This window comes from Cupriavidus sp. IDO, from assembly GCF_000812465.1.
Taxonomy (GTDB): Bacteria; Pseudomonadota; Gammaproteobacteria; order Burkholderiales; family Burkholderiaceae; genus Cupriavidus.
Genome location: NZ_JWMA01000048.1, coordinates 1 through 57671 on the forward strand (window position 1 = coordinate 1; position 57671 = coordinate 57671).

Here is a 57671-nt window from a genome sequence, read left to right on the forward strand (position 1 = left end):
AGCTTCGTGGCCGACTACACGCTCAGCAAGCGTACAGACGTCTATCTCACCACCGCATGGGCGCATAACGGCAGCCTGGCCAATGACGGTCCCTTCACCGGCTTCCTGTTCAACTACGCGCAGGCGCCCGGACAGAAGAACATGGTCGGCGCGATGCTCGGCGTTCGCCACATCTTCTGATGGGCTTGCCAATAGAAGCATTGAGCCTTGCCAGCGGTCGCTGGCGAGGCTCTTTTCGTATTTCCGAGCCAGCTTCCCTCTTCCAGCTTGCCGGATGGGCCACACCGCCCGGCTACCGCGGTTGGCGCGCCGGTCCCGGGCACCGACGGATAGGCTGGTGGCCTCAGGCCGCCCGGGCGTCGCTCAGGGCCGGCTAATCGGTGTAACCGTGCGCCGCACCGCCGAAAGAAGCCATTGCGGTCCGCCTCGTTCATCGGCGCACGATATTCGTCAATGTCCGACCGGGTCTTCCTTCGCATCCCGGGGTGAAGCAGCGCTGGCGGGGCGTCATTGCATCCGCCAGCCGCGTGGGGTGCTTATGTTGTCTTGCGAACAGTTCTATCCCCCAAAGGGATGATTCTTAATTGAAACTTAGGTCAATGCTGCTGCGACTACGAGGACACGGCCATGCGCCCATATGCCTCAGGATTGGCCACCTATATCCTGCTGTGCCTGATGCTGACCCCTGAACAGTGGGTCCCATGGCTGCAGCGGGCAGAATCATTTAGGGGATTGATCACCTTTGGGGTACTGGTCAAGTCCATGCCGGCAGTCTTTGCATTCTTCGCACTGACCACCCGGGCAGGCCAATGAGGCATGCAAACGTGCCTGCAATGGACTTATCCGTCGCTTTGGCGCGCCGCAATATTCGATGGAACTGTGCGAGAGGCCCTGCATGCCTTCAGGAGGCGCTAGCACCCCGGACAAGTGTGGGCGCCCGTACGAACGCCACATATCAGTGGCCCTAGACTAGGACATATCAGCGTCTCTGCTGCCTCCGAAGCGAGTCTGGTCCCCTGGCCGCGCGGCCGCGGGCCGGTCGTCTCCTATGCTGCGGAACAGGCATACCGGAAAGACAGCAGCGGCAGTACAGCGTCGCATCCGCGATGGCGCCATTCAGGGGGCATAGATGCGCCAGTTCAAGCCACTCACCAGCCTGCGTCTGTTTCTGGCGCTTTGGGTGCTGTGCCTGCACTGGTTCCACGGCTACGGCGCCAGCGGTTCATATTTCGATATCGGCTTCACAAGCACCTTCTTTGATCATGGCTATCTCGGCGTGGATGGGTTCTTCATCCTGAGTGGCTTCATCCTCGCCCACAACTACGATCCCGCGCCCGGCAACCGACTGGACTGGAAAACGTTCCTGGTCGCGCGGATCGCGCGGATCTATCCCGCCTACGTTGCCTGTTTGCTTGTCTTTGTTGCTGCGGTGATTGTTCGGGACCTGATCCTGCATAGGAACATGGTGGGAACCACCAACTATTCCGCTCCGGACTTCCTGCTGGAACTCTCCATGCTGAGTGCGTGGCGGTATGCCGGGCCGACCGGATGGAACGACGTCGGCTGGTCGGTGAGCGCGGAATGGTTCGCCTATGTCTGGTTTCCACTTTTCCTGTTTGCGGCGCCGCGCCTGAACAGGATCCGCATTATGCTGGCGGCAATCCTTGCACTGGTGGCGCTCGGCATGGTGGAAGCCACTTCGCCCACCCATCTGTCCCTCAGTGGTGGTGTAGCCCGGTTGATTCCCGAGTTCATGTTGGGCGTGCTTCTCTGCCGCCTCCGGGAAGCAATTCCACATTACGACGGATTCGCCGGGGGCGCACTGCTGTCATTGGTAATTTGCGGGGTTGGCGTGGAACTCGGCGTGGACACCCTTTTCGTCGCAGGCGCCGCTGGGCTGGTCTTCTCGCTCTCCTATGAAAAGGATGCGCTGACTCGCCTCCTCTCGATGAGCGCGCTGGTGTTTCTCGGCGAGATCTCGTACTGCATCTACATCGTGCAGAGAATCCCGCAGTATCTGTTCACATTCGCCAGGTCCCGGCTGCCCGACCTTGCCGCGATGCCAGGCGCGACACAGGCTTTTTTCTTGTTCGCTTTTACGGTCGGCGCCTCGATCTTACTCCACTACGTGGTTGAGAAGCCGATGCGGTCCTGGATCAACCGTCAACTCGGCTCAAGACGGCGGCTACGTGAGTCGCTGACTGCGCGAGAGAAACCGCGCCTCGATCAACAATCAGACCACAACCAGAGCGAGATAAGGGCAACCAGGAAACAAGGCCGCGCTTTGCAGCCCATTCGAGCAAAGACACCCCAAAACAAGCCAGCTGGGCGGGGAAGATAAAAGATATATGAGGCATCAATCCTCCCACGGTACAGGTCTTAAGCCTGTTCGGTACAGGTCTTAAGCCTGTTCGGTAGCGGTGACGCGCTTGTCGTTCGTTAGCTGGAACCCACATTGATGCTGGAAAGGAAAGCCGTCTCGAACGCCAAGGCTTGTTCGTTGCATCTGGTGTGCAGAGGCCGGCCGAGCCAACAGGTACCCTTGCACGCGGTCGCAACCGATTTCGCGCAGGAACTGCATCTGCGATGGCTGCTCGACGCCCTCAGCTACGACGATGATGCCGAGGGCTTTCGCCATCGCAACGATCGCTCGCAGGATTGCGCCGTCGGTCGTGCCGGGACCGATCTGGGTAAGTAGCGACCGATCCACCTTGAGCGTATCCACGGGTAGTGTCCGCAAATAGGCGAACGCAGAATACCCGGTGCCGAAATCATCAATCGCCAGACTGATGCCCCGCCCTGCCAACTCTCGCAGCAGCGCACCGGTTTCTTCATGGGCCGTCATGGCCATGCTCTCGACAAGTTCGAATTGCAGGCGTCGGGCAGGCAATCCGGTATCACTCAAGACGCTTGCAACCTCATGCAGAAAGCCTTCGTGCCGGCACTGCCTTGCGGAAAGGTTGATCGCGATTCGTCCGAAGTCGAACCCTTCATCCAGCCATGCGCGCGCCTGGCGGCAGGCTTCACGCAGGACCCACGCCCCGATCGGGACGATCAGCCCAACCTCTTCGGCAACCGGAATGAACTGGGCCGGGGAAACGAGGCCCCGTTGCGGATGCTGCCACCGGATCAGTGCTTCCACACTGGTAATCGAGCCGGTCTGCACGTCGTACTCCGGTTGGTAGTGCAGATGGAACTCATTGGCCGCCAGGGCGTTGTGCAGTGCACTTTCAAGCACGATCCGCTCGATCGACGACGAGTTCATCTGGGGTGCAAAGAACTGGAAATTGTTCTTCCCGGCTTCCTTTGCCTCGTACATCGCACGATCCGCCTGCATGAGCAACTGTTTCGGTTCGGTAGCGTCGTCGGGATACATGCTGATTCCGATGCTCGGCGTGACAAACACCGGTTGCATGCCGACATTGACCGGCTGGGCCACGGAATGCAGAAGCGACTGTGCGATCCGCCCGACATGGCGGATGTCCTCTATGTCTTCCGCAACAATCGTGAATTCGTCTCCGCCCAGACGTGCAACCGTATCGCTCTCCCGCACCGCGTGCTTGAGTCGGTCCGCGATGACTTTGAGCGTTTCGTCGCCGATCCCATGACCGAGCGTGTCATTGATCAGCTTGAAGCGGTCAAGATCGATGAACATGACCGCCACCCGTTTTGATGTGCGCTGCGCCCTGACCATTGCGTGGTTCAGGCGCTCGCTGAACAAGGTCCGGTTAGGCAACCCGGTGAGTGCGTCATGGGTAGCAAGATAGCTAAGGCGCTCCTCATCCAGTCGGCGGCCGGTTATGTCAGAGAAGATCGCCGCGTAGTGGGAACATCGCCCGTCTTCATCACATATCCCGGATATCGACACGTACCCGAGGTAGAGTTCGCCGTCTTTCTTCCGGTTCCATATCTCGCCTTTCCAATGTCCCTTCTCACGCAGGACTTTCCAGAACGCCCGATAAAATTCAGGGGATTGTCGGCCGGAACTCAGCATCCTGGCGTTTCGCCCGACTGCTTCGGACTCCGTGTAGCCTGTCAGGCTGGTAAAGGCGGGATTGACCCTCTCGATGTTCCCCTGCAGATTGGTGACCATCACACCGTCCATCGACGATTCGAATACCCGGTCAGCAAGCCGCAAGTTGTAGCGCGATTCGAATAGTGCGTCATCGCGCTCGCGCAGTGCGATCTGTAGCTTGTGAACGTACTCGTATTCAACCTCTCTCAGAATGTCCGCCAGACCCAGCACACCAGTTAGCGATCCCTGTTTATCAAGCACGCCGACGTGTCGCATACGGTGCTCAAGCAGATACTGTCTCGCTGCATATAGGCTCTGCGACTGTCGCAACGAGCGCAGCGGACGACTTGCATAGGTACCTACCGTCCCGAGCAACGTACCGCCGGCCACGAGGCGAACGATGTCGCGCTCTGTCAGGATGCCATGCGCGTTCTCCGGATACTTGACAATGATCGCGCTCAGCCGCTGCGTTCGCATCAGGTGCATTGCCTCGCTCACGGAAAGGTCGTGACTTACCACAACGGGTATCGAGACCTTTACGGATTCAATGGACTTCATCTGCAGAAAGAACTCGGCGCCTTGACTCATTACAAGGTCGGTCTGTGTCAGGATGCCGAGCGAGCGATCCTGGTCGTCAACGACCAGGCAATGACGAATGCCTGTGGTTCTGAAATAGACGGCAGCGTCGCCGAGGCGAGTGCTTGCGGGCAACGACAGGACAGGATGACTCATCACCGAATCGACGGGCTCAGACAGAACGTTGGCGCCGTCCGCCAGCGCCAGGGCATCATGTTCGGTCCAGATGCCGATGGCGTGTCCTTCGTCCACCACAATAATCGCGCTACACCGTTGCTCTGCCATGCGTTTGGCGGCATCCCTGACGGGCGTGTGGGGCGGGCACTCGAGCAGCGACCTTAATATAAGTCGCCCGATTTCGAGATCCGATGCGGGATTTTTCATGAATTTTTGCGAACTGCGTTAAGCGTATTTTTTAATTTGTGCTCAACGTATCATCGAGAACTTCATTCAGTCTTGGCTGATACTCGGGTATTCGAACGTCGGATCCACACCGGCAACGCAGCGGATACGCGCCCATGACCTATGTCCGTTGCTTCCCCGGCCGCTTCAAGCATGCAAAGGCGTGGCGAAAAGCATGCGCCCGCCGCTCGCCCGCAACGTACGAAACAGCCTGGAACCCGGTTCCCCGGGGTGGCATGGAAAACCCGGAAAGCCAGATGGCTCTCCGGGCTTTTTGCTGCCTGGCGTCGGCAGGCCAGCCCCGGCGACAGAGATGCCGGCACCACCCGTCACGCCGAATCCTCTTCCCCGTGCCGCCGGAGATGCCCCGGGAGGAGCACCAGGGCTCCTGACGCCGAAAGCGCTCAACTCAGGCGCTCGCACCCCGCAAACGCACGCCGTCGCGCCGCGACATCACCGCACAAGGTTTTGGATTCCCTGCGCTCCGTCCACCGCGGCGGGTGGGCCCGCCTGTCATGTGACCGGAGTACTTCAGCCAGCCGTTCAGGCCACGGCAGCCCGCAACAGGCGCTGCCGAACCCATCCGCCTAGCTCGCAAGAACGTTCACCGCGTCTTCCAGCGCCTGCGCCTGCTGCTTCAGCCCCATTGCCGCCGCGGCCGACTCTTCGACCAGTGCTGCGTTCATCTGCGTGATCTGCGTGATCTGCTCGATCGCCGTGCTGGTCTGCTCGATCTCGACGCTCTGCCCTCTGCTGGCATTGGCAATCGCCGAGATCGTCCGTGTCAGCGCCGAGACGGATTGCTCGACACGGTCCATTTCGCTGCCGGCACTGACCGCAGCCTCGGTGCTGGCCTCCACCACTTCGAGCGAGTTCTCGATCAGCACCTTGATCTGCTTGGCGGCCGCCTCGGCCCGCTGGGCCAGCGTTCGCACCTCGCCCGCCACCACCGCGAAGCCGCGCCCGTGCTGGCCGGCGCGCGCCGCCTCCACCGCGGCGTTCAGGGCCAGCAGGTTGGTCTGGATGGCGATGTCGTCGATGACCGAAGTGATCTCGGCAATCTTGCGCGACTGTGTGCTCAGCTGCTCCATCATCGTGGCCGAGCGGCGCACCCCGCCAGCCGCTGCGCAAGCTGACTCGGCGGTACGGCGCCCTTCCTGGTGGGCCTGTTCGGCATCGCTCGCATTTTGCCGGGCGGTTTCCGTGATCTGCGTGAGCGTGGCGGTGGTTTCTTCAATGGCGCTGGCCTGCTGCTCGGTCCGTTCGGACAGGTCGGCATTGCCGCTGGCCAGTCCGACGGAAGACTGCCACACGCCGGCAATCGACGTCCGCGTATCCAGCAGCACGCCCACCAGGCGCGCATTCATCTGGTTCAGGAAGCGGCCAAGCAGACGCGTCTGTGCGTCCCCGCACTCGGGAAACCGGTGCTGCAACTGCCCGGAGAGCACGGCCAGCGCGCTCTGGTTCAGGCCCATCAGTGGCCGGAACAAGTTAAGCACGAGGTAGCAGGCGGCCGCGCAGCACATCGCCGCAGCCGCCCCGGTCAGCGTCCAGGTGACGGCAGCCGGAGCCGACCAGAACGTCGCACCCGCCGCCGCCAACAGGATCAGCACGATCTGCGCGAACTGAACCGCCAGCAGGCGCGCCACCACGGGCAGCCGCAGCATGCGCTGGATGACACCCGCGAAGCCCTTGCGGAAAGCCTCGCCGCCAGACAAACGCCAGCGGGAGCGCGCCCCGCGTTGCAGGTCCGCGTAAAGGCGCGTTGCGGCGGCAATCTGTTCCCGGGCGGGCTTGGTCCGCACCGACAGGTAGCCCGCGGGCTTGTCGTCCTGGAAGACCGGCGTGACATTGGCCAGCACCCAGTAGAAGCCGCCGTCCTTGCGACGGTTCTTCACCACGCCGGTCCACGGCGTGCCGCCACGGATGGTTGCCCACATATCGGCAAACGCGGCCGCCGGCATGTCGGGGTGGCGGATGATGTTCTGCGGCTGGCCCATGACCTCGGCACGGTCGTAGCCGCTGCTGCGGAAGAACGCCTGGTTGGCGTATTCGATATTGCCCCGCACGTCGGTCCTGGTGATGATGACCTCGTCCGATGGCAGTTCGTACTCTATGTCCGTGACCGGCAGATTCACTCTCATATGGCTGGTTGATTGTCCTGATGCAACCTCGGCTCCGACTTTGTCTGGAAATTCATTCGCACTTGATTTCCGGCCCGGCCCCGGATCCCGGGACCGCGCGGCAGTATTCCCGATGGGTCACGCCATGAGGAGGTGGTCCGCGGCGAACATCGTTTCAGTTTGACCGGGCGCAAATGCAATGCATCCCTACCCCTTCGGGAGGATTGCATTCAGGCAGGCGGCGGCCCGCCTTGATGGCCGGCACGCTGCAAGGCAAAAGCCCCGCAAGCCTAGAGCCTGCGGGGGGCTTCGCCTTGTCTGCGGCAACCAACACTGGCGCAGACTTGATGCCCTTTCGTGCCGCACCGCGGTGCCACCCCGACTCAGATGCCAGGTTCCAACTCACCTCTGATCTCCATCCCATTCCGAAGGATTCCCGGCCATGCCGCGGAGCCCCAGATGGCCTGGAGGCCAACCGGTCTTTGCAAATTGGGCAAAGCCGATGATCAATGCTCGGAACGACTGCCTGTGCAAAAAGCAGCCGATTTGCATACTTGCGAAAGGATCTTGCCTAATCTAGCCTTATAAGCGGTGAGAAGTATGGTGCGCTTGGCCGCGCGTTCCGAGACTGACAATACGATTCATCGATACAGCGCTGGCGGATACGAGCCTTGGTTCCGGTAGCAGTCGGCGCGTCGTTGCCAACCTCAATGAAACTGAACCGAGGAGGACGTGATGAGAATGCGCACCGTAATCGCGGCAGCTTCGATGGTGGCCTGCGCCATCGCGGCCGGCACGGCGCACGCCGGGGCAACTTTCGACGCCGTGAAGAAGAAGGGCTTTGTCCAGTGCGGTGTGAATGTCGGGCTCCCGGGATTCTCCGTCGCCGACGAGAAAGGCGTCTGGAAGGGCCTTGACGTCGACGTCTGCAGGGCAATTGCGGCTGCGGTATTCGGCGACGCCTCCAAGGTGAAGTTCACGCCGCTCACCGCCAAGGAGCGATTCACCGCGCTGCAGTCCGGCGAGGTGGACGTCCTCTCGCGCAACACCACCTGGACAGTGACCCGCGAGGGTGGCCTGGGCATCGTCTTCACCGGCATCACCTACATTGACGGGCAGGGTTTCCTCGTGAAGAAGAAGCTCGGCGTGAAATCCGCGCTCAAGCTCGACGGTGCGACGGTTTGCGTGGGATCGGGGACGACCACGGAGCTGAACCTGGCGGACTATTTCGCGCTCCATAAGATGAAGTTCAAGTCCGTTGTCTACGACACCTCGGACGAAACAGAGAAAGGCTTCGCGGCCGGCCGCTGCGATGTCCTCACCAGCGATCAGTCGCAGCTCTATGCACTACGACTCAAGCTCGCCGATCCCGATAGCGCCGTCGTGCTTCCCGAAGTGATCTCCAAGGAGCCGCTCGGCCCGGCCGTGCGCCAGGGTGACCAGGAGTGGTTCAACATCGTGCGCTGGACCCTGTTCGCGATGCTGAACGCCGAAGAGCTGGGCGTAAGTTCGGGGAACGTCGACCAGATGAAGCAGAGCAAGAACCCCGACGTCAGGCGCTTGCTGGGCGTGGAAGTCATCAAGCACGGTTTGGGGTTGCCCGACGACTGGGCCTACAAGATCATCAAGCAGGTCGGCAACTACGGGGAGGCGTTCGACCGCAACGTCGGTTCCGGCAGCCCGCTCAAGATCAGCCGCGGCCAGAATGCCCTGTGGAACAAGGGCGGCCTGCAATACGCGCCGCCGGTTCGCTGATCCGTGGGCGGGTGGGCTGCCGCGCCCGCCTGCCGGCTTCAGGCCAGGAATCTACTGCGACCCGGACCATGGACCAGACGAAAGAGCCTCCTGAAGCGCGGCCGGCACGGCCACTGCCCTGGAACGATCTCCGGGTCCGGGCAATCGTGTTCCAGGTACTGGTGATCGCCGGTGTCATCGCGCTCGCAGCCTATCTGGTCCGCAATCTGATGCACAACCTCGAGGTGCGCGGCATCTCGACCGGATTCAGCTTCCTCTCGCATCGGGCGGGCTTCGCCATCAACCAGTCGCTGGTCCCCTACAGCGAGGCAACGTCGACCTACGGGCGTACCTTCGTCGTCGGCCTGGTCAATACCCTGCTGGTCTCCGGGCTGGGCATCGTCTGCGCCACCATTCTCGGATTTATCGTCGGCGTGTCGCGCCTTTCCCGGAACTGGCTGGTGGCAAAGCTGGCGTCGGCCTATATCGAGACTTTCCGCAACCTCCCGCTGCTCGTCCAGATCCTTTTCTGGTACTTCGCCGTCTTCCTGAACCTGCCGCCACCGAGCGAGGCGTTGCACATCGGCGACTCGGTCTTTCTCACACAGCGGGGCCTCTACCTGCCGCTCCCGGACGCGCAGGCCGGATTTGGCTGGACGGCCCTCGCGCTCGTTGCGGCGCTGGTCGCGTCCGTCGTCCTCGTGCGCTGGTCGCGGCGCCGCCAGGACCGCACCGGCAAGCGGTTCCCCGCGTACCTGGCTTCCGCCGGCTTGCTGGCCAGCGTGCCGCTCGCCGCGTTCGTCCTCACGGGCCAACCGCTGCAATGGGTAAAACCCGAACTGACGGGCTTCAATTTCGTTGGCGGCGTTGACGTGATCCCGGAACTCGCCGCGCTGCTGCTGGCGCTCTCCGTCTATACCGCCGCCTTCATCGCCGAAACGGTGCGTGCAGGCATCCTCTCGGTGTCACAGGGGCAGACGGAAGCGGCCCATTCGCTCGGACTGCGCCCGAGCTGGACATTGCGGCTCGTGATCATCCCGCAGGCGATGCGGGTGACGATCCCGCCTCTCACGAGCCAGTACCTGAACCTCACCAAGAACTCCTCGCTGGCCACGGCAATCGGATATCCCGACCTGGTGTCGCTCTTTGCCGGGACCACCCTGAACCAGACGGGCCAGGCCGTCGAGGTGATGTCGATGACCATGGCGGTCTATCTCGTCATCAGTCTCGTGATCTCGATGTTCATGAACTGGTTCAATGCGCGGATGGCGCTGGTGGAGCGCTAGGCCATGACGACTCTCCAGCAACGCCACGCCGACCTGCCCCCGCCGTCCGCCCCGCGCAGAGGGCTGGGCTGGCTGCGCAAGAACCTCTTCGACACGCCCCGGAACTGCGCGCTCACTGTCCTCGCGCTCTGGCTTCTTTACCTCGTGGTGCCGCCCCTGGTCGAGTGGGCACTGGTAAGGGCCGACTGGGCGGGTACCCGCAGCGAGGCCTGCTCCAGGGTTGGCGCGTGCTGGCCATACATCCGCGTGCATCTCAACCAGTTCCTGTACGGCTTCTATCCGGTCGCCCAGCAGTGGCGGGTGAACCTCGCGATTGCGCTGCTGGTGGCGCTCATCGCGCCGCTGTTCTTCAAGCGCTTTGCGCTGAAGCCGTGGCTGGGTGCCGCGATCCTCCTGGTCTATCCCTTCATCGCCTTCTACCTCCTGGTGGGCGGCCGGTTCGGTCTGAGCCATGTCGAAACGAGCAAATGGGGAGGACTGTCGCTGACGCTGGTGATTGCCATCGTCGGCATGGTGGCGGCCCTGCCGCTCGGCATCGTCCTCGCGCTCGGCCGGCGCGCCACCAACATGCCGGTTCTCAAGGCCCTGTGCGTGGCATTCATCGAGCTCGTGCGCGGGGTCCCTCTCATCACCGTCCTGTTCATGTCCTCGGTGATGCTGCCCTTCTTCCTGCCCGAAGGGCTGAATTTCGACAAGCTCCTGCGCGCCCTGATCGGCGTGGCGCTGTTTGCATCCGCCTATATGGCGGAGGTGGTGCGTGGCGGCCTGCAGGGCATTCCGAAGGGCCAGTTCGAGGCCGCCGCAGCGCTGGGGCTGGGCTTCTGGAAGTCGACCGCACTGGTCATCCTGCCCCAGGCACTCAGGCTGGTGATCCCGGGAATCGTGAACACCTTCATCGGACTCTTCAAGGACACGAGCCTGGTGCTCATCATCGGCCTGTTCGACCTGCTCGGAAGCATCCAGGCCGCCAATGCCGACCCCAACTGGCTGGGGTTTTCGACCGAAGGATACGTGTTTGCGGGATGCATCTACTGGGTTTTCTGTTTCAGCATGTCACGCTACAGCCAGCGGCTTGAGAAGCAGCTGCAAACGGGCCACAAGCGCTGAAGTGCAATGAGGAAAGCACATGAATGCCGGACAAGCCATTGATTCGTTGGCGAACGCTGCGAGCGCCGGCCCGGCCATGGTCGAACTGCGTGGCGTGCACAAGTGGTACGACAAGTTCCACGTGCTCAAAAACATCAACCTGAGCGTCGCCAAAGGCGAGCGCGTTGTCATCTGCGGGCCCTCGGGCTCGGGCAAGTCCACGCTGATCCGCTGCATCAATCACCTGGAGGAGCACCAGCGCGGCAGGATCATTGTTGACGGCGTTGAACTCACCAGCGACGTGAAGAACATCGAGAAGGTCCGCAGCGAAGTGGGCATGGTGTTCCAGCAGTTCAATCTCTTCCCGCATCTCACGGTCCTGGAGAACTGCGTGCTGGCGCCGATGTGGGTTCGCCGGATGCCGCGCAAGGCCGCCGAGCAGACCGCGATGGAGTACCTCGAGCGTGTGCGCATCCCCGAGCAGGCGAACAAGTATCCCGGGCAGCTTTCCGGCGGCCAGCAACAGCGCCTGGCAATCGCCCGCAGCCTTTGCATGCACCCCAAGATCATGTTGTTCGACGAGCCCACCTCGGCGCTCGACCCGGAAATGATCAAGGAGGTGCTCGATGTCATGGTGGAACTCGCCAGGAGCGGGATGACCATGCTCTGCGTGACCCACGAGATGGGCTTTGCGAAGACGGTCGCCAATCGCGTGGTATTCATGGATGGCGGCGAGATCATCGAGGAGAACGAACCCGGGGCGTTCTTCACGCACCCGCAGCATGACCGGACGAAGCTGTTCCTGAGCCAGATCCTCAATCAATAAGGCCGAACCAGATCCCCTGTCGAGCGCCACAACGCCCATGCATGGGGCAGGCATTGCCTGCCCCTCCCTCACCCGGCGATCAGTCCGGGGCGCGCTCCGGCACCGGCAGGTGCACCCATTCCTTATAGAAGGCCTCGATGTCCGGCTCGAAATCGTGGATCACGGGATACCATGGGGTGGGCGCCTCGACGTCGTGCATGGTGCCGCACGCCGGGCAGTAGTACTCGCGATATACCTGCCACTGGGTATCCGGGGCCATCAGCCTGGGATAGACCTCGGTCATCGCCTCCTCGGTGTCCCGCACGTAGATCGAGGCATGGAGTTTCCAGTTCTCGCGGTAGTCGCAGAACTCGTGGCCGCAATCGCACTTGATCACCCACTTCCTGGTGGCGGCCGATTGCACGATATGCATGTGCGGGCCGAGCGGAAGCACGATGCGGTCCGGGAAGCTCACCTTGGCCTGCAGGGCGGCCAGGTACTGCTCGAACCGGCTGTCATCCTTGGGCATCGAGAGCATGCGGAAGGTGGTTTCCCAGTCCAGGGAGCCTTCGACGAGGTGGGCAACCTGTTCATTGGTGTAGGCAGACATTGTTCAGCTCCTTGATTCGGTGATTACTCTTCGACCTGGACGACAGTGGTGACGTCGGGCAGCAGGGAGAGGTCCATGCGGTGCTTGGCGCCGTAGGACGGCACACCCAGTTCCTCCTCCAGCAACTGCCAGTCCGCGGGCAGGTTCCAGAATGCCTTGAACTCCCGCGTGAACTTCTCCGACAGGGCGAAGCTGGTGGCGAACATGTGTTGCACCTGGACGGCTGCGTGCTTGTTGAGGATGCGTTCGCGCTCCTCCTTCATCCACTCGCGGGTTGGCAGGGACCGGGCCAGGCGTTCCTTGCGGATCTCGGCACGGCGGGCCTGGGTCTTGCCTAAATCTACCGTGAACACGCCCTTGGCGTCCTGGGTGAAGACGGCGCCATAGACCTTCTGCGCATACTCCGGCAGCAGGAATTTCTGGTTGAGGTCCGCCTCGACGGCTTTCGGATCCCGGTCGATCGGGTCACCAAAGCCTGGCCCCCCGCGCAGGTAGTTGAGGTACAGGTCGTGGTTGGCGTAGCAGTCCTCGGTCGTGATGCACTGCTTGTCACGCTTGACCACGGCAGTGGCATCGATGTGGCGCTCGTAGTCGGGGTTGCCCGGATCGATGTCACCGCCCAGGGGCAAGGAATCGCCGATGGCGATGCGCTTGTCCAGCCCTGTCTTGTGTGCCTCGAAGCGATAGCCGGTGGCTGAGGGATAGCCGCCCATCATGCCCCAGTCGCTGTTCATGAAGCCGTTGCCCATGAAGAACATGGTCCAGTCCTGGGCGTTCCACACCATGCGCAGCGTCTCGAAGCCGCAGCCGCCACGGTACTTGCCATACCCGCCGGAGTTGGCCTTGACGTTCCGGCCAAGGTAGAGCAGCGGCTCGGCCATCTCCCAGATCTCGATGTCGCCCATGTCGCCTTCCGGGTTCCAGATCGCGGCGGCGTGGTTGAGGCCGTCCTTGACGGCGCAGGCACCGGTACCGCAGGAACTGGCCTCGAAGCTGTTGACCGCGTGGATCTCGCCATCCTGGTTGATGCCGCCGCCTTGCAGCCAGTTGGAGGTGTTGGCGTTGCCGGCATTGACCTCTTCCAGATAGCCGCGGCTGAAATAGGACTGGGAAAGACCGCGCCACAGGGCCGCCCAGCCGGAGACCAGGAAGTGCCAGGCGTAGGCGTGGCCGGTGCGGCGGTCATCCGGGTTGCACCAGGTGCCCTTTGGCAGGCGGAACTCGGTGGCGAAGTAGGCACCGTCGTTGATGCGCTGGGTGGGCACCAGGGTCTGGCACATCATCACCCAGATGCCGGAAGTGAATGCGACCTGATGGGCGTTGAATGTGTGCCAGCCCCAGCGGCTCGCGCCTTCGAAGTCGAGGCGCCACTTGCCGTCGGGCCTGATGGTCATCTCCACCGGAGAGTGCATGATGGAGTCGAGCTTGGCGAAGGCGTTGGAGACTTGCACATCCTCGTGCTTGTAGGGCACGTCGACAAAGGAGACCTTGCGGTATTTGCCCGGCAGGGTCATGGCCTTGATACGGCTCTGCAGTCCGCGGCGGCCTTCTTCGATGACCTCGTAGGTGAATTTCTCGTAAGCCTCGATACCGTCGGCACGAATCACCTCCTCCACCAGTTCGCGGATCATGTGGCAGCCGGCGATGCGGGTCTTTTCGTCGAGGATCCAGTACTTGGGCGTGCGCACCGAGCGCTGGGACTCGTGCAGCCAGTCGCGCAGCGGCTCGTCGTTCACGCCGGTCTTGCGGCAGGTGATCATGTAGCCGTCGCCGAAGCGCTGGGTCTGTCCGGTGGACATCGAGCCCGGCGTCACCGAGCCGGTGTCGATGACGTGCGTGACGCCGCCCACCCAGCCGATCAGCCGCCCCTTCCAGAAGATCGGGACGATGGTGGCGATGTCGCAGGGGTGGACGTTGCCGATGGCGCAGTCATTGGTCGTGAACATGTCGCCGGGGTTGATGCAGGGGTTGGCTTCCCAGTTGTTCTCGATCATGTACTTGATCGCCGCGCCCATGGTGCCGACGTGGATGATGATCCCGGTCGAAGTCAGGACGCAGTCGCCGGCGGCGTTGTAGAGCGTGAAGCAGAGTTCGCCTTCCTGCTCGACGATGGGACTGGCGGCGATCTTCTTGGCAGTCTCGCGGGCATGCACCAGGCCGCCGCGCAGCTTGGAGAACAGCTTCTCGTAGCCGATCGGGTCGCTGTCACGGAATTCCAGTTTCTCGAGGCCGTTGTAGTGGCCGGTGGCCTTGGTGCGCTCGATGATGCCGTCGCGGTGCTGCTTGAGCGTCTGGCCGTTCTGCAGCAGGTCGGCGAAGCCGACTTCTTTATTGCTCATCATGTTCATGGCGGGTCTCCTTACTTCACTTCCTTGAGATGGAACAGGCGGTGCTTGTCGATCGTGGTTTCGAAGCCGTCGGGCACGACGAAGGTCGTGGCGTCGGATTCGATGATGGCGGGACCCACGATGTGGTTGCCGGCCTTGAGGGCTTCCATCTTCCAGAGCGCGGCATCCACCCACTTCTTGTGGCGGTAGAAGGGACGGGTTCCAAGATAGGCTTTTTGGGGCGGCGTCGGGCCGGCATCCGGGTCTTCGGGCAGCACCGGCTTCTGGGTCACGACGGTGCCGCGCAGGATGGCGCCGGTGATCGAGAAGCCCAGTTCCGGCGAGCGGGCGGAGCTCGCGTAGACGCGGCCGTAGGTGTTCTCGAAGGCCTCGACGATCTGGTCCCAGTCGGCGGCAGTGGCGGCGCGGGTCACCGGCGAGACGATTTCGAGGTCATTCAACTGGCCCATGTACTGCATCTTGTAGCCGGGGATCAGCAGCACGTCCTCGGCCTTGTAGCCGTTGAGGACGAATTCCTCGATGACCTTGACTGCCAGTTCTGACCAGGCTTCCTGCAGGCTCTTGCAGGCGGCTTCCTTGTCGGCGTCGGGGGCGTGCTGGGCAACACCAAGGTCCACTGACTTGTCGTAGCGGTACTCGAAGTCGGCGCAGGCGCAGCCGAAGGCCGAGAAGCCGGCCGCCCAGGCCGGCACGACGACATCCTTGAAACCGACGCCCCCGGTGTAGCCGTAGGTGTGCACCGGGCCGGCGCCGCCGTAGGAGAAACAGGTGAATTCCGCCGGGTTGTAGCCCTTGGCACTGATGTTGGCGCGCAGGTACTCGGAAAGGGTGAGATCGAGCAGCTCGATGACGCCGGCGGCGGCATCCTCGACCGACAGGCCGAGCGGGTCGGCGATCTGCGCCTTGATGTGGTCGCGGGCGCGCTGCACGTCGAGCTTGATGGCACCGCCCAGGAAGTTCTCCGGGTTCAGGTAGCCGAGCACGACGTGGCAGTCCGAGACCGACACCGTGTCGAGGCCGCTCTCCGGCCAGCAGGTGCCGACGCGGTAGCCGGCGCTGTCGGGGCCGAGCTTGATCGACTTGCTGTAGGGGTCCAGGCGCACGAAGCTGCCGGCGCCGGCACCAACCGAGTCCATCGCCACCAGGGGCAGCGAGAGGACCAGGCGGGCCATGTCGGGGTCGGACTTGATGGCGAAATTGCCCTTGGTGATCAGGGCCACGTCGAAGCTGGTGCCGCCGATGTCGGAGCAGGCGATGTTCTCGTCGCCCAGGTACTCGCCCAGCAGCCTGGAGCCGATCACGCCGCCGATGGGACCGGAGACGATGGTGCGTGCGAGTTCCTTGGCCTTCCAGCTGATGGTGCCGCCATGCGTGGCCATCACCCGCAGGTCGAACCTGGCGCCGTGCTTCTTGAACCGGTCGCTCACCTTCTTCAGGGTCTGGCGCGAAGGCTCTGCGCCGTAAGCCTCGAGGATGGTGGTATTCATCCTGTGGCTCTCCTTGCGCGACGGGTAGTAGTCCACCGAGGCGAAGACCGGGATATCCGACTTCAGCTTTTTCAGCTCCTCGCGCACGATGTCACGGGCGCGCTGCTCGCTGGTTTCGTTCTTGTGGGACTGCAGCAGGCAAATGACGATGGCCTGTGCGTTGGCCTCTACCAGCTCCCGGGTAGCCTGGCGGACTTCGTCCTCACGCAGTGGGATCACGACCCGCCCCTGCACGTCGGTACGCTCGGTAACGCCACGCGTGCGCGAGACAGGCACCAGGGGTTCGTCGTAGCGGTGCGTGTTCAGGTGAATGCGGTCCTCCAATGCATAGCCCAGATAGCTCTGCAGGGCGCGGCCCATCGAATGAATCTGCTCGAAACCGCGGTTGCAGATCAGGCCAACGTCGAGGCCCTTGCGCATGAGGATGCGGTTGAGCATGGCCGTACCGGAATAGACGCAAGTCACCAGTTCCGGATAGACGTCGTCCACTGTCCGGTCCCAGTGGCCGAGAGCATCTTCGGAAGAGTTGTAGATGGCAAGCGATTCGTCGCCGGGATTGCTCTGCGCCTTGCCGACCACGAAGCGGCCATCGGAGCGCACGAAGAATGTGTCGGTCATCGTGCCACCAGCATCGATGCCCATCACCTGTACGGTGGACTGCGATTCCATACTGCCTCCTGTCATTGATGTAGTCATGGTGGGATCTCCCACAACCCATCCATGGCAAGGCTTGTGCCAGGCCTGGCATGCACCGGGGAGCAGCCCCGCAAGGCGATTGAAATCAACAAGTTGCCGGCATTCCTCGGCCACACCCCTGGTCGCGCGGGCCAGGTGCCGCTGTCCGGATTCCCGACGCCCTGCGCAGCGGTGTCCGGGAACCGGACGCTTTCCGGACAGTTATCGAAGCGATTGGCATCAGGCAAGCCCCGGCATTCGGCACTTGGAGACCTGACGGTTGCCCAACGCGGGTCGCGCCAGGCATGCGCATGTAGGCCTGCCTGTCACTACTGAGATGAACTTCGGCTTTCCCGTGCTCCGCCACGCAGATCGCTTGTAGCGCTGGCACGCGCTATGCGCTGGTTTCACGCGAATGGCAGCGGAATGTGGTGAAGCCCATGAAAGATTCAATGAGGTCAAGGCGCCTGATCGTCGAAGCGGTTGCCGGCATGGACCTGGCGATCGGAACCCATCTTGTCACCGACCGGCTTTGGTACACGCATCATGGCGTCTACGCGGGGGCCGGCAAGGTCGTGCATTACGCGGGTCTGTCGCGGTCGCTGCGTCGCGGCCCGGTACACGAGGTCACGCTCGCGGAATTCGCGCAGGGGCATCCGGTCTGGGTCCGGCAGAGCCTCGGCGCCAGGTTCGCTGGTGTGGAAGCCGTCCAACGCGCCTACTCCCGCATCGGCGAGGATCGCTATCACCTGATTTCCAATAACTGTGAGCACTTCTGTATGTGGTGCCTGTATGGCGAGAGCCGCAGTGATCAGGTCGACGTATGGAAGTTCTGGGCAAGCGATGTGCTGGCTGCCGGGCTCAAAGCGATCAGGCGGCTCACGGTCACGACCTCGCCAGGTGTTTCCGTGCTGCGAGCGGTTTTCCGATTCGGATTCGGGAGCAGGACGTTCGCAAACCCAACGCCATCCATGTCCTGAACCTGCGCACTGGCGCATCGGGAAAGACCCATGGCGAGTCGGCACGGACCGCCTCCCCTACATTGCCACCGTGCATATATACGCAGGCCGTTCGTGATGGCTGCGGCTACTGCTACCGCGCTTGTCTCGGGCGCTTGTTGTCGCTGTCCGGTTTCCGGACACCTATCGCTGCGATGACCGGAAACCGGACACCTTCCAGTTCGTTTGCTGCAAAGCACAAATTGTTGATTTGAAAAGAGATTTATTGACTTGGTGAGGGCACGCGGATACGGTTACTCCAGTCAATTGAGAGCGATCGCCCCATGCCGTTTTCTCGTTGCGGCACCCTGATCCCCCGCATCGGCGACGAACCCGTCGTGGCCTCCGCCTGGGAGCATTTTGTGCAGAACCAGCCCCTGGAAGTGGCAGGTGTGCGCAGCGTCGTCCTGGCGTCGTGGCAGCGGTGCCGTTCCGAGGCCGTTGACCCTGCCAGGCACTCCGCACCGGGGGCTGCCGCCGAACGTGTCCGCCAGTTGCAGCGGCAGAACCGGGAGCTCTGCGATGCCGCGCGTCCGGCACTCGAGAGCCTGCGCGATATCCTGCGCGAATGCGGGACCCTCATCATGCTCTGCGACCCGGGCGGCACCGTGCTCCACCTGAATGGCGAGACCAGGGCCCGCAGCGTTGGCGAGGGGATCAACCTGGCCACCGGTGGCTGCTGGAATGAGGATGTCATCGGCACCAATGCCATCGGCACCGCGATCGCCACCGCCGCTCCGGTTCAGATCCATGCCGACGAGCATTTCTGCCTGGACGTCAAGCGCTGGACCTGCGCCGCGGCTCCCATTCTTGACCCCTTTAGTCGCACCCTGCTGGGAGTCGTGGACGTTTCCGGCGTCAAGGAAACCTTCCATGGCCACACCCTGGGCCTGGTGGTGACCGCCGCCAGGCAGATCGAAAGCGAACTGGCCCGCCGCGACGGTGCGCTCCACGAGCGGCTGCTGACCCGGGCCATCGATCATTTCATCCGTTACGCCAGCGACTACGTTGTGCTCGTCGACAACCGGGGGCGCATTGTTCGCACTAACGGCAATGCGCAGGCGGCGCGGGAGCGCTATGACGTGCGGCTGCCCTCGGAAGTTGGCGGCCAGGTGCCAGGACTCAACCTCGCACTGTCCGAAATCGACCGGTCCTGCCAACGCCTGGAATGGCTGCGCCCCGAATGGCTGCACCCCATGAAGGACCATGACGGCATGCTGGGTACGGTGCTGGTGATCCCGCTCGGGGCGCGCCAGAATCGAACCGCTGTAGCGCTGCCCACGGCCATTACAGCGCCGGCAGGTAACGATGCATTTGGCGAGATCATCGGCGAAAGCGAGCTTTTGCAGGCAACCAAGGCACGCGCTCGCCGCATCGCCCCGCTCGATCTGCCTGTACTGCTCCTGGGCGAGACTGGAGCAGGGAAGGAACTCTTTGCCCGCGCGCTGCACCGGGCGGGTAGACGCGCCGAAGGGCCCTTCATTGCCGTCAATTGCGGCGCTTTCACCCGTGAGCTGCTGGCCAGCGAGCTCTTTGGCTATACCGATGGCGCCTTTACCGGAGCCCGTCGTGGCGGCCTTCCGGGCAAGTTTGAGCAGGCCGACGGCGGCACGCTCTTCCTCGACGAGATCGGCGAGATGCCACTCGACATGCAGCCCCACCTGTTGCGCGTGCTGCAGGATGGCATCGTGGTCCGCCTGGGCGATACCCGCGAGCGGCGCGTTACGGTACGCGTGATCGCAGCCACTAACCGTGATCTGCAGAAAGAGATCGCCGCCGGGCGCTTCCGCGAAGACCTGTACCACCGTCTATGCGTCGTCAGCCTTCAACTACCGGCACTACGCGACCGACCTGGCGATGTCGAGGCAATCATCGAGCATCTCAACAGCAAGCTGGCACACAAGTATGGCTGCGCACCCAAGCAGCTCGAACCCGCCGTGCGCCAGGCGCTTCTGAGCTATCGTTGGCCGGGCAATATACGTGAACTGCAGAATGTCTTCGAGGTTATGTTCGCGCTCAGCGACGGCGACATCATCGATACCTCTCTACTACCCCCGTCCATCGCACAGAGGGCCCAGGGCTCAGTCGCCATATCCACCTCAACGTCAATCCCTGTTTCATTCGGTCGCCTTGAGGAAATGGAGAGACAAGCGATACTCGATGCGATTGCGAATGCCCACGGAAACATGTCCATGGCCGCCCGGACGCTGGGAATTTCGAGGAGCACGCTGTACGTCAAACTGGCCTCGATTCGGGCTCAGCTCAGCAATTCAAGTGCCGCCACTTAGGGGCTCGCGCGCTCACGGTTGCCACCCGGGGGAGCGATGATCGACTGTCTCCGCACGGATGGCCGCTTCGCCGCTTCCGACTGACTCCCGCGCCGGTCCTTGCACTCACCCCGTCCCGGAGAATGCGACATGGCCATCCAGCTCAACCACACCATCGTCTTTTCTCAAGACAAGCAGGTGTCCGCCGACTTCCTCTGCGAGATACTCGGACGTCCCGCGGCCGTGCCATTCGGGCCATTTCTCGCCGTACGGCTGGACAACGATGTCACCCTCGACTTCATGGACGCGGGAGGCGATGTCGCCCTGCAGCACTATGCCTTCCTGATCAGCGACGCCGAATTCGAGCAAAGCCTCGCCCGCATCCGGGCGCGCAACCTGACGTACTGGGCGGACCCGTACCGCCGCCGCCCCGGCGAGATCAACACGGACGATGGCGGCCGCAGAGTCTATTTCGAAGATCCAAGCAAGCACCTGCTGGAGATATTCACCAGGGGATAAGGCGGATAGGCGAGCGAAGGACGATGCGCGCCATATTGCCAATGCCCGCGCTGCGCTACCTTGTTCGTGTTTCTGGACGAGCCGCCGGCATTTGACCGCGCCGACGTCACCGAGGTCAACCGCAAGATTGCCGCGTTCTTCGAGCGGCACCTGGTGCCGTGATCATTTACGGGCTTTGGAACTGTTGAGGGCCCGATAAACTAGAATTATTCACAGTCGCCCCAAATGCGGAGGCGTCTGTCGCCGTGGGTGCAATTCAATGCGCAGAGGTCAGTAATATTGGCTGCGCAGTGCACACCCAAGGGAATAAATGAGGCGCCTGCAACGCTCATATTGAGCGCCTTTTCACGTTGAAGCATTGCGCAGCCGGGGGGTCCTCAAAAGAAGGAGGTGCCCAATGGAAGCCTCGCGTTACTTCTCTGCCTTCGAATCACCCACGCGGTTTATGCGCGCGCCGGAAGTCCCCCCAAACCGGTTCATGGCCCGGCATTTACGCGGCGTATGTGGCGTCGGCCTCCTTGTACTGTCATTGGGATCTTCCCTTGCAGGTGGAGAACCGATCATTCCACCGACATCCACGGTCGCGTCGACCGTTCCGACCAACCATGACCTCAATCCGTACGGCATTGCTTTCGTGCCTGGCGGTGTGCCGCCAGGGAGTGCGCTGAAGCCGGGGGACGTCGTGGTGTCCAATTTCAACGCACCTTCCAACAAACAAGGCACGGGAACGACCATCGTGAAGCTTGTGACCGACGGCAAGCCGGTAACCTTTTTCCAGGGGCAGAATCTGGGGCTCACTACCGCACTGGCTGTGCTGAAGAGCGGGTTTGTGCTGGTCGGCAACCTTCCGACGACGAATGGCACAGCCATCACCTCAAACAGCTCGCTATTGGTGATCACCCCCAACGGAGCGTTTCTCAGCGAGCTGAAAGATCCAACCCTCCTGGACGGTCCGTGGGACATGACGGTAATCATCGATCAGGGACCGCAGGTCTCGGCGTTCGTATCGAACGTGTTGAATGGAACGGTGGCAAGGATCGACATCAACATTGGCCCGAGCGGCGCGACGCTCTTGAATAGCTCGCATATCATTGCGTCCGGCTACGCGCACCGATCCGATCCCGCAGCGCTCGTTATCGGCCCAACAGGACTGGCCTACGACGCGGCCCACGATGTGCTTTATGTCGCATCAACCAACGACAATGCGGTGTTCGCAGTATCGGGCGCTGCGGCGCTCACGCACGACAATGGACGGGGAAGCGTAATCTATCAAGACAATGATCACCTTCGCGGGCCGTTGGCATTGGCGCTTGCGCCGAATGGAGATCTGGTGACGGCGAACGGTGACGCGATTAACCCTGATCCGCAACATGGGAGCGAAATCGTCGAGTTCACGCCCCAGGGGCGTTTCGTCGCGACGATGCAGGTCGATCCGACACCTGGCTCCGCATTCGGCCTCGCATTCGGACTGAGCAGCAGTGGCCAGCCACAATTCGCGGCGGTGAACGACAACACGAATACGGCAACCGTCTGGACGTTACGCCCGATCGGCGGCAATTGACCCTGGAGTCGTTTCAGGAAACGGAAAACATTGCCCGGGAGCCGGCCGAGCACCGGCTCCCGGGCCGCGAAGGCCAGATTCATTCGTCGTGCCCGCTTGACCTTATCGCTTTGCCGGTCGTCGATCCCGTTTGCCGTCGGAGTGCGGCCAATGATCCCTAAGGGTTTTCCATAGATACAAAGTGACTGACACGCCATTGCGTTTCGGGTGGCATCTTTATATAGTTGTATAGACAGGGTTAGACATGATCACTCAATAGCTCGCGGCTGGGTGACGACCGGCCGGAAATGCAGACAAGTACACCGCGTGCATCACGCTTTCCATGACACGCCAGAACGCTTCGCCGGGCGATGCTCATCTGATCTCGCGATTTCCCTTAGAACGGCATCGCCAAACCTGGCAAAGCATACGGAGACAACATGGCAGTACAAATGGAACGGCGCACCATCGAGTTCATTCCTCATGAGGAGCGGCATGGCACGCCGTTCGGTCAATTCACGCTGTGGTTTGGCGCCAATCTGCAAATTACCGCGATCGTCGACGGGGCACTTGCCGTGGTCTTTGGCGCGGACCCGCTTTGGGCGATGATTGGCCTGCTGATCGGAAACATCGGCGGCGGCATTGTCATGGCGCTGCATTCGGCGCAGGGGCCCGGCATGGGCATTCCGCAGATGATTTCGAGCCGCGCCCAGTTCGGCGTTTATGGCGCCTGCCTGCCATTGGTGCTGGTCATCCTGATGTACCTCGGTTTTGCCGCCACCGGGACGGTGCTTTCCGGCCAGGCCATCAACAAGATCATCGGTGTCGAAACGCCGGCAGTCGGTATCCTCGTCTTCGGTGCGCTCACCATGCTGATTGCCACGGTGGGCTACAGGCTCATCCATACGCTCGGGCGGATCTCGAGCATCGTCGGAGCCATCGGTTTCACGTACCTGGCCATTCGTTTGTTTGCTACGGGTAATGTGCCTGCCCTGCTCGGCATGAAGCCTTTCGAATGGCCGACATTTCTTCTCGCTGTCGGCCTGGGCGCGGGCTGGCAACTGACTTTCGGACCATATGTGGCCGACTATTCGCGATACCTGCCGCAAAGCACGAAGGTCAGCCGCACGTTCTGGTGCACCTTGCTCGGCAGCGTGCTTGGCTCGCAATGGTCGATGAGCATCGGCGCACTGGTTGCGGCGGCCTGGGGCGCAACGTTCCTGAAGTCGCAGGTGGCCTTCATCGGCGACCTGGCCGGAGGCGGCGCCGTGGCAATACTCATCTACGTGGTGATTGTCACCGGCAAGCTGGCCGTCAACACGCTCAACGCCTACGGCGGCTTCATGACGATGCTGACCACGGTCACGGCATTCACGGGCACGCGCCGTGTCACGGCCACCGTGCGCGCGCTGTTCATCTTCAGCTTTATTCTGGTTTCCGTACTGATCGCCCTGCTGGCCTCGAAGGACTTTCTGGCAACGTTCCGCGACTTCGTGCTGTTGCTGCTGATGGCCTTCACGCCATGGAGTGCCATCAACCTGATCGACTATTACCTGATCTCGAAGGAGCGCATCGACATTCCGGCGCTATACGATCCCAACGGGCGCTATGGGCGCTGGAACTGGTCGGCACTGCTTTGCTATGCCGTGGGTGTCGCCGTGCAGATTCCGTTCCTGGCACAGCATATGTACACCGGTGCGCTGACCCATGCGCTGGGCGGCGCGGACATTTCATGGCTCGTTGGCCTGGTCGTCACCGGTTTCGTGTATTACGCGCTTGCCAGGAAGTCGGCGCGGACGCCAGCCCAGACCATCTATCCCGCGGAGGCGCACTGCCCTGCCGCGGAAAGGATCTGATCACTGGTGCAAAGGCCGCCCCGGCTCAGGATGCGGCGGCAGGCGCCGCACGCGCATTACCGGCGCATTACCGGCGCATTACCGATTAAACGCGCCTTCGATCGTGTAGCGCGTTCCGGGATGCACCATGCGAACCCATGTCACCGGCGCGCCCTGGCTATAGGTACGGCGCAGAACAATCAGGCATGGTTCGCTGCCGTCGACCTTGAGCAACTCCGCTTCCATCGGTGTGGGCCGGCCCGCCTCGATGGAATAGCGCGCCTCCCACAACGGCGCGAGCGACAACAGATACTCCGTCGGTGTGGTCCGCGTGAAATCCACGCTCAGATAGTCTGGCGCTGCTGCCGGATTGACGTAGCGGTCCTCGCAGAGCAGTGGCACACCGTCCTCGAAATGGACAATGAGCGAGTGAAAGACGGCGTTGCCCACCTGGAGCCCCAGGCGTTGCGCCAGTTGCGGGGTCACCTCTTCCTGCCGCACGAATACCACCTCGGCGTGATGACGGCGTCCCCGCTCGGCGATCTCCGTATGCAAGTCCCGGATCGTCAGCGTGGACGACGCCCGATAGGGTTGCGCCGCGAACGTCCCGACGCCCTGCACTCGCTCGACCACGCCTTCCGATTGCAATTCCCTCACGGCGCGGCTCACCGTCATCCTGCTCACGCCGAACTGCGCCACCAGTTCGGCTTCTGAGGGCATCAGCGTGCCGGGCGGCCACTTGCCTTCGCCCAGCCCTTCCTTGAGATAGGCCTTGACGCGCGCGTATGCGGCAGCGGGCGGGGAGTATTTCATGGGCGACGAGGTCTCCTTATGACTTTTCGGTTTTCGAGTGCCGGCGCGCAGGTGCCGAACCAGGCCACTCGCCGAGGCGTGTCTAGACAAGTGCGCAAGTTTAGGGGAAAACGCTGCCGCGCTGAACTTGAATATTCCTGACTATACAAGTATAGTCAGGTCATCGGATGCAGCCCCGGACAAGCACGACCGGGGCACCCCAACCCGCCAAGGAGACTGTTGCATGACCACCGCCATCGACCCCCGCTTCGACCCCACCCGCGAAATCCGCGCGCCGCGCGACAACCAGCTCACCTGCAAGAACTGGCTGGCCGAGGCTGCGTTCCGCATGATCCAGAACAACCTGGATCCCGAGGTCGCCGAAAACCCGCAGGCCCTCGTGGTCTATGGCGGCATCGGGCGGGCGGCGCGTGACTGGAAGTGCTACGACCAGATTCTTGCCTCCCTCAAGGAACTGGAGGCGGACGAAACCTTGCTGGTGCAGTCGGGCAAGCCGGTAGGCGTGTTCAAGACGCACGCCGATGCGCCGCGCGTGCTGATCGCCAACTCGAACCTCGTGCCCCAATGGGCCAACTGGCAGCATTTCAGCGAGCTCGACCGCAAGGGACTCTTCATGTATGGCCAGATGACGGCCGGAAGCTGGATCTACATCGGCAGCCAGGGCATCGTCCAGGGAACCTACGAGACGTTTGCCGAAGCCGGTCGCCAGCACTACGGCGGCGACCTCGCCGGGCGTTGGATCCTGACCGCGGGTCTGGGCGGCATGGGCGGTGCGCAGCCGCTGGCGGCTACGCTGGCAGGCGCCGTGTCGCTGAACATCGAGTGCCAGCAAAGCAGCATCGACTTTCGCCTGCGCACCCGCTACCTGGACAAGCAGGCCAAGGATCTCGATGACGCGATCGCACTGATCCGGCAGCACACGGCCGCCCGCGAAGCGGTGTCCATCGGCCTGCTGGGCAACGCCGCGGAAATCCTGCCGGAACTGGTCAAGCGCGCCCGTGCTGGCGGCATCAGGCCCGACCTGGTCACCGACCAGACCTCGGCGCACGACCTGATTCACGGCTATCTGCCGGCGGGCTGGAGTGTCGCGCAGTGGAAGGCCGCGCAGCGTGACCCTTCGCAGCATGCCCGCCTGACGGACGACGCCGCCAACAGTTGCGCGGCGCATGTGCAGGCGATGCTCGACTTCCAGTCGCTGGGCATCCCCGTGGTTGACTACGGCAACAACATCCGCCAGGTGGCATTCGACAAGGGCGTCAGGAACGCCTTCGATTTCCCGGGCTTCGTCCCCGCCTATATCCGCCCGCTGTTCTGCGAAGGCAAGGGCCCGTTCCGGTGGGTGGCGCTCTCGGGCGATCCCGAGGACATCTACAAGACCGACGCCAAGATCAAGGAGCTGTTTCCCGAGAACCAGCATGTGCATCGCTGGCTCGATATGGCGCGCGAGCGCATCGCCTTCCAGGGCCTGCCCGCACGCATCTGCTGGCTCGGCCTGGGCGAACGCCACCTGGCGGGCCTGGCCTTCAATGAAATGGTGCGCAAGGGCGAACTGAAGGCGCCGGTGGTCATTGGGCGCGACCATCTGGACACCGGTTCAGTCGCCAGCCCCAACCGCGAGACCGAAGCCATGAAGGACGGCACCGACGCCGTCAGCGACTGGCCCCTGCTCAATGCCCTGCTGAATACCGCGGGCGGCGCCACGTGGGTCAGCCTACATCACGGCGGCGGCGTCGGCATGGGCTACTCGCAGCACTCGGGCATGGTCATTGTCTGCGATGGTACCGAAGCGGCGGAAAAGCGCCTGGCACGCGTGCTGGTCAACGACTGCGGTTCGGGCGTCATGCGTCATGCCGATGCAGGCTACGAACTCGCGGTAGCCACCGCGAAGAAGTTCGGCCTCAAGCTGCCGATGATCAAGTAAGCCGAGATCGCAACACACCGCGGGAATCGAGCCCATGCGCATTGAACCGGACATGCGAGTCTGGACCGGTCGCGTCGACCATGCCGAAGGCCCCGCGGGCCGGCGCTGGCATCAGCAGATGCGTCCCCTGGCAACGCAAACCAGCGGAGTCGCCCTGCTGGGCTTCGCCTGCGACGCTGGCGTCGAGCGCAACCACGGCCGCATCGGTGCGCGTGGCGGCCCGCTTGCCATCCGCAGGATGCTCGCCAATCTGCCAGTGCCAGGCAGCGGCAATCTTGTCGACGCTGGCGACGTCCTGCCGCTGCCAGGCACCGATGATGACGGTCTGGAAGCGGCACAGGAAGCGCTGTCGGGACAGGTGGCCGACCTGCTGGCGCGCGGACTGTTCCCGATGGTTCTCGGCGGCGGCCATGAGGTGGCGTTCGGGTCGTTTGGCGGTCTGGCGCGCCACCTTGCATCTTTGCCGGCCAAGGGCGCACCACGTCCGCCTCGCATTGGCATCATCAATCTCGATGCTCACTTCGACCTGCGCATGGCCGACCGCGCCAGCTCCGGCACGCCGTTTCGCCAGATCGCGGAAAACTGCCAGGCACGCGGCTGGCCTTTCCACTATTGCTGCCTGGGCGTGAGCGAGTTCGCCAACACGGTGGCGCTGTTCCAGCGGGCAGAGGCCCTGGGAGTGTTGTGGCGCCGTGATACCGACATGGACCTTTCGCAGCGCGACGCGACACTGGCCCAGTTGGACGGATTTCTGTCGAACGTCGACCATGTCTACCTGACGGTATGCCTCGACGTGCTTCCTGCCGCCGTCGCACCCGGCGTCAGCGCGCCGGCGGCCTGCGGCGTGGCCCTGGACGTGATCGAGCCGATCGTCGACGCAGTGGGGCGATGCGGCAAGCTGCGCCTGGCGGATATCGCCGAGATGAATCCGTGCTTCGATATCGACGGGCGGACGGCTCGCGTCGCAGCGCGCCTGGTAGCCAGGATCGCCAATTTACGCAACTAAGTATTAGACGTGCCCGCGGGGCATCGGAGCGTCAATCGGGAGCGGATGAAGTTGGAGAAACGCAGCTGTGGCGTCGCGGGCACGTGCCGTGACTTCGCGTGCGTTCGGCCGCTCGGCGACGCCGAGCAGCAGGCTGACCATCAAATTACCCCACAGCAACCCGCCGAACTGTTCGGCAAGTTCGGCTGGACGGCCATTGAGAAGTCCGGACGCCTGAGCCCGGGCCATGATTTGCCGCAAGGCGGCACGACTCGTCTCGCGCCCTATGGAGTCGAGCGCTTGCGCCACCTCTGGTGCGTGGACGGCCTCGGCAATCGCCAGCCGGAATACCGCAATGACCGTTGGATCGGTTATCTCGCGGACGAGCTGCGTCCCGAAGGAAGTCAGTACGTGCGCGAGGGTCTCGCGATCGTCTGGCTCGGGCAAGTCGGCGGCTACCTGCAGTCGCGTGGCGCGCGCGCTGATGCATGCGATCAGCATTTCCTTCTTGTTGCCCACCAGCGCATACAGTTCTCGTTTCGATACTCGCGCGAGCGTGGCGATCTCAAGCGTGCTGGTCGCCGCGTAGCCACTCTTCATGAACGCTGCGAAGGCTGCATCGAGGATGCGCGAGCGCACCTCGGTTTCGTCGCGGCTTTCCTGACGCTCCTTTGGCAGCGATTCCGTGGTCATCATCGTCTCCCTTGACATTCGGTACCGCATAGTACCATACTGAAGCAACCCTCTGGTACTTACGAGTACCACGACTGCCAGGAGGCTATCATGCTCAAGCCAAGGATCCTCGTGACCGGCGCGACCGGAAAGACAGGCAGCGTCGTCGTTGCCGAACTGCTGAAGGCCGGCTATCCCGTGCGCGCTATGGTGCACCGGGAAGACGGCCGCAGCGCTCGGCTGAAAGCGCAGGGGGCCGAGATAACAGTCGCCGACATGAGTGATGTCGAGCGCGTGGCCGACGCGCTGAAGGACGTTCAGCGCGCCTACTATTGCCCCCCTTTCGACCCTTACATGATTCAGGGCGCGGTCGCGTTCGCCGTCGCTGCCAGGGAATCCCGGCTCGAACATATTGTTAGCCTGACCCAATGGCTGTCGAGTCCCTCGCATCCCGCCCTCATGACCCGCCAGCTCTGGCTTGTCGATCGGCTGTTCTCGATGACGCCCGGAGTCGCGCATACGATCGTAAGGCCGGGCTTCTTCGCTGACGCCTATCTCGCATTGACTGGGTTTGCCGCGCACCTCGGAGTATTTCCCTGGATCTATGGCGATAGCCGTAACGCGCCACCGTCCAACGAGGACGTCGCGCGGGTCGGCGTCGCGGCCCTGTTGGATTCCGCGCGGCACGCCGGGAAGAGCTACCGCCCCACCGGGCCGGAGCTCCTTGGCACGAGGGACATGGCCAAGGCGATCGGCCGGGCCGTCGGGCGATCGGTCAGGGTCGTGCCGATGCCGACCCGGCTATTCATAAAGGCCGCCCGGATGGGCGGCTTGCCGATCGATCTGATCAGCGGCGTTCGCTACTACATTGACGATCACAAACGCGGGGCTTTTGAGCTGGGCGCGCCGACCACCGACGTACTCGATGTGACCGGTCAGCCCGCCGAGGACTTCGAGACGATCGCACGTCGCTACGCGGCGCTTCCACGCAACCGGCGGACGCCCGGCAATTGGCTTCGCCAGTTCGCGCAGTTCGTGATCACCCCGCTCAGCCCCGGCTTCGATCTCGACCGATACGACCGTGAACTGCGCCGTCCGTTCCCATCAGAACCGCAATTTGCGCCTGAGTCCAAGGTCTGGCTGCGCGAGCATGCCATGGCTCACGCGGAGCGAGACGCTGAGATCGCAGAGCTACGAGCGCTGCGCGCTTAACTCTCGCGGGCGATCGCGGGAATTCGAACCAAAGGAGAGACTCATGCTGCCGCAACTCTGGTTTTTCGTTAGCATCGCATTCAGCTTCAGCGCGTGGGGATTCGTCGTGAAGCGATACATCTGGCCAAAACTCCGCCTCCTGGGACGGGCCGAAGCGCTGCGGCCTCTGCTTATCCTGCACAGCTTCCGCTTTATTGGGTTGGCATTCCTCGTCCCAGGTGTCGTGTCGCCCGAGTTGCCGTCCGCCTTCGCATATTCCGCCGCCTATGGGGACCTCGTTGCGGCGACACTCGCGTTTCTCTCGCTGGTATTGCTGCCACGCGGGGCTGGCATTGTCATTGCGTGGATCTTCAACTGGTGGGGCTTGGCGGATCTCTTGAATGCGTTCTATCAGGCCAATGATGCCGGGCTCGTGGCGGGGCAACTGGGCGCCACCTACTTCATTCCGACGCTGGTTGTACCGCTACTGCTGATCACGCACGGACTCGTCTTCCGGATTCTTCTGCAACATCAAAGTCAGTCCGCAATCTGGGAAAGCCGGCATCCCGGCGAAGAGCTATCAAGTGGAGGACACCCATGATCGACCCTTCCATCTCGAGCCACGTCGTTCGCCTTGGGGCGCGCGACGCCTTCATCCAGGAGTTCCCCGGTCTGGTCAACGCCAACACGAAGGACTGATGCCGCCGTGCACACCGATCCGCGCAATGGGCAGATCGGTTTTTTGTCAGCATTTCGGCATTGCAATCAAACAATTACATCCGGCGACCGGCCGGAAACAGTGCGCTCGCGCGCCAGCATGGAAGACACCAACCAGGAAGATGATCGTCGTCAGACTCATAATCCACCTCCGAAAGGACATCGAGGGGTTCGAACCCCGCCTGGCCCACCAACTTCCCCTTGGCAACGCATTGCGAACACCTGCCTTCAGCGATAATGGCCATTCGAGCGTCGCAGACTTCATGGATTATGTCGGGCCGGACCGACGAGTCTGCGCCTACGAGCGCCGAGGCACCGGCCAAAGCTTGAGCGCGATCCGACAGCACAGCAGATTGACAATGATCACAGGACACGTCTTTATTGCCACCAGCCTTGACGGCTTTATCGCCCGACCCGATGGGGACATCGACTGGCTTCTGAAGCGGGATGACCCGGCGGAAGACCATGGCTATCCGACTTTCATCGCCGACAAGGACGCGATCGTCATGGGCCGGGGCTGCTACGAAAAAGTCCTCACGCTGGGCGAATGGGCTTACGACAAGCCCGTTCTGGTGCTGTCCCGGCAATTGGCCGGCAAGCCAGTGCCGGAGAGGCTGCAGGGAAAGGTGCGGTTCTCGGATAGCACGCCCACGGATGCGATGAAACAGCTGGAGGATGCAGGCGTGCGTCGCGTGTACGTCGATGGCGGTCAGTTGGTTCAGTCGTTTCTGCGCGACGGATTGATCGCTGATCTGGTCGTCACCACCGTGCCAGTGTTGATCGGGGCAGGCAGACCATTGTTCGGCGCCCTGCCGCGCGACGTCAGTCTGGCGCTCGAATCGAGCCGGCACTTTCCGTCCGGCCTGGTGCAGTCGACCTATCGCGTGCTGTGCTGATTTGCGAAGATGCGATGATCAGGCTCCGCCCTTCCGCAAGTTTCCGCGCGAGAGTTTTTCCACCAGGTCTGAGCCCCGGCCAGGTGTGATCGCGGGCGTGCAAGGCACGACTCCATTGTCAGGAAAGGACCGGCCCAAGGCGCAGATGATGGATGAGCTCGAGGCTATGTCGCCAATGAAACCAGAGGTCATCGGAAACGGCCAGGGCAATCAGCCATGACGCTGCGACGATAAAAAGGTCGCAGCGCCCGCTGTTCCACCAATTCAGGGAGTGGCGGCCCGCGATCCAGGGCACACCCAGCGGATTTGGCCAGTCGGCCAGCAAGTGCATGACGCCACCGCAGGCAAAGCCGAATGCCGGCGCAGCCAACGCATGCGTTCCCAGTGCACGGTATGCCCCCACCAGTAGGCCGACCCAGGCGATGCCCCAGTGCGTCAAGGTGCGATGGGTAATCCACAGGCGGCGCGACTTAGACCACCAGGCCACTTCCAGCCAGTCGGGAGCGGTGCTGCCGAGCAGCGCCGCCACGAACCCAGCCGCGCTTGCCCAGTGCCAACCTCCATCACCGCGCTTCGCGACAACAGCGGCGAAGATGACGGCCGCCGCCCATCCGGTGGCGTGGTGTGCTTTGCTTGAGGCCATGATGGAGCCGCGCTTGTTCGCTGCTGGTCAGTGAGGGGCCGCAATCTTGGCAGATATGCCCGTGAAACGCCAGCGCGGACCTGACAGCGTGGTCCCGGGGCCCACGAAGCCGCGTAGTGGCTTATCGCCGGCCTGCGCTGCCGGTCGGAGAGGACGATGTCGATATGACGACGTGCCACGTTCAGATGAGTCAGCACATGCCAGTATTACGCGAGGTGAAGACCAGCATGGTTGCCGCCGGCGCATTGTCTGCGCCGGCCATGTCAGCGTCCGTAGCAGTCCCGCACCACGGGCCGCAGACCGTCAGTTGCTGGCGGTGCCGGGCTCGCAACTCGTGAGCTCGTAGCCAGCGCATTCGCCTCTGCGCCGAGCTTGAACTCAGCAACGGCTTCCGCCAAGGTGTAGGCCTGCTCGTTCAAAAGTGAGGAGGCCGCTGCCGCCTGCTCCACCAACGCGGCGTTCTGTTGGGTTGCCTGCCCCATTTCCTCAACCGCCTGGTTGATTTGAGTGATGCCCGTGGCTTGCTCGCCCATGGACGTGCTGATTTCCGCGATGATCGAAGTCACTCGACGAATTCCGTCGACGATCTCGTTCATGGCCTCACCCGCTACCTGAACACGCTGAGCCCCCGACTTGACGCTGACCTCGGAAGTCTCGATAAGCGCCTTGATCTCTTTGGCAGCGGTGGCACATCGATGCGCCAGGCTACGCACTTCGCTCGCAACCACCGCGAAGCCCTTCCCGTGCTCGCCTGCTCGCGCCGCTTCAACTGCCGCATTCAGTGCAAGGATATTGGTCTGAAAGGCGATGCCATCGATGACGCCAATGATCTCCACGATCCTTGCGGAAGACTGCGCGATGTCGTCCATCGTCGTCACCACATCGGAAACAACCCTGCCACCCCTTGTTGCTGCCTCACTGGCGGACGTTGCAAGACGCGTGGCCTGTACCGTCGCTTCCGCCGACCTGCTCACCGAGCCAGTCAATTCTGACAGCGCGGCGGCAGTCTCCTCCAGATTGCCCGCAGCCATTTCGGTGCGGCGCGACAGATCCTGATTACCGGCTTCGATATCCCTGGTCGCAATCTTTATGGACTCGCTGCCATTGCGAATCCGCAACAACACCCCTCCAAGTTTTTCGACAAACGTATTGAAGGACGTCGCAATCTGCGTCACTTCGTCACTGCCGATGGCCGGCAGGCGCTGAGTCAGATCCCCGTCGCCGGACCCGATCTCATACATCGCGTCGCGCACGCCGGATAGTCGGCGGAAGGCTTGCGCGGTCAGCACGCCGCTCAGCGCCGCTGCGGCGGCTGCCAGCAGCACAATGGCGATGGCCGATGCCTTGATCATGTCGTTCAGGGCTGCGGTGGCTTCGGCCTTGTCGAGAGCCACTACCAGTTGCCAGTCGGTGCCATGGATAGGCTTGGCACGCAGCAGCTTTGCAGCGCCATCCAGTTCCACCTCAAGCGGCTTGGTCTCTCTCGTCAGCGAGGTCAGAGTCGCCGGCGTCAAAGCCGGCGACAGCTCGATCACAGGTTTCCGGAGGTATTTCTCCTGGGGGTGTGCCAGGATGTTGCCATCCTTGCCCACCACAAATCCCAGGCTTGCTGGTGTCGGATGCACTGCGGCAACGACGTCGCGAACCCCTTCCAGAGACACGACTGCCGATACCACGCCCTCCAATGCGCCATTGCGCAGGATCGGCGCCGCAAACGATACAAAGGGCTTGCCGCTTGCAGCATCGGCGTAGGGCGTGGACACAATCTGCTTGCCTGCCGCTACCGTTTCCTTGTACCAGGGGCGGGTGGTCGGATCAAAGCCTTCCGGCATGCGCTCCTTGCTGGCTACAAAGGACCGGTCCTGCCACCCTGCTGTAGTAACCGGGAATGCGCCGGCTCTTTGCAGTTGGCGGACGATGCCATGTGGGTCGCCAGGAGCAATCTGGTCGGCTGCAGCGGCCACCATCGTAGCTTTTGCTGCCACCCACTCGTCGAGAGCCAGTGCATGGCCGGTCGCGACGGCATCGAGGTTCTGCCGAATCGTTTCGAGATTGCTGTTACGGACGATGACATACGTCGTACCGGCGGTCAGCGCGAGTGCGGTCACCACGATGCCGGTGGAAATGACCTGAATCCTTGAGCGAATAGATCGAAGCATACGAGAGAGGATGTCTCAGATGAACAGCGTTCAGGGCTTGGTGATGGATGGAACATGAAGTGGCAGACCCATCGATTTCTATTACGTACGGCCGGCCGCGCGCTCGTGTCGGCAGTCTCGCCGAGCAACGTAATTAATAATTACATTATCCATAAATATTTGATTGTAAACATAATTTATCCAGTCCAATATGTTACACAACATCAGTTAACGGTCCGACCCAGGCATTGTTTACCCCACTTTCCGGGGGCACGGAAGCCCGGTTCAGTTGTGCCTGGAAAGGCCGCGGCCATATCGTCCATCAGTCCGGCCAACGCCTCGCCGACTGCGACCACGCCCGGTGGGCTGGCTGCCGACCCGGCCTACTTCACCGCGCCGCTGGATCCCGACTCGCTGGTATCATTCGTGCGCTCGGCGGATCCGGCTGGCCTCAAGGCGGTCATCGCCGATCGCGCGGAGCGCATTCAGAAGCCATTTCGGAAGGCAGGCACTGCGGCCCCCAACCCACCAGAACAGCGATGGATTACCCAACCGTCGCGTACGACAACGTCTTGGGTGTCTGGACGATGACCTCAGGTTCATCGCCCACAATGACAGTGTCGTCCAGGCGGAAACCGCCGAGGCCGTAGACATACAGCCCCGGTTCCGACGAGTAGACCTCTCCGGCCAGCAATGCCCGCGTGTTGAACGCCATATCTTCGGGATACTCGTGCAACATAAGGCCGACAGCGTGGCCCGTCCTGTGGAACACGAAGTCGCCGCACCCCGCTGCTTCGATCACGGTCTGGGCGGCGGCGTCCATATCGCAGACGCGCCGGCCGACCACGGCAGCGGCAACTGCGGCGTCCGTGGCCTGGGCCGCCACGCGGTAGAACTTCGCCTGCTCATCAGTGGGCTGGCCGCAAAACCACGTGCGTTCATTCTCGACGTAGAGCCCGTTCAGCCTGGGCAGCACCAGGTTGACGATGGTGTCGCCTTTCGCAATGCGTGAGCCGCAAGATGCGCCATCGCCGTGCGGAGACGCAGATACCGGGCCCGTGAGTGTCCAGCACTTGAGAATCTCGAAGTCCTCGCCGGGAAACCGCCTGGCCGCTTCTTCCACCATGAGTGCCGCCATGGCGTGGTCGAGTTCCTGGACAAGGCGCCCGGGACGGATATTCTCCCTGTAGCGATCCTGGACCCAGTCAGTCAAACTCGCCAGCGCTCGCATATTCTGCAGCTCCTCGCTGTGCTTGACCCACCGGAGGCTCCGCATTTCGGCAAGTGACGGGCGCAGGGTCATCTCGGGAAGATAACGTTGCGCCCCGGCAAGAATGGGGTGCGGGACGTCGACGGCGATACGCGACATGGCAAGACCCTTCTGGCTCAACAAGGCAGCCACGACTTCCGGCAGTTGCGACGGCAACGCGAGGCGGTTTGCCACGCGTGGGTGCTCGGCATAGTATGTGACATCCGTGAGCCAGACCGTGCCCTTCTCCGTTGCGAACCGCATGTGGTTGGTGGAGAGCTCGTTCATTACGGCAAAGGTGTCGCCGTCGCGCGGCACGACAACAAACACGGGCCGCTCCCATGGCCACACATCGAGCTGGAAGTTGGTCGCGTATTGAAAGAAGTCCGGGGTGCCGAACACTAACGCATCCACCCGCAACCGGTCCATCAGTCGTCGCATGGCCGACAGGCGGTAATCGTGTACAGCTTTGGTCAGATGAGGCATGGCGTAGTCTAGAGAGAGATGTTGAGGCGGCGAATCACGGGCCCCCAGGCGTCGGCATCGCGCTTCATGTAGCGCTCTACTTCCGAAGGCGGGCCCTGGATGGCATCCAGAAACTGGAAGCCCAGCTTTTCCTTGAACTGGGGATCGTCGAGGACATGGTTGATGTCCGCGTTGATCTTCTGGATTACGCGCGGCGGCGTGCCCGCACGGGCCACGATCGCGTACCAGCCTGGAACGTTGACGTCATAGCCCAGCTCCTTGAACGTAGGCACCGTGGGCAGTGCGGCCAACCGCCGGTCACCCGTGACCGCAAGCGGCAGCAGTTTCTTGCCCGCTATGAACGGGTGCACGCCGGCCACGACGTTCATCATCACAGGCGTTTGGCCGTTCATCAGGCTCGTTGAACCACCGGTACCGTTGAACGGTACGTGCTGCATCTTGACGCCGGTGCGCTCCGCAACCAGCTCCATGGCCAGATGCGTGGAGTTGCCGATGCCGCCAGACGCGAAGCTGATCTCACCCGGATGTGCCTTGGCCGTGCGCACAAAGTCCTGGAACGTCTGCACGTGCAGCAAAGGCGCCGCAACAAAGACAAACGGGGAATTGGCGAGCATGGCAACGCCGGTCAGGTCCTTTGTCGGCGAGTATGGGAGCTTCGGATAGAGGTACGGATTGAAGCTGAGGTTGGACACGCCTGCAAAGAACAGTGTGTAGCCATCAGCCGGTTGCCCCAGCACGTAAGAAATAGCCAGCGTGCCGTTGGCGCCAGGCTTGTTCTCCACGACCACGGGCTGCTTCCACGCCTGCCCGAGTTTCTCGGCCAATGCGCGTGCCAGCACATCGTTGCCTGTCCCACCCGCCTGCGGCACCACCAGCCGGACCGGTTTCGTCGGAAAGGCTTGTGCGCAGGCGCCACCCGACAGCGCCATCGCCGCCACCGCGCCCGCCGTCCATTCCATAGCTTTTGCAGGTTCATCTCGCATCCTGATAGATCTGGTCGCCGCCACCGATGGCGGCGATGAGGAGAAATGTACCATGTGGTACACGATAGCGAGAAATTGGGGGTTACGCGAAAGCGTAAAGACAGTGGCGTGCGGGATATATGAGACTGGCGCAACCGCAAAGCGGGCGCCGGCAGGCGGGTGGAGTGATGTCCGGCGGCCCCGGACATCGGCGAGCGAGGGCCGCGGATGAGTATGCAGGTTCGGAGGACTGCCGGACAGCAGGAAGCTATCCGCCCTTCTTCGCCTCGCCCGGCACGGCCATCTTGCTGGCGAAGTACTTGAGCGCGGCCGTGGTGCCGTTGCGGTCCCCCGTCGTGATCAGGTCGAGCAACAGCCCACGCATCGTCGCGACTTCTACCCGCGCAAACAGCCGCGCTTCGCCAGCACTGACGTTCATGCCTTGCTGCAATCGCTCGGCGATCACTGAGGTCCAACTGCCAATGACATCATCGAGGAAGCCGCTGAAGCGCTCGCGATCCCTGATAGCTCGTCCGTAGATCTCGAACAGCAACTGCATCATGGGCAGGTAACTCGGCGCGGAATAGCGGTCCCACGCTGCCACCATGGTCGCTTCTGCGCTCAGGCCGTCCACATGCAGTTGCTCACGTGCCTGCTGTTCGGCATGTCGTACACGGAACAGCAACGCCTGCCAAAAGCCGTCGGCAGATCCAAAGTAGTAAATGAGCATCCGGTGGCTGGTGCCCAGTGCGTCAGCCACATTCCGCAACGACAGGTCGCCCAGTCCGTTCTCCAGGACATGGGCAGTTGCCGCATCCAGCAATTGAATGGCTTGCTCGCTAGACGAGCGGTCGGCCGGCGACGCTTTGACTTTTGGCATCCTTCGAATTCTGCGAGAAAAAGACAATCCAGCCCAAAATGTACCACGCAGTACAAGGATGACTGCCGCAGACTTCAACCGGCGGCTGTTGGCCAGATTGGGTCCGGCAACGAGGCGATCCGGCCCCTAAGTTGCTGTTACCTGCAGCTGCCCAAACTACGTGGCAATCGTTAAATGCCGAGGGGTCGATCTCAATCGACGGCGCACACCCAACGCCCCAGTCTCGCGCGCGCCGATGACGATGAACGAGTGTCCTGCGTCAATGCGTCCGGCCCATAGATTCTCTGCACATCTCGCAATACCCACGCGACCCAGCCAGAACCCTCCAGGCTCAACAATTCTTACGCCTTCGTGGCCGTATCAGTCTTCGCGGGATCTGCGTGTGCAGCCCGCGGTTTGTTGGCGCCGGTCTCATGCATCGCGCCCCTCCCCCGAAGCCTCCGAACGCACTTTCGGCCGTTTAGTTCGCCATAATAGTACACTTTTTATCCTTAAAAATCATATATTTAAGTAATTTCAAAGATGTTTAATGCGTACATCTTTGACAGTAAAATGTCCGACTTCTAGGATTGACCTCGTGATCTCGTTCTGCATCCAGCGTTGAAAGTAACCAGTAGCTCGACGCAACCGTCGCGCGCTTTGCACTCGCCGATGCGAGCTGCCGGACCAGGCCACATACATCCCTTTCGAAGTCATCTCACGGAGCCATCTCATGCTTGAGTGGAAACAGGAAATTCAGGACATCAGTTCTCGCCTCAAAGAACTGTCCACGCGCACGCCGGACACCCTTCGCGGTTTTGGGCTGATCGCTGGTGCGGGCGCCAAAACCGGGCAACTCGGCGCGAAGACGCGTGAACTCATCGCGCTGGCCGTCGCAGTCACCACGCGCTGCGATGGTTGCATCGCCTTCCATGCAGCCGAGGCCGTCAAAGTCGGCGTGTCCGACGAAGAGATCGCAGAAGCGCTCGGCGTCGCCATCAACCTGAACGCCGGCGCCGCCATGACGTACAGCACACACGTGCTGGATGCCATCGACGCGCTGAAGCAAGCCTAACCCTTACACCCCATTACACCCCGACAGGATCCCATCATGAGCAATCCCAAGCTTGAAGTACTGACCCCGCAAAACAGCCAGTTGATTTTCATTGACCACCAGCCGCAGATGGCATTCGGTGTCCAGTCCATGGACCGGCAGGTGCTGAAGAACAACGTCGTCGGCCTCGCCAAGGCAGCGAAGATCTTCAACATCCCAACCACCATCACGACCGTGGAAACGCAAAGCTTCTCGGGATTCACCTACCCGGAACTGCTCGACGTTTTCCCCGGCCAGCCCCTGCTCGAGCGCACCTCGATGAATTCGTGGGACGACCAGAAGGTTCGTGACGCGCTGGCAGCGAACGGCCGCAGGAAGATCGTAGTCTCGGGCTTGTGGACGGAGGTTTGCAACAACACCTTCGCACTCAGCGCCATGGCCGGAGCCGGGTACGAGATCTATATGGTGGCCGACGCCTCGGGCGGCATTACGAAGGAAGGCCATGACTTCGGCATGCAGCGCATGATCCAGGCCGGCGTCGTACCCGTGACGTGGCAACAGGTGGCGCTGGAATGGCAGCGCGACTGGGCGCGTCGCGATACGTATGACGCCCTCATGACGGTAGTCAGGGAACACTCCGGCGCATACGGAATGGGCGTCGACTACGCCTACACCATGGTGCACAAAGCCCCACAGCGAGCGGTCGGCCCTCACGAGATCTTGCCTCCGGTTCCGGCAAAGTAATCGGCGGCCCTCCGTCTTATTTGATGGCCCGCGTCCGGCCCCATACCGCGTAATGGCGTGGCCGGACCGTCGTGCCCAGAAGCTGCAAGAGAGATGTGTCGATGAAGATCTATCTGTTCTCCTTAGGTGCCGGCGTTCTGGTCGGCGTCATCTACTACCTGATCGGCGTACGGTCGCCGGCTCCGCCGCTCGTTGCACTGGTCGGCCTGCTCGGCATTCTTGCCGGAGAGCAGTTCATACCGCTCGGTCAGCAATATTTCCGTGGCGCCATCCACTCTGCCGTGAGGCGCGCATCAGACGACTCGACCGCAGCGTCCAGCACATTGCAGCACGGCGTCTCCGGCACTACGGCTGTTCGCAAGACTGCAAGGAATGAGGAGACCCGCTCATGATTACCTCCACCAAAGCCCCCGACCCTCACGGTCGTATTTCCAGGCGGGCGACTCGATTCGTAACATCGGCGGACGCAATTCGGACTACGTTGGGGTGGAGCTAAAATACGGATGGTAGTGGGCCACTTGCCGGTGAACATTTTGTCTGGCTTACGATCCGGCCGTGGCAGTAGTCCCTCTTGGGGTCGGCGTGGCACCCCGTGCGAGCCACGTGTACCATTCGCCTCAAATCTGGAGCGTCGACTGGAAGAGGATCCGATCCATGAACATGGTTGAAATGCTGCAAGCGGCGGGCATTGATGGCCACAAGGCCGACTTTTACCTCGCCTCCCTGGAACTGGGCGAAGCAACTGTTGCTGCAATCGCACAAAAAGCAGGTATCGGGCGAACTAATGCCTACGAAGTGCTGGACAGGCTCGTAGCGTCGGGCTTCGTATCGACGATCCAGAAAGGCGCACGCTCTTATGTCATTCCACAGGATCCGATCATGCTGTTACGCAAGGTCGAATCTCAGCGTCAAATCATTCAGGAGGTTCTCCCTCAACTGCGCTCCATTCACAATTCCTCTGGAGGAAAACCGAAAGTCCGATTTTTCTCGGGATTGGAGGGCATCAAGACTGTCATGAGTGAAACGCTGGAATGTCAATCGAAAGAAGTCAGCGCAATCATGTCTAACAGCGAGCTGTTCCGTACCCCAGGCTTTGACTTCATCAATGATCTTGTAGCCCGTCGCGCGAAGGCAGGGATCAATGTGCGCGTCATACGTACTGGGCCGGGCGATTCTCGGGATTTATGGCGATCGTCAAAGAAGGACCGGCGAGAACTTCGGTGCGCACCGGAGGACTTTGAAATCGGTGTGACAACTTATCTATTCGACGACAAGGTGTCCATCATTTCCTCACGCGCCGAACACTATGCACTGTCGATCCAAAGCCCGGAGTTCTTTGCTTTCCAGATGAGCCTTTTCGAAATTCTTTGGAGCGCCAGCGCTCCAGTTAGTGCGAGCTAAGCCCAAGGCTTGACTCGAGCCGGCGCTCGCTCTTCGGGCAACAAGCATCGTGGGATTCCGCGCAGTGCCTGTATCCGAGGACCGCCAAGGCAGCGGGCTGTGGCATGAGTCCGCATGCCCTACGTCAAACTCTGGCGTTCCTGGCGCCAGCGGCATAAGAGTCGCTTTGCCTACCCTCCAATTCAACGTCAGCCTTTCGCGTCCGCCCTCGGAATCTCGAACACGAGGCACGTTGTTGTCGCATGCGCAAGCAGCCGGTCTTTTGCATCGGTGATGCGCGCCTCGGCGGTGGCGACGCGGCGGCCGGCATTGAGCACGCGGCCCTCGGTGCGGATCACGCCGCTCGTCTCGCTCATGCCGCGCACGAATGAGATCTTGAATTCCAGCGTGGTGTAGCCAGTGCCCGCGGGAAGCGTGCTCTGCACCGCGAGCCCCATCGCGGAATCCAGAAGGATCGCGGCATAGCCGCCATGCACCGAGCCGATCGGATTGTAATGGCGCAGACCCGGCACGCTGTGAATCACGACGGCGCCGGGCTCAGCCGTGCAGTCGAACGGCTCGACCGTCTGCATGATTGGCGGCTCCGGCAATCGTCCCGCGAAGATCGCGCGGACAAAATCGAGCCCCGACATCGATGCCATCACGTCGACGGGCACGATGCCGTATTCGATAGTCTGCTTGCCGGGTCTATCGTCCATGATCTCTCAACACACCACGTCGTCATGCCGGACCTGATCCGGGCATCTAAGGTCGCCAACCCCTCGGAGCTTCCTGTCAGTTCCACCCCGATCATGATGAAGTTGCCCGTGACGTGAGCCGTGAAGCCCGAACAGGGAGATGAAGCCGACCACGTCCACAAAGCCCGCAACATATGACAGCACGCGGCCATGCAAGCTGTTGTTGATCTGCTTGTGGCTCTCCGGAAACGAAGTTCTCCCGACTTCCTTCATCGGCTTATCTCTGCTCGCGTCTGCGCCACGGCTCCCCATCAACGCGAGACGTCGTCCCGTTCGACGGCGCTGTTGCTCCGGGTGCCTCCAAGTTCCGCCACAACCTTAGGCGGCGCGCCGGAGATTTTGGGCACGCATTCCGTGCGGAACCACGCCACAGTGACTGGCTCGCCGGCTATCACGCGTTTGACCGTCGGCACGACCTGCTCGCCGATCAGCATGCCAAGCAGACCGAGCAGCGCGATTGCCGGTGGCGCGGGTGAACGCACTTGCAGTAGGGCGTAGATGATCCCGACGAGGATCCCCGCTCCGAATGACACGAGATAGACCTTCATTTCAGTCTCCCTGTTCCGATGCCGCCCGGCCGAGACGGCGCAGGTCGTGCCAGGCCACCAGGACGAAGCCACCCGCCAGCCCGACGTGCTCGAAGAAGGCGTTCTCTACCATGATCCAGTCGGGCATTGGCACATTCCAGAACGCGTTGGCCAGGAACGATGCCATCAAGGTGAACGCCGCCAGCGCCAGCGCCCCGACCCAGCGCCAATACCCTGTCAGTATCATCACCGAGGCGCCGAGTTCCAGCGCGATGACCAGCGCCGCCATCGGAGCGGCCGGCGCCAGGCCAAAATGGTTCATTTCGGCGACGGCGGCCGGAAAGTCCAGCATCTTGGTGAGCCCGCCCTGCAGGTAGGCGGCGCACAATGCCAGGAGCGCCAGCCACCGGATTGTCGGCGCGGCCACACGGGCCAGCCCGGCGCCCGCCGCTGCAGGGGGATGCGGAATACGCTCGGTCATCGTTGCCGCCTCACTGTCAGAATGCCCAGCAGGAACAGCCGAGCGCGCCCCAGAATTGCCGGTGGTCGGCAACCGGCACCTGCGCCGCCCAGGCGGCGGCATGGGCGTGGCCATGCACACCGCAACGGTTCGTGCAGCCGCATGTCACGCTGAGCGCTGCGCCTGATTGAACACCCTGGCGACGCGCCTGATAGCCTCCATACGTCCGCACCGGCGACCAGTCCGGCATGGCTGGCGGGATTTCGGGAGACAGTTTGCCGAAATCACCATCGCCATAGACCACCTTGCCGCCGAGCACGGTCAGTACCGAGGTGATGTCCCGGATCTCATCGCCGGGAACGGTGAGGTAGTCGCTCGACAGCACGGCAAGGTCCGCAAGCTGGCCAACGGCAATCCGGCCCTTCTTGCCTTCCTCGTTGGAGAACCAGGTATTGGCCTCGGTCCAGAGCCGAAGCGCAGTCTCACGGTCGAGGAGGCTGGCCTGCGGATACAGCGACAGGCCGCCGAGCGTCTTGCCAGTCGTCAGCCATGATAGCGACACCCACGGGTTGTACGAGGCGACGCGTGTGGCGTCCGTGCCGGCGCCCACCTTGATGCCGCGCTCAAGCATCTGCTTGATCGGCGGCGTGCGCTCTGCCGGCTTTGCGCCATATCGCTCGACAAAGTACTCGCCCTGGTAGGCCATGCGGTGCTGCACGGCAATGCCGCCGCCCAGCGCCGCAATGCGGTCCATGTTGCGGTCGGTGATGGTCTCGGCGTGGTCGAAGAACCAGTGCAGGCCGTCGAGCGGCATGTCGCGCGCCACTTTCTCGTAGACATCCAGCGCGCGTGAGATGGTCTCGTCGTAGGTGGCATGCAGTCGCCATGGCCAGCGGTTCTCCACCAGCAGGCGGATCACGGGTTCGAGGTCGGCCTCCATCGACGCGGGCATCTCCGGCCGCGCCACGCGAAAGTCCTCGAAGTCGGCTGCCGTATAGACCAGCATCTCGCCCGCACCGTTTTGGCGATAGAGGTCATCGCCCTGGCCTGGCTTGACCATTGCGGCCCAGGTGCGAAAGTCGTTGAGTTCGTCCTTCGGCTTCTGCGTGAAGAGGTTATAGGCGAGCCGCACCGTGAGCAGGCCCTCCTTGTGAAGCTCCTCGATCACGGCGTAGTCGTCGGGATAGTTCTGGTAGCCCCCGCCGGCGTCGATCACACCTGTCACACCAAGGCGGTTCACTTCGCGCATGAAATGCCGCGTAGAGTTCTTCTGGTACTCGGGCGGCAGCTTGGGCCCCCTGGCCAGCGTAGCGTACAGGATGGTCGCGTTGGGCTGGGCCAGCAGCAAGCCGGTCGGGTTGCCCTGGGCGTCACGCACAATCTCGCCGCCAGGAGGCTCAGGGGTGTCCTTGTTGTAACCCACGGCGCGCAGCGCTGCGCCATTCAGGAGTGCGCGATCGTACAGATGCAGAACGAACACAGGCGTATCCGGCGCCACCGCGTTCAACTCTTCGATGGTCGGGAGCCGCTTCTCAACGAACTGGTGTTCGGTGAAGCCGCCCACCACGCGCACCCATTGCGGGGCCGGCGTGCGCGAGACCTGATCCTTGAGCATGCGCATGGCGTCGGCCAGCGAGCCCACGCCGTCCCAGCGCAGTTCCATGTTGTAGTTCAGGCCGCCGCGGATGATGTGCATGTGGCTGTCGATCAACCCCGGGATCACGCGCCGGCCTCCGAGGTCAATCACTGTCACGGAGTTGTCACCGAGCGGCATGACGTCCTGCTTGCTGCCCACGGCCAGGAACCTGTCGCCGCGGATGGCTATGGCCTCCGCCTGGGGTTGTTGCGGATTAAGCGTGGTGAAGCGGCCATTCACCAGGATCAGATCGGGCTTGTCTGAGGGAGACATCGCAATGGCTCCTGCCGGCCGGCGGCGTCACGCCGCGCGGCCGGAGTTGGGGATATCGAATGAGGGTGAGAGGGCTGCCGGTTACTTGGCCGGCACCGCAGGCACGATCTCGTGGGTACCGCTGGCGCGCTGTGGCGCCTTGTGAACCATGGTGTAGGCGTAGTCCACGCCCATCCCGTAGGCGCCGGAATGCTCCCGGACCACGTTCATGACGGCGTCATACGTGTCGCGACGCGCCCAGTCGCGCTGCCATTCAAGCATCACCTGTTGCCATGTCACGGGCACGACGCCGGCCTGAATCATGCGCTGCATTGCGTATTCATGCCCTTCCTTCGTGATGCCGCCCGAGGCGTCGGCCACCATGTAGATTTCATACCCCCCTTCATCCATTGCACAGAGTGCAAAGGTGTTATTGCAGACCTCGGTCCACAGTCCGGAGACGACCACCTTCTTGCGGGCGTTGGCAGCCAGCGCGTCACGAACCTTCTGGTCATCCCATGAGTTCATCGAAGTGCGTTCCAGCAACTTCTGGCCCGGAAAGACGTCGAGCAGTTCGGGGTACGTGAAGCCCGAGAAGCTCTCGGTCTCCACGGTGGTGATGGTGGTCGGGATGTTGAAGATCTTGGCTGCCTTGGCCAAGCCAACCACATTGTTTTTCAGCACTTGCCGGTCAATTGACTGCACGCCGAATGCCATCTGCGGCTGGTGGTCAATGAAGATCAGCTGGCAGTTCTGCGGCGTCAGTACTTGAAGCTTTGGGTCGCTCATGATGGCCTCCACAATGAGAAAGTCGACGGCAGCAAATGACCGTCCCGCGCCGGCTAACGGGCGGGCACGGACATTGGCGAGTTCAAAAACGAGCGTCGGCCACGCAACGCTTCACTACTATAGAAAGTCACGAGGATGGCGGGTCGTTTTTTTGGGCTTGCGGCGAACACTCTGGCTGCTTGTGGCAAGCACTCGCTTGTGCCGCACGCAAATCGCTGCGAGATCAAGGAACCCGGCAACGGGAATCAACAGCCATCTTGCATATCAACCAGGCGAAATCGGCATATGCTGCAATGCAAAATAGCGAGGCTACAGATGGCAAAGGTTGGCGTGTGGCGGTCTGTATTTCTGTTAGCGGTCGCGATGACCTGTCTGGTTGGTGAGGCCGGCGCCCAGTCGTCGGTTGTGATCTACGGGAGGATCAATACCGCGCTGGAATATGCCAGTGCCAGCACCGCAACGGATGGCACGCGGCTCGGCGGCACAGGCCGACTGACCAACTACCGGACCGTCTTCGGCCTGCGCGGCGACGAGCCGCTGGCTTATGGACTCAAGGCAATCTGGCAGATCGAGAGCACCGTGTCGATTGACACCGGAGCCGGGCAGATTGCCGCGCGTGACACGCGTGTGGGCCTGGAAAGCCATTATGGCACCGTCTTCATGGGCAACTGGGACACCCCATACACCACTGCAACCAAGGGCTACGATCCCTACTACCCGACCACCGCGGGTTATATGGCTCTGATGGGCAACGGCGCAGCCGCCACCACCGACAATGTCCAGAACACGAGTTCCTTCGATCGGCGCCAGCAGAACTCGCTGCACTATCAGTCGCCACAGTGGCAAGGACTGAGCGGCGCCATGGCCTGGGGGCTGCCGGAGGAAAAGACTAGCGTGCCTCGTAATCCGGCGCTGTATTCGTTTGCCGGTTCCTATGACAATGGTTCACTGAATGTAGCGCTGGCATATGAAATCCACCAGCACTACCACACCGCCGGCCGCAACGACGATGGCTTGAAGGTAGGCGTGTCATACCGCTTTCCTGCCACAACAATTGCGCTGGTGTATGAGCGGCTGCATTACCGCACGGCTAGCGGAGACCTGACTCGCAATGGCTACTACACGTCGCTCGTGCAGAAGCTGGGCCCAGGCAGCGTAAAGATCGGCTTTGCGCTCGCCAGCAACGGCGCAGGTAACGCGACCGAAACCATCGGCTTTTTCCACAGCGGCGCGGATACCGGCGCCACGCAAATCACCGTAGGCTACGACTATCAGCTATCCAAGCGGACGTCGATCTATACGTACTACAGTCGCATCAACAACAGGAGAAACGCGATTTACGACTTTGCCATCAATGGGCTGGGCGTAAAAGCCGGTGCCGATCCGCAGACCTTTGCGCTGGCGATTCGCCACAACTTCTGAAGAGCTAGCGCGACGACCGGGCGACCGGCCGTAGCCGACCTGACGGACATTCGCAAACCGCTCTGCGAACGACTGAAGTTCGGTGCGGATTCAACCGGTCGATGCAAGCATGCACGGCTGAGACCCAAAGGCGATATTGCTACCGCTGCGCGCCGAACGTAACACGGACCAGTTTGATATCCGCTACCAGACTCGCGACCTTAAGCCCAGAAGCCAATCCCGTCACCTGACAAAACCATCGAATCGTGTCATATAAATCGGGTGGAGGTCGGCGTTCGCCTTCTTGAACTCGTCCGAGGGCGTGCCATAGATCACCCACCGAGTGAGCTTGGCCACAGCGAAGAACTCCTTCGACAATGGGGCGAAGCTTTCCGTTTGGTGGAAGAGGGCCGCCTTCGAATCCGAGTAGCGCTCGAAGATGTCAACCGTCTTCTGGTCGTCCCCGATGTTGAACTCAAACTGCAGCGCGCCCGGCTCCTTCTCTGTCGCGGCCACAAGCTTTGGTATCAGCGGCGTGAACTTGTCCATCTGATCGACGGTAACGGTGAAAACCCAGTACACCTGTTCGCTTTGCATCCCTGCCTCCATGGTACGGTACCTCAAGGCTCACACGACGCTGACAATCGGCGCAACTGCCAACTGCGGTTTGGACCGTAGCCCAATAAGAGTAGCGGCCGCGTGACTGCCACATCCACTGCTGATGCTGAATTATAGAGCTTGCCGGCATGGGCCACCGGGTTCGTTCCGGCTGCGGCATCCAATGTCATCCAATTTTCGATCGGCGTTTCGACGCCCGCATCAGGCAGCCCGGTGCGTAAGTGGATGGTTCATGTGCGCTCCCACTATCGCTCTGGAGATTTTCTGGATTGCCGTTCGACGCCGCACGTACTGTCTCTCGTAGCCCCCCTACCCTCACCGGACTCTGCGAGCCAACAGGGAGACTTCATATGAACTGCCGAGCCGGAGGGCCGCTCGCTGTATTCATCCTCGCCGGAGCGCTTCTTTCCCTGGGAGCCGGCGTTTGCAGAGTGGCCGAATCGGCAGGCCAGAATCGCTAGGTCAGCGCATCGAGGAGCGCCTTGGCTTGCCTCCAGTCGGCGGTGCCAAACCCTTCCGTGAACGCTTCCAGCACACAGACCAGTGTCTGCCTTGCGACTTCCGGCTTGCCCTGCTGCTGCCATAGCCGCGCAAGGCTCAGCGCTGCCCGCAGTTCAAGGGACATTGCGCTTTGCCGGCGGGCGATCGCGATGGCTTCGTGAAAGTACGCTTTGGCGACATCGCGATTTGTAGTCAACCGGGCTTGCGTGCTCGAGCACAGGAGCAGTTCCCCCTTGAGCCGATGCAATTCCGCTTCATAGTAGCGTTCCCCCGTGTTGCCGACGATGGCCAACGCATCGTCCAGCACGTCCAGACCAGCCTGGGTCTGTCCGTTGCTTTGATAGCCCAGGGCCAACAGGGCCAGGAAATATGGCCGCCCATGCACCGAGCCGGTGGCCTGGTAAGCGGTCAGGCCTTCGCACATCTGACCGACGCCCTCCTCGCTGCTTCCCAGCTCGGCCAGCGTCCAACCCCGCAGCACGGTTGCCCATGCCAGCCAGTATGGAAACCCTTGTTCGGACGCGAGGGCGATGGCGGCTTCGGCGCTCTCTCGCGCATGCCGCGGCTCGCCCAAATACTGATGCACCGCGGCTGCATGGACCAGGGCGAGTGCCAGGCTGAATGGATGAGAAAGCGCCCGGGCCAGCCCCAACGCCTCCTGGCTTCTCTCCCTGCTCTGATCCGGACAGCCCAGATACCACAGGGCCCATGTCAGGAAGCTGAGTCCACGGACCCCGGGATCCTGCCCGTAAAGTTCGGCATGGATGGCGTGCTGCCCGGGGGCATAGTGGACAAGACCCTGCTCCAGGTGCGCCCGCGCCTTGCCAAACTCGCCCATATAGAGCGAGGTTCCCCCCAATGCGATATGCGCCTGTCCGAGCAACACGGGATCTTGCGCATTCTCGGCCAGACTGAGCATCGCCTCACCTAGTTCATACGCCTTCCCGTGCTGCGCACGCATGGCGGAGAACATGCGCAATCCCAGTTTCACCTGGAAGAGCTGTTGGGCTTCGCCGTCCTTTTCGCACAAGGCTAGCGCCCGGGTAAAGTTCGCCTCCACTTCCGATGAGGCATACCCCCTCGCGGCAATCAAGGCCTGGCCAAGCGTGACGCGCAATGCGAGTTCCTGGCGCGCGCGTTCAGGCGTGTCGGGGAGGCGCGTCAGTAATTCCAATGCCGCACTGAGTTGACGGATCGCATCAAGATGCGTGGAACGCTCAAGGGACTGGCGCCCGGCGTAGTGCAGATACTCCACCGCCTTGGCGGCATTGCCGCTGAGACTGTAGTGATGCGCCAGCTCGCTGCAGTGCTCATTCAACTGATGTTGGAAGAGCGCCTCGATGGCCCGCCCCGTGCGCTCATGCAGCGCACTGCGCCGTTCCGAAAGCATGGAGTTACCGGCGACCTCCTGGGTCAGGCCGTGCTTGAACGCATACTCGACCTCCGGGTAGGCTGGTCGCTCATGGATAAACCCGCCGGTCTGGAGGCCTGCCAGCAGAAGGTGCAGGCGATCTTCCGGTTGCCCCCAGACCTGCCGGACCAGACTCAGGGGAAACTCCTTGCCGATCACGGCCAGGGTCTGCAGCAGTTCCTTCTCTTCGAGCGGCAGCCGATCCATGCGCGCAGCGAGGACGCCCTGTACGGTGGTCGGAATATGCAGGGCGGTCGGGATCTTTTCGATGTGGTAATCGCCGGGTTCACCGAGTAGCGCCTTCTCCTCGGCCAGCGTCTGGACGACCTCCTCCATGAAAAAGGGGTTGCCCTCGGTCTTTTCCAGGACGAGTTGTTTGAGCCGCCCAAGTCCGGGATCATCGCCCAGCAAGGCACTGAGCAACCCTTGTGCTTCGGCTGGCCCAAGAGGATCGAGCCGAACTTCGACGCTGTTGTCTTTGTCCGCCCAGGCCAACTGATACTCGGGCCGGTAGTTCACAAGAAGGAGGATCCGCGCGTCTGCCAACCGCTCGACAAGAAAGCCAAGGAACGCTTCCGTCTCACTATCCAGCCATTGCAGGTCCTCGAACACGACCTCGACCGGTTGATCGCGGCTCTCGCGCACCAGCAGGCGGGTGATTGCATCGAATGTGCGCTCGCGCCGGAGGCTGGCGCCCATGTCCGCCAGCTTTGAGCCGGGCTCGCTGATGCCAAGCAGAAGGAGCAGGTATGGCAAGACGTCTTCCAGGCTGCGGTCCAGCGTGAGTACCTTGCCCGTGACCTTTTCGTGCGCGCGCCGAGCGTCGTCCTGTGCGGTAATCTCGAAATAGCTTCTCAGGAGTTCGATGAGCGGCAAATAGGCGAAGGCCTTGCCATGCGACACCGAAAAGGTCTCAAGCACCAGAGAGCCGTGCTGCGAGCGCGCCTTGAACTCGTGGAAAAGCCGCGACTTGCCGACCCCCGCCTCCCCCACCACCGCGACAATCTGTCCCTGTCCCGCCGTGGACCGATTCAGCGCCCGGTATAGCGACTCCAGTTCGGCCTCACGCCCCACGAAACGAGCCAGGCCGCGCTGCGCCGCCACTTGCAGGCGCGTGCGCAGCGCACCAAGCCCCAGCAGCTCATAGACCGCCAGCGGCTCCGGGACACCTTTGACCTGGGCGGCTCCCAACTCCTTGAACTGGAAGTATCCCTCTGTAAGCCTGTATGTGGATTCGCTGACGAGAACAGACGAGAGCGCGGCCATCGTCTCCATCCGCGAGGCAATGTTGATCGTGTGTCCCACCGGGTCGTAGTCGGTGTGCAGGTCGTCCTTGCGGATCGAGCGTACGACCACCTCGCCGGTATGGATGCCCACCCGGATCTGTAGCGAGATGCCCTGATCCAGGCGAAGCCGGTCACTGTGCCGGCGCATTGCCGCATCCATGCGCAGCGCTGCGTACAGCGCGCGCTGGGGGTGGTCCTCATGGGCAATAGGCGCGCCGAACAGTGCGAGGATCCCGTCGCCCAGTGATTTCGCCACAAAGCCCTCGTAGTGGTGCACCGACTCCATCATCAGCTCGATGACGGGGGTGATCAGGCGGTGCGCCTCTTCCGGATCCAGATCGTGGATCAGGGCGGTCGAGCCGGCCATGTCGGCAAACAGGACCGTAATAGTCTTGCGCTCGCCGCCGGTCTCTCCGCGTGCCTCCCGCGCCACCTGCCCCGCACGGATGCGTTCAGCCAGGTGTGGCGGGGTGTACTGGATGGGTGCATCGGACAAGCTCTGCGGCAATTCGCTGACGGGTGCGCCGCACGCATTGCAAAAACGGGCGACCAGACTCAATTCATGGTCACAGCGTGGGCAGATGCGTGCCAGTCCGGTACCACACTGCTCGCAAAAACTGGCTCCGGCGGCATTCTGGAATCCGCAAGTTGTGCAGCGCGCCATGATTCCTCCGCCGACTTCCCGCGGACGATTAAACGCCTCATTGCCTCTCGTGACAAGACCGGCCTGAGTGCCAATCCGCCGAGGCCGCGATTCGCCAGCTCAACATCTCTCTAGACCACGCCACGCCTCATCTGATCGGCGGACTTAATGCAACGAATTTGCGATTCAGGACACTAATCCAGCAACCGCAAGGCATCAGCGAGCGAGAGCACCGTCGTGCGCGAATCGAACGCCGTTGAAAAAAGATGATCGTGTACGACCTGATCCGGGTCGTAGCAGCAATCCTTGACCGTGAATAGACGGAAGTCCGCATCGCTCGCATACGCGACCGACGACAGCACCACACCGGTCGACGCAATGCCCACCATGAGCAGCGTATCGATACCCTGCGCGGAAAGCCGCACCTGCAGGTCGGTACCAAAGAACACGCTGGCACGATGCGCGATGATGAGCGGTTCAGTGGCCTGCTTGCCGAGTTCCGGCGAGATCTGGTCGTCGACGAAAAGACCAAGTTGCTTGATTCCCTGCCCGTTCCTGTTCAACGGACTGACCTCCGGATAGCCTGGGCCAAAATGGATCTTGGCGAAATAGACACTCACGCCCCTGGCCCGCGCAGCGTCACACAGCTTGCGCGTATTCGAGAGCAAAGTGGGCGCGACCGATGGAAATAACGCCAGGATGTCGGTCTGATAATGCATGACCACCAGGGCGGTTTGTGCTGGAACAATTGCCGGAATCTGCATGGTCACACTGTGCGCGTCAGGGGCGCTTTCCTCAACGGGTGGCGACATAAGGCTAGGCGATAAAGCATGATGATCGACTCTACCACGTCCAATCGACTGATCGTTCCGGGTCGACTACGGAAGTTGGCTTGGGATCGTCAGCGCACGACCGGCACCCGGCTTCGAGATTCCGAGCCGGCCATGCGCCGACATTCCGTGGTAGGGCAGAATTTGCTTTGGCAGCCCGACAACCACCGCCCGATGCGGACGTGGGGTCGTCCCAATGCAGGCACTTGCGAAAATCCACATGAGATTGCGTCCACGACATACACGGTCATAGGCGGTTGTCCGCTGGCGCGCGCATGTGTGTCCGCCATGGTTCGGTCAGAGAAGAACGCATTTTCGGCGCATGCATCCGTCCGGGACCGGCTGCGCCCTGGTAATGGCGAAGGCGGGCTCATGCACCGCCAAGATGACGCGCGAACCATTGCGTCGCCAGTCGAGCGACCGAGTCCAGCGCGCCGGACTCCTCGAACAAATGCGTGGCGCCGGGCACGATCGCCAGTTCCTTCTGGCATCTCAGCATGGCAAACGCAAACTCGTTACGTTCGATCACGCTGGTGTCGAATCCACCAACAATCAGCAAGGTCGGCGCAAGCAGCTTCGCCAGGGCATCGGGCCCAGCAAGATCGACCCTGCCACCACGCGAGACAATGGCGCCGATCCGGATGGGAGACAGGCTCGCAGCGCGGATCGACGCGGCAGCGCCAATGCTGGCGCCAAAGTAGCCCAATGGCAGCGGCATGGCCAACTGCTGCATGATCCACTCTGTCGCCTGCAAGAGTCGTCCGGCCAGCAGGCCGACGTCGAAGCGGGTGGCCTGCACGCCGTCCTCCTCGGGCGTGAGCAGATCCATCAGCAGCGTGCCCATGCCACTTCGATTGAGCTCGGCCGCCACGAACTGGTTGCGCGGGCTGTGGCGGGAACTGCCGCTGCCGTGCGCGAACAATACAAAAGCGCTTGCGCCGGGCGGCAGCGCGAATATGCCGTGCAGGCCCAGGTTGCCGGCGGGCAGCACCACTTCCCTTGCGTCTGAGCCAGATCCCACGCCAGCTTCCTCCGTCGGATGGCACTCTCGCTGTTTCCACGCCCCCTGTCCCTGCCCTGCAGGGCTGCAGTCCAAAGCCGTGGGGCGCACCGGCTCGCGCTATGTCTTTGGCGTGTCCAGCGTCATCTTGGCCGGAGCGATTGCCCCGACATCACCCCACGACTTCGTGTCGTAGCGGAATTCTGCAACCGCGCAAGTCGGCATTTCCAGGTTGCCGTCCGACAAGCCGCTTGCGAGTTCGCTCATCTCGGGATTGTGGCCAAACACCATGGCACTGCTCAGTTTGTCGTCGAGTGCGCGAACCACTGATAGCAGGCTCTCGGCGCTGCTGGCGTATAGCCTTTCGTCGACGGCGATGTCCTCTGTTGCGTAGCCGATCTCGCCGGCGACCAGTTGCGCAGTTGTCAGCGCACGCAGGGCCGGACTTGACAGGATCACATCGGGTTTCACGTTGCGGCCGGCCAGGCGCCTGCCCATTTCCGGCGCCTGGCGCTGGCCGCGCGCGTTCAGGGGACGATCGTGGTCCGGCACGCCGGGGTCGTCGCGGCTAGATTTGGCGTGCCGGACGAGAAACAGGGTTTTCATGGTGAGTGGCGGACGGGCCGCAGACATTCTGCCCGGGAGGCAGAGCCACGCAGTGATGACGACGTTCAATTCTAGGCGCGCCTGCGTGGAGAAGCCAGAGTTCACCCCAGGTCGATCCCCAGTGAATTGGCCACAGCCTCGAGGTCGTGAACCCAGGCGTCGCACGATATCTCGTCGACCTTACGTTGCGAGAGCCTGCAATCGCGTGCAGCGTACGTTACATAGCGGAAGCGTGCAGAAAACAGCCCAATTCACTGACGGTCGAACCGACCGGTGAGATCGGGTTCGATGTGCGTGAGCGAAGTTGCCGCCTTGACGATGGAAGTCGCCGTAGAGGTTGCCACGAGCAACCGTCGCAAGCTTGTCGGCCAAAGACTGCGGCTTCACGACTTCTTCACCCGAGGACTTCTCCAAGGCTGCGTTGAGTAGCGTTTCCGCGGTCATGACTGCACCCTCTTGCGTGATGCAGGGCCGCTTCCAGTGGCCTGTGCCCTCTTCCAGGCTGCGTATCGCTCAGTCATACAAACCGCGCACGGTCGGAAGCCCGCGGCGATAGCGATCGACTCATCGAGGAAGAAGATCCGCTGTTTGATATAGCCCCCGCGGGCGATGGCCTGCAGGGCCGCTCGGCAATCAAATCTGCCGTAGATTCGCCGGCCTCGATGGCCACCGAGTGTGCCCGGGACCGAACTCTCATAGGGCTTTCCGTCCCTTCCAATCAGCGTCCAGGTTCTCGATTCGGTCATAGTCCGGTCCACCATTTCGGCTCAGTCTGCATCCAGACCGGATAAGTACTGACCAGCCCGTTCGTATGCGCGTGGAGACAAGTCCGCTGCAATGGTATCGGTCAAGATCAGATCCCCGGCAGCATGGCAGTCTGTGGTTCGTCACGCGCTGGCGCGATCGCCCTCTCGTGCTCCAGTAGCCAGCGTTTACGGGGTACCCCCCAGGCGTAGCCCTTGAGATCACCATTGCTGGCGATGACCCGATGACACGGTACGATGATGGCAATCGGATTAGCGCCATTGGCCGCACCGATGTCGATGGCCGCGCGCGGATCGTCGAAGCCGAGTTCCTTGGCCAGCTTGCCGTAGGTCGTGGTCGTGCCGGCCGGAATGCGGCGGAGCGCGGCCCAGACCCGGCGCTGAAGCTGAGAACCAGCGGTCTCGGTCCGCAGCGCATCCAGCGCGCCCAATTCACCCGAAAAATAGCGAGCCAGGGCTTCGGCGATCTCCGAAGGGGCCGGAATTTCAACCAGCTCGATACTGCCATACTGGTCGCGCAAGCTGCGATGCTGGCGCGCCTTGTGGTCGGCAAAATCGAGCCCGCGCACACTCTGCCGCGCATCGGTGACGAGCAGTAGGTCGCCCAACGGCGACTTCACATGGCTCAAGAACAATTGCATGATGCACTCCTTGTTGAATGAATCCGCGGGCCACTTGATAATCAGCCGTCGCCATTCATGGCGGCCTCCTTGATCAGGCCGAGCTGGGTCAGCGCAGCCACACCGTCGTCCAGGCCAAGTTCTTCCACGATCCTGCCGTCGATCACCTTCAGCACGGTAGTACCGGTGAAATGCATCTTGCGGCCAGTTGCGGCAGGCAAACCGCCAATCAGGAAGTCATCAAATGCCGGGCCCGTGTGGGTACCGCCACCTTCCCACTGGCCGACGACATAGTCGCCTTCGGCAATCAGCTCAGCCGTTCCCCAGAAGTTGAGATCGGGGAACGCGGCACGAAAGTCGGTCATGAAGGCCTTGATATCCTCGCGACCACGACGAGGCTCGTGCAGCGAATACTTGAGCAGCATGTTCGGCGCGGCAATCTCATCGATCACCGCCAGATTGACATTCTTGCCCCAGAATTCCGTAAACCAACGACCGACGACGGCCTTGTTCTGCTCTTCTTTGCTCATGGAAAGGTCCTCACAGTTAGTTTCGGGAAGGTTCATCGAAACCATTCGATGTCCTGAGCAAGAGAATAGGCATCCCCACGTTGTTCAAAACTCCGATTCTTGCTGCGCAAACCAATCCGAAGATCGAGGCACCCACTAGGGCAGTGACGGTACCTCATCGTCTGTGCGAGCAGTGCGCACTTGAGTGGCTGGCCGCTCCAGTATTGCGTCGTGGATTCCGTTGGCGCGCAAGCCTTCGCACGTGCGGAACAGATAGTCGCTCGAATTTCCCAGCCCGCCGGAGGCAATAGCAAGTCTGCGCACAACGGTAAGCGCATTGGATTCAATCGCAAGAAACGGAGAGCGCGGCCAAGACTGGCTGCCTATTCTTCATTACGAGCCAGTCGCGACATGCCGAGGTTCCACGTGTCCGGTATCCGCCCGGTATGTCCTCAAGCAAGGAGGCTGTCATGCCCATCAATGAACTCCAGTCAGACGCCTATGCTGACCTCGGCGACATTTGGCTTCGGGATCAATCGGCGCGACTCAGGCAGAAGCATCTGCAGTTTGGGCGGCATTATCGGATGGATGTCGAGGCGCTCCTGGCTCGAAACGCTCAAGCGACTCGGATGGGCAGTGCCGCCACAATGGCGGCCCCGAGTCATGGCCTGCCCACCGATCGCATTCGGCGGGCAACGATCGAAGCCATTGAACATTGTGCGCGGTTGAACGATCCTATGGCGCACATGGCACTGCTGCCGCCGATCGCTACGAATTCGCACCCGATGCCGGCATCGGAGCCGCGCGATGCTGAAAATCGCGACGCGGTGTGCGAACACATACGCCTCTGACCAGGTGCCGATGGACGTGGGCGAGCCTGCTGAGTCTCCGCTTTCACCCGAACTTCGGTCGTTCACTGAACTCTGTGCCGATGTCTGAGAAGAGTCGACTACGGAAGCCGGCCGTGTGATCGTCAGTGCACGGCCGGCGTCCGGCTTCAAATTTCCGGGCTCGGCCAGTCTCAGTCGCTTACCCGTACGCGTTGCGGGCGGCGGCGATCGGCCAAAGCGGTCAGTAGAGGTGACATGCCCATTCGGCAAATTTCCGTCAGAAGTGAAAGGCTCTAGGGATAGAAGGCTTCACCGCGGTTCAGCATGTTGATGAACTCCTCGATTTTGCGCGCCCGGGTTTCTGGCTTTTTGGCATTCTGTACACGAAACAGGATGGCATAGCGGTTGCGGCTATTCAGTGTTGCAAAGAATTTCTTGGCTCTCGGATTTGCGTCCAACGCTACTTGCAGGTCGTCCGGCACTATCGAGTTACTTGCTGACGTGTATGCTGACTCCCAGCGGCCGTCCTTCTTAGCTCTCTCGATCTGCGTCATGCCAGGAGGGCGCATCCTGCCTGCGGCGATCAGCGCTTCAGCTCTGTCTTTGTTAAGTTTTGACCAGATGCTTTTTGCAGAGCGAGGCGTGAAGCGTTGCAGCCAGTATTTCTCGCTATCGGCCTGTTTTTGACCATCAATCCAGCCATAGCATAGAGCGCCTTCTAACGCCTGTTCGTACGTTACGGTTGGCTGTTCGGCTCCTTTCTTCGCCAGGCGCAGCCATGCTCCGGTCGAAGTGCCGCCGTTTTGCGCTAGCCAGCTTTCCCATTCGATCTGGCTGATAAACGTTAGAGGGAATTCAGTCATGTCACTATGCCGAACAGTTGAATTCTGAGCGAGGGGCTTCGTCCGCAGTCTAGCAGCGTTTATACGGACCTCAACATCCGGTTACAACCTGGTTGATGACCATCCTTTGGTCTGCGCAGGCCGTGCCACGCAAGGGAAATCGAAGCGCGCGCAAGGCGGGCTGAAGCGATGTACTCTACCGCGGCGTTGCCGGCGCACGCCCCGGTAATCACCCCCCGCGGAAGTTCAATCCCATCGAGACGCGTGCAGGCAGTAATATGAGCATCCCCGCCCTCAATTGGAAGTACCGCGATGCAAGTACTGGTTGACGCAGACGCCTGCCCGGTTGTCGTCAAGGAAATGTTGTATCGG

The 57671-nt window shown here is 61.9% G+C and carries 49 protein-coding genes and 1 pseudogene (1 of these 50 running past the window's edge); 24 read left to right on the forward strand and 26 right to left on the reverse strand.

Annotated features, from left to right (window positions below; genetic code table 11):
- From RM96_RS16325 to RM96_RS16335, 3 genes and pseudogenes are all read left to right on the forward strand, one after another.
- A pseudogene (locus RM96_RS16325) lies at positions 1-180 on the forward strand (porin); the annotation flags it as partial.
- A gap of 447 nt (positions 181-627) precedes the next feature.
- Positions 628-813 carry a hypothetical protein gene (locus RM96_RS16330; RefSeq protein WP_039012045.1) on the forward strand — a complete coding sequence of 62 codons (186 nt, stop codon included), beginning with the start codon at positions 628-630 and terminating at the stop codon, positions 811-813.
- 316 nt (positions 814-1129) lie between these two features.
- On the forward strand, positions 1130-2341 hold the full coding sequence (locus tag RM96_RS16335; protein WP_082016576.1) for an acyltransferase family protein: 1212 nt from the start codon (positions 1130-1132) through the stop codon (positions 2339-2341).
- A 60-nt stretch (positions 2342-2401) separates the two neighbouring features.
- On the opposite strand, the gene RM96_RS16340 is transcribed toward RM96_RS16335, so the two are convergent.
- Both RM96_RS16340 and RM96_RS16345 read right to left on the reverse strand, forming a co-directional pair.
- The gene (locus tag RM96_RS16340; protein ID WP_063925991.1) at positions 2402-4975 is read right to left on the reverse strand and encodes an EAL domain-containing protein; all 2574 of its coding nucleotides are present in this window, start codon (positions 4973-4975) and stop codon (positions 2402-2404) included.
- Positions 4976-5580: 605 nt separating this feature from the next.
- Complete coding sequence (locus tag RM96_RS16345) at positions 5581-7137, reverse strand: methyl-accepting chemotaxis protein (RefSeq protein WP_039012046.1); 1557 nt, start codon at positions 7135-7137, stop codon at positions 5581-5583.
- A gap of 720 nt (positions 7138-7857) precedes the next feature.
- Here RM96_RS16345 and RM96_RS16355 point away from each other — a divergent pair.
- From RM96_RS16355 to RM96_RS16370, 4 genes are all read left to right on the forward strand, one after another.
- Positions 7858-8871 (forward strand): amino acid ABC transporter substrate-binding protein, encoded by a 1014-nt coding sequence (locus RM96_RS16355; RefSeq protein ID WP_202966740.1) that lies wholly within the window; start codon positions 7858-7860, stop codon positions 8869-8871.
- Positions 8872-8939: 68 nt separating this feature from the next.
- Positions 8940-10136 carry an amino acid ABC transporter permease gene (locus RM96_RS16360; protein ID WP_039012051.1) on the forward strand — a complete coding sequence of 399 codons (1197 nt, stop codon included), beginning with the start codon at positions 8940-8942 and terminating at the stop codon, positions 10134-10136.
- A gap of 3 nt (positions 10137-10139) precedes the next feature.
- Positions 10140-11243, forward strand: a complete 1104-nt coding sequence (locus tag RM96_RS16365; RefSeq protein WP_039012052.1) for an amino acid ABC transporter permease — start codon at positions 10140-10142, stop codon at positions 11241-11243.
- 76 nt (positions 11244-11319) lie between these two features.
- Positions 11320-12048, forward strand: coding sequence for an amino acid ABC transporter ATP-binding protein (locus RM96_RS16370; protein ID WP_152624126.1), 729 nt, complete (start codon positions 11320-11322; stop codon positions 12046-12048).
- A 79-nt stretch (positions 12049-12127) separates the two neighbouring features.
- Here RM96_RS16370 and RM96_RS16375 read toward each other — a convergent pair whose 3' ends face one another.
- The 3 genes from RM96_RS16375 to RM96_RS16385 are packed head-to-tail and all read right to left on the reverse strand — an operon-like array spanning position 12128 to position 17141.
- Positions 12128-12637, reverse strand: a complete 510-nt coding sequence (locus RM96_RS16375) for an acetone carboxylase subunit gamma (protein ID WP_039012055.1) — start codon at positions 12635-12637, stop codon at positions 12128-12130.
- A 23-nt stretch (positions 12638-12660) separates the two neighbouring features.
- A complete protein-coding gene (locus tag RM96_RS16380; RefSeq protein WP_039012057.1) occupies positions 12661-14985 on the reverse strand; it encodes a hydantoinase B/oxoprolinase family protein in 2325 nt (774 codons plus the stop codon).
- 11 nt (positions 14986-14996) lie between these two features.
- Positions 14997-17141, reverse strand: a complete 2145-nt coding sequence (locus tag RM96_RS16385; RefSeq protein WP_039012058.1) for a hydantoinase/oxoprolinase family protein — start codon at positions 17139-17141, stop codon at positions 14997-14999.
- Between the two features lie 446 nt (positions 17142-17587).
- Between RM96_RS16385 and RM96_RS36310 the strand changes: the two genes are divergently transcribed.
- From RM96_RS36310 to RM96_RS16410, 5 genes are all read left to right on the forward strand, one after another.
- Entirely contained in the window at positions 17588-18127 is a 540-nt protein-coding gene (locus RM96_RS36310; protein WP_238587295.1) for a lecithin retinol acyltransferase family protein, read from the forward strand.
- Positions 18128-18429: 302 nt separating this feature from the next.
- Positions 18430-20433, forward strand: a complete 2004-nt coding sequence (locus tag RM96_RS16395) for a sigma-54-dependent Fis family transcriptional regulator (protein WP_039012059.1) — start codon at positions 18430-18432, stop codon at positions 20431-20433.
- A gap of 129 nt (positions 20434-20562) precedes the next feature.
- Positions 20563-20931 (forward strand): VOC family protein, encoded by a 369-nt coding sequence (locus RM96_RS16400; RefSeq protein WP_039012061.1) that lies wholly within the window; start codon positions 20563-20565, stop codon positions 20929-20931.
- Positions 20932-21328: 397 nt separating this feature from the next.
- Positions 21329-22492: a hypothetical protein gene (locus tag RM96_RS16405; RefSeq protein ID WP_193752467.1), complete on the forward strand. Its 1164-nt coding sequence runs from the start codon at positions 21329-21331 to the stop codon at positions 22490-22492.
- Between the two features lie 419 nt (positions 22493-22911).
- Positions 22912-24327, forward strand: coding sequence for a purine-cytosine permease family protein (locus RM96_RS16410; protein ID WP_039012062.1), 1416 nt, complete (start codon positions 22912-22914; stop codon positions 24325-24327).
- A 78-nt stretch (positions 24328-24405) separates the two neighbouring features.
- Here RM96_RS16410 and hutC read toward each other — a convergent pair whose 3' ends face one another.
- The gene (gene hutC, locus RM96_RS16415) at positions 24406-25119 is read right to left on the reverse strand and encodes a histidine utilization repressor (protein ID WP_039012064.1); all 714 of its coding nucleotides are present in this window, start codon (positions 25117-25119) and stop codon (positions 24406-24408) included.
- 223 nt (positions 25120-25342) lie between these two features.
- Between hutC and hutU the strand changes: the two genes are divergently transcribed.
- Together hutU and hutG are read left to right on the forward strand one after the other, a co-directional pair.
- Positions 25343-27040 carry a urocanate hydratase gene (gene hutU / locus RM96_RS16420; RefSeq protein ID WP_039012066.1) on the forward strand — a complete coding sequence of 566 codons (1698 nt, stop codon included), beginning with the start codon at positions 25343-25345 and terminating at the stop codon, positions 27038-27040.
- A gap of 34 nt (positions 27041-27074) precedes the next feature.
- Complete coding sequence (hutG, locus tag RM96_RS16425) at positions 27075-28046, forward strand: formimidoylglutamase (protein WP_039012068.1); 972 nt, start codon at positions 27075-27077, stop codon at positions 28044-28046.
- Between the two features lie 3 nt (positions 28047-28049).
- On the opposite strand, the gene RM96_RS16430 is transcribed toward hutG, so the two are convergent.
- On the reverse strand, positions 28050-28721 hold the full coding sequence (locus tag RM96_RS16430; RefSeq protein ID WP_039012070.1) for a TetR/AcrR family transcriptional regulator: 672 nt from the start codon (positions 28719-28721) through the stop codon (positions 28050-28052).
- Between the two features lie 87 nt (positions 28722-28808).
- Between RM96_RS16430 and RM96_RS16435 the strand changes: the two genes are divergently transcribed.
- From RM96_RS16435 to RM96_RS16445, 3 genes are all read left to right on the forward strand, one after another.
- Positions 28809-29909 (forward strand): NmrA family NAD(P)-binding protein, encoded by a 1101-nt coding sequence (locus RM96_RS16435; RefSeq protein ID WP_039012072.1) that lies wholly within the window; start codon positions 28809-28811, stop codon positions 29907-29909.
- A gap of 43 nt (positions 29910-29952) precedes the next feature.
- Positions 29953-30489 carry a hypothetical protein gene (locus tag RM96_RS16440; protein WP_039012074.1) on the forward strand — a complete coding sequence of 179 codons (537 nt, stop codon included), beginning with the start codon at positions 29953-29955 and terminating at the stop codon, positions 30487-30489.
- 475 nt (positions 30490-30964) lie between these two features.
- Positions 30965-31501: a dihydrofolate reductase family protein gene (locus RM96_RS16445; RefSeq protein WP_039012075.1), complete on the forward strand. Its 537-nt coding sequence runs from the start codon at positions 30965-30967 to the stop codon at positions 31499-31501.
- Positions 31502-31619: 118 nt separating this feature from the next.
- Here the strand turns inward: RM96_RS16445 and RM96_RS16450 are convergent, their stop codons facing one another.
- From RM96_RS16450 to RM96_RS16470, 5 genes are all read right to left on the reverse strand, one after another.
- Complete coding sequence (locus tag RM96_RS16450) at positions 31620-32144, reverse strand: metal-dependent hydrolase (RefSeq protein WP_039012077.1); 525 nt, start codon at positions 32142-32144, stop codon at positions 31620-31622.
- A 263-nt stretch (positions 32145-32407) separates the two neighbouring features.
- Complete coding sequence (locus RM96_RS16455; RefSeq protein ID WP_052279543.1) at positions 32408-34303, reverse strand: methyl-accepting chemotaxis protein; 1896 nt, start codon at positions 34301-34303, stop codon at positions 32408-32410.
- A gap of 523 nt (positions 34304-34826) precedes the next feature.
- The gene (locus RM96_RS16460) at positions 34827-36017 is read right to left on the reverse strand and encodes a M24 family metallopeptidase (RefSeq protein WP_039012078.1); all 1191 of its coding nucleotides are present in this window, start codon (positions 36015-36017) and stop codon (positions 34827-34829) included.
- Positions 36018-36025: 8 nt separating this feature from the next.
- Entirely contained in the window at positions 36026-36976 is a 951-nt protein-coding gene (locus RM96_RS16465) for a Bug family tripartite tricarboxylate transporter substrate binding protein (protein ID WP_039012079.1), read from the reverse strand.
- 271 nt (positions 36977-37247) lie between these two features.
- Positions 37248-37859: a TetR/AcrR family transcriptional regulator gene (locus tag RM96_RS16470; protein ID WP_039012081.1), complete on the reverse strand. Its 612-nt coding sequence runs from the start codon at positions 37857-37859 to the stop codon at positions 37248-37250.
- Positions 37860-38571: 712 nt separating this feature from the next.
- Here RM96_RS16470 and RM96_RS16475 point away from each other — a divergent pair.
- The 4 genes from RM96_RS16475 (at position 38572) to RM96_RS16490 (ending at position 41037) form a co-directional block, all read left to right on the forward strand.
- Positions 38572-38913 (forward strand): carboxymuconolactone decarboxylase family protein, encoded by a 342-nt coding sequence (locus RM96_RS16475; RefSeq protein ID WP_039012082.1) that lies wholly within the window; start codon positions 38572-38574, stop codon positions 38911-38913.
- Between the two features lie 36 nt (positions 38914-38949).
- Positions 38950-39636 (forward strand): hydrolase, encoded by a 687-nt coding sequence (locus RM96_RS16480; protein ID WP_039012084.1) that lies wholly within the window; start codon positions 38950-38952, stop codon positions 39634-39636.
- Between the two features lie 101 nt (positions 39637-39737).
- On the forward strand, positions 39738-40028 hold the full coding sequence (locus tag RM96_RS16485) for a DUF1427 family protein (RefSeq protein WP_039012085.1): 291 nt from the start codon (positions 39738-39740) through the stop codon (positions 40026-40028).
- A gap of 262 nt (positions 40029-40290) precedes the next feature.
- A complete protein-coding gene (locus RM96_RS16490) occupies positions 40291-41037 on the forward strand; it encodes a TrmB family transcriptional regulator (RefSeq protein WP_039012087.1) in 747 nt (248 codons plus the stop codon).
- A 188-nt stretch (positions 41038-41225) separates the two neighbouring features.
- Here RM96_RS16490 and RM96_RS16495 read toward each other — a convergent pair whose 3' ends face one another.
- The 5 genes from RM96_RS16495 to RM96_RS16520 all read right to left on the reverse strand — a co-directional run bounded on the left by RM96_RS16495 (position 41226) and on the right by RM96_RS16520 (position 45438).
- The gene (locus RM96_RS16495; RefSeq protein ID WP_238587296.1) at positions 41226-41693 is read right to left on the reverse strand and encodes a PaaI family thioesterase; all 468 of its coding nucleotides are present in this window, start codon (positions 41691-41693) and stop codon (positions 41226-41228) included.
- Between the two features lie 332 nt (positions 41694-42025).
- A complete protein-coding gene (locus RM96_RS16505) occupies positions 42026-42322 on the reverse strand; it encodes a XapX domain-containing protein (protein ID WP_039012093.1) in 297 nt (98 codons plus the stop codon).
- 1 nt (position 42323) lies between these two features.
- Entirely contained in the window at positions 42324-42782 is a 459-nt protein-coding gene (locus RM96_RS16510) for a DoxX family protein (RefSeq protein WP_052279544.1), read from the reverse strand.
- Between the two features lie 16 nt (positions 42783-42798).
- Positions 42799-44670, reverse strand: coding sequence for an amidohydrolase (locus RM96_RS16515; RefSeq protein ID WP_039012094.1), 1872 nt, complete (start codon positions 44668-44670; stop codon positions 42799-42801).
- Positions 44671-44751: 81 nt separating this feature from the next.
- The gene (locus RM96_RS16520) at positions 44752-45438 is read right to left on the reverse strand and encodes a hydrolase (RefSeq protein ID WP_039012096.1); all 687 of its coding nucleotides are present in this window, start codon (positions 45436-45438) and stop codon (positions 44752-44754) included.
- A gap of 315 nt (positions 45439-45753) precedes the next feature.
- Here RM96_RS16520 and RM96_RS16525 point away from each other — a divergent pair, with 315 nt between their 5' ends.
- Positions 45754-46860, forward strand: coding sequence for a porin (locus tag RM96_RS16525; protein ID WP_039012098.1), 1107 nt, complete (start codon positions 45754-45756; stop codon positions 46858-46860).
- Between the two features lie 222 nt (positions 46861-47082).
- Here RM96_RS16525 and RM96_RS16530 read toward each other — a convergent pair whose 3' ends face one another.
- From RM96_RS16530 to RM96_RS16560, 8 genes are all read right to left on the reverse strand, one after another.
- Positions 47083-47436, reverse strand: coding sequence for a putative quinol monooxygenase (locus RM96_RS16530; protein WP_039012100.1), 354 nt, complete (start codon positions 47434-47436; stop codon positions 47083-47085).
- 478 nt (positions 47437-47914) lie between these two features.
- Positions 47915-51319, reverse strand: coding sequence for an adenylate/guanylate cyclase domain-containing protein (locus tag RM96_RS16535; protein ID WP_039012102.1), 3405 nt, complete (start codon positions 51317-51319; stop codon positions 47915-47917).
- A 173-nt stretch (positions 51320-51492) separates the two neighbouring features.
- Positions 51493-52110 (reverse strand): isochorismatase family cysteine hydrolase, encoded by a 618-nt coding sequence (locus RM96_RS16540; protein WP_039012104.1) that lies wholly within the window; start codon positions 52108-52110, stop codon positions 51493-51495.
- A 388-nt stretch (positions 52111-52498) separates the two neighbouring features.
- The gene (locus tag RM96_RS16545; RefSeq protein WP_039012108.1) at positions 52499-53149 is read right to left on the reverse strand and encodes a dienelactone hydrolase family protein; all 651 of its coding nucleotides are present in this window, start codon (positions 53147-53149) and stop codon (positions 52499-52501) included.
- Positions 53150-53248: 99 nt separating this feature from the next.
- Positions 53249-53803, reverse strand: coding sequence for a SixA phosphatase family protein (locus tag RM96_RS16550; RefSeq protein ID WP_238587297.1), 555 nt, complete (start codon positions 53801-53803; stop codon positions 53249-53251).
- Positions 53804-54174: 371 nt separating this feature from the next.
- Positions 54175-54480, reverse strand: coding sequence for a metal-binding protein (locus RM96_RS39995; protein ID WP_082016580.1), 306 nt, complete (start codon positions 54478-54480; stop codon positions 54175-54177).
- A 107-nt stretch (positions 54481-54587) separates the two neighbouring features.
- Complete coding sequence (locus RM96_RS16555) at positions 54588-55139, reverse strand: methylated-DNA--[protein]-cysteine S-methyltransferase (RefSeq protein WP_039012111.1); 552 nt, start codon at positions 55137-55139, stop codon at positions 54588-54590.
- 41 nt (positions 55140-55180) lie between these two features.
- Positions 55181-55648: an ester cyclase gene (locus RM96_RS16560; protein WP_039012113.1), complete on the reverse strand. Its 468-nt coding sequence runs from the start codon at positions 55646-55648 to the stop codon at positions 55181-55183.
- Between the two features lie 449 nt (positions 55649-56097).
- Here RM96_RS16560 and RM96_RS16565 point away from each other — a divergent pair, with 449 nt between their 5' ends.
- A complete protein-coding gene (locus tag RM96_RS16565; RefSeq protein ID WP_063925992.1) occupies positions 56098-56478 on the forward strand; it encodes a hypothetical protein in 381 nt (126 codons plus the stop codon).
- A gap of 272 nt (positions 56479-56750) precedes the next feature.
- Here the strand turns inward: RM96_RS16565 and RM96_RS16570 are convergent, their stop codons facing one another.
- The gene (locus RM96_RS16570; protein ID WP_039012115.1) at positions 56751-57320 is read right to left on the reverse strand and encodes a YdeI/OmpD-associated family protein; all 570 of its coding nucleotides are present in this window, start codon (positions 57318-57320) and stop codon (positions 56751-56753) included.
- Between the two features lie 291 nt (positions 57321-57611).
- Here RM96_RS16570 and RM96_RS16575 point away from each other — a divergent pair, with 291 nt between their 5' ends.
- Positions 57612-57671: the beginning of a YaiI/YqxD family protein gene (locus RM96_RS16575; RefSeq protein WP_039012116.1), read on the forward strand. 405 nt of this gene lie beyond the right edge of the window; only the first 60 of its 465 coding nucleotides appear in the window; the start codon lies at positions 57612-57614; its stop codon lies off the right edge, out of view.

Coding starts and splice junctions, on each gene's coding strand:
- RM96_RS16380 (WP_039012057.1), bottom strand. CDS start 14,985: ATGAACATGATGAGCAATAAAGAAGTCGGCTTCGCCGACCTGCTGCAG.
- RM96_RS16385 (WP_039012058.1), bottom strand. CDS start 17,141: ATGGAATCGCAGTCCACCGTACAGGTGATGGGCATCGATGCTGGTGGC.
- RM96_RS16485 (WP_039012085.1), top strand. CDS start 39,738: ATGAAGATCTATCTGTTCTCCTTAGGTGCCGGCGTTCTGGTCGGCGTC.
- hutC (WP_039012064.1), bottom strand. CDS start 25,119: ATGAAATACTCCCCGCCCGCTGCCGCATACGCGCGCGTCAAGGCCTAT.
- RM96_RS16480 (WP_039012084.1), top strand. CDS start 38,950: ATGAGCAATCCCAAGCTTGAAGTACTGACCCCGCAAAACAGCCAGTTG.
- RM96_RS16410 (WP_039012062.1), top strand. CDS start 22,912: ATGGCAGTACAAATGGAACGGCGCACCATCGAGTTCATTCCTCATGAG.
- RM96_RS16455 (WP_052279543.1), bottom strand. CDS start 34,303: ATGCTTCGATCTATTCGCTCAAGGATTCAGGTCATTTCCACCGGCATC.
- RM96_RS16450 (WP_039012077.1), bottom strand. CDS start 32,144: ATGGCCTCAAGCAAAGCACACCACGCCACCGGATGGGCGGCGGCCGTC.
- hutG (WP_039012068.1), top strand. CDS start 27,075: ATGCGCATTGAACCGGACATGCGAGTCTGGACCGGTCGCGTCGACCAT.
- RM96_RS16460 (WP_039012078.1), bottom strand. CDS start 36,017: ATGCCTCATCTGACCAAAGCTGTACACGATTACCGCCTGTCGGCCATG.
- RM96_RS16475 (WP_039012082.1), top strand. CDS start 38,572: ATGCTTGAGTGGAAACAGGAAATTCAGGACATCAGTTCTCGCCTCAAA.
- RM96_RS16525 (WP_039012098.1), top strand. CDS start 45,754: ATGGCAAAGGTTGGCGTGTGGCGGTCTGTATTTCTGTTAGCGGTCGCG.
- RM96_RS16330 (WP_039012045.1), top strand. CDS start 628: ATGCGCCCATATGCCTCAGGATTGGCCACCTATATCCTGCTGTGCCTG.
- RM96_RS16570 (WP_039012115.1), bottom strand. CDS start 57,320: ATGACTGAATTCCCTCTAACGTTTATCAGCCAGATCGAATGGGAAAGC.
- RM96_RS16360 (WP_039012051.1), top strand. CDS start 8,940: ATGGACCAGACGAAAGAGCCTCCTGAAGCGCGGCCGGCACGGCCACTG.
- RM96_RS16555 (WP_039012111.1), bottom strand. CDS start 55,139: ATGCAATTGTTCTTGAGCCATGTGAAGTCGCCGTTGGGCGACCTACTG.
- RM96_RS16335 (WP_082016576.1), top strand. CDS start 1,130: ATGCGCCAGTTCAAGCCACTCACCAGCCTGCGTCTGTTTCTGGCGCTT.
- RM96_RS16535 (WP_039012102.1), bottom strand. CDS start 51,319: ATGGCGCGCTGCACAACTTGCGGATTCCAGAATGCCGCCGGAGCCAGT.
- RM96_RS16515 (WP_039012094.1), bottom strand. CDS start 44,670: ATGTCTCCCTCAGACAAGCCCGATCTGATCCTGGTGAATGGCCGCTTC.
- RM96_RS16490 (WP_039012087.1), top strand. CDS start 40,291: ATGAACATGGTTGAAATGCTGCAAGCGGCGGGCATTGATGGCCACAAG.
- RM96_RS39995 (WP_082016580.1), bottom strand. CDS start 54,480: ATGACCGAATCGAGAACCTGGACGCTGATTGGAAGGGACGGAAAGCCC.
- RM96_RS16540 (WP_039012104.1), bottom strand. CDS start 52,110: ATGTCGCCACCCGTTGAGGAAAGCGCCCCTGACGCGCACAGTGTGACC.
- RM96_RS16530 (WP_039012100.1), bottom strand. CDS start 47,436: ATGCAAAGCGAACAGGTGTACTGGGTTTTCACCGTTACCGTCGATCAG.
- RM96_RS16340 (WP_063925991.1), bottom strand. CDS start 4,975: ATGAAAAATCCCGCATCGGATCTCGAAATCGGGCGACTTATATTAAGG.
- RM96_RS16510 (WP_052279544.1), bottom strand. CDS start 42,782: ATGACCGAGCGTATTCCGCATCCCCCTGCAGCGGCGGGCGCCGGGCTG.
- RM96_RS16435 (WP_039012072.1), top strand. CDS start 28,809: ATGCTCAAGCCAAGGATCCTCGTGACCGGCGCGACCGGAAAGACAGGC.
- RM96_RS16470 (WP_039012081.1), bottom strand. CDS start 37,859: ATGCCAAAAGTCAAAGCGTCGCCGGCCGACCGCTCGTCTAGCGAGCAA.
- RM96_RS16520 (WP_039012096.1), bottom strand. CDS start 45,438: ATGAGCGACCCAAAGCTTCAAGTACTGACGCCGCAGAACTGCCAGCTG.
- RM96_RS16465 (WP_039012079.1), bottom strand. CDS start 36,976: ATGGAATGGACGGCGGGCGCGGTGGCGGCGATGGCGCTGTCGGGTGGC.
- RM96_RS16565 (WP_063925992.1), top strand. CDS start 56,098: ATGCCCATCAATGAACTCCAGTCAGACGCCTATGCTGACCTCGGCGAC.
- RM96_RS16375 (WP_039012055.1), bottom strand. CDS start 12,637: ATGTCTGCCTACACCAATGAACAGGTTGCCCACCTCGTCGAAGGCTCC.
- RM96_RS16505 (WP_039012093.1), bottom strand. CDS start 42,322: ATGAAGGTCTATCTCGTGTCATTCGGAGCGGGGATCCTCGTCGGGATC.
- RM96_RS16445 (WP_039012075.1), top strand. CDS start 30,965: ATGATCACAGGACACGTCTTTATTGCCACCAGCCTTGACGGCTTTATC.
- RM96_RS16400 (WP_039012061.1), top strand. CDS start 20,563: ATGGCCATCCAGCTCAACCACACCATCGTCTTTTCTCAAGACAAGCAG.
- RM96_RS16440 (WP_039012074.1), top strand. CDS start 29,953: ATGCTGCCGCAACTCTGGTTTTTCGTTAGCATCGCATTCAGCTTCAGC.
- RM96_RS16345 (WP_039012046.1), bottom strand. CDS start 7,137: ATGAGAGTGAATCTGCCGGTCACGGACATAGAGTACGAACTGCCATCG.
- RM96_RS36310 (WP_238587295.1), top strand. CDS start 17,588: ATGAAAGATTCAATGAGGTCAAGGCGCCTGATCGTCGAAGCGGTTGCC.
- RM96_RS16355 (WP_202966740.1), top strand. CDS start 7,858: ATGCGCACCGTAATCGCGGCAGCTTCGATGGTGGCCTGCGCCATCGCG.
- RM96_RS16560 (WP_039012113.1), bottom strand. CDS start 55,648: ATGAGCAAAGAAGAGCAGAACAAGGCCGTCGTCGGTCGTTGGTTTACG.
- RM96_RS16370 (WP_152624126.1), top strand. CDS start 11,320: ATGGTCGAACTGCGTGGCGTGCACAAGTGGTACGACAAGTTCCACGTG.
- RM96_RS16405 (WP_193752467.1), top strand. CDS start 21,329: ATGGAAGCCTCGCGTTACTTCTCTGCCTTCGAATCACCCACGCGGTTT.
- hutU (WP_039012066.1), top strand. CDS start 25,343: ATGACCACCGCCATCGACCCCCGCTTCGACCCCACCCGCGAAATCCGC.
- RM96_RS16365 (WP_039012052.1), top strand. CDS start 10,140: ATGACGACTCTCCAGCAACGCCACGCCGACCTGCCCCCGCCGTCCGCC.
- RM96_RS16395 (WP_039012059.1), top strand. CDS start 18,430: ATGCCGTTTTCTCGTTGCGGCACCCTGATCCCCCGCATCGGCGACGAA.
- RM96_RS16430 (WP_039012070.1), bottom strand. CDS start 28,721: ATGATGACCACGGAATCGCTGCCAAAGGAGCGTCAGGAAAGCCGCGAC.